32 protein-coding genes (1 of these 32 running past the window's edge) are annotated in these 57,671 nt (G+C 42.6%); 3 read left to right on the top strand and 29 right to left on the bottom strand.

Annotated elements, in window-relative coordinates; translation table 11 throughout:
• From AC1DVJ_RS14795 to AC1DVJ_RS14770, 6 genes are all read right to left on the bottom strand, one after another.
• Positions 1-4,675, bottom strand: the 5' portion of a protein-coding gene (locus AC1DVJ_RS14795) for a galactose-binding domain-containing protein (protein ID WP_477591906.1). 8 nt of this gene lie to the left of the window's left edge; only the first 4,675 of its 4,683 coding nucleotides appear in the window; its start codon is at positions 4,673-4,675; its stop codon lies off the left edge, out of view.
• Positions 4,676-4,871: 196 nt separating this feature from the next.
• A complete protein-coding gene (locus AC1DVJ_RS14790) occupies positions 4,872-7,238 on the bottom strand; it encodes a glycoside hydrolase family 95 protein (protein ID WP_477591904.1) in 2,367 nt (788 codons plus the stop codon).
• A 36-nt stretch (positions 7,239-7,274) separates the two neighbouring features.
• Positions 7,275-9,944, bottom strand: a complete 2,670-nt coding sequence (locus AC1DVJ_RS14785) for a glycoside hydrolase family 38 N-terminal domain-containing protein (protein WP_477591902.1) — start codon at positions 9,942-9,944, stop codon at positions 7,275-7,277.
• A gap of 70 nt (positions 9,945-10,014) precedes the next feature.
• Positions 10,015-11,754, bottom strand: coding sequence for a type 2 periplasmic-binding domain-containing protein (locus AC1DVJ_RS14780; protein ID WP_477591901.1), 1,740 nt, complete (start codon positions 11,752-11,754; stop codon positions 10,015-10,017).
• 61 nt (positions 11,755-11,815) lie between these two features.
• The gene (locus AC1DVJ_RS14775) at positions 11,816-12,697 is read right to left on the bottom strand and encodes a carbohydrate ABC transporter permease (protein ID WP_477591899.1); all 882 of its coding nucleotides are present in this window, start codon (positions 12,695-12,697) and stop codon (positions 11,816-11,818) included.
• A 33-nt stretch (positions 12,698-12,730) separates the two neighbouring features.
• Positions 12,731-13,675, bottom strand: coding sequence for an ABC transporter permease subunit (locus AC1DVJ_RS14770; protein WP_477591897.1), 945 nt, complete (start codon positions 13,673-13,675; stop codon positions 12,731-12,733).
• Positions 13,676-13,966: 291 nt separating this feature from the next.
• Here AC1DVJ_RS14770 and AC1DVJ_RS14765 point away from each other — a divergent pair, with 291 nt between their 5' ends.
• On the top strand, positions 13,967-14,296 hold the full coding sequence (locus AC1DVJ_RS14765; protein WP_477591895.1) for a transposase: 330 nt from the start codon (positions 13,967-13,969) through the stop codon (positions 14,294-14,296).
• 79 nt (positions 14,297-14,375) lie between these two features.
• Positions 14,376-14,618 (top strand): transposase, encoded by a 243-nt coding sequence (locus tag AC1DVJ_RS14760; RefSeq protein ID WP_477591893.1) that lies wholly within the window; start codon positions 14,376-14,378, stop codon positions 14,616-14,618.
• A gap of 346 nt (positions 14,619-14,964) precedes the next feature.
• Here AC1DVJ_RS14760 and AC1DVJ_RS14755 read toward each other — a convergent pair whose 3' ends face one another.
• The 7 genes from AC1DVJ_RS14755 to AC1DVJ_RS14725 form a co-directional block, all read right to left on the bottom strand.
• Entirely contained in the window at positions 14,965-15,111 is a 147-nt protein-coding gene (locus AC1DVJ_RS14755) for a hypothetical protein (RefSeq protein WP_477591891.1), read from the bottom strand.
• Between the two features lie 148 nt (positions 15,112-15,259).
• Positions 15,260-15,814, bottom strand: coding sequence for a LamG domain-containing protein (locus AC1DVJ_RS14750; RefSeq protein ID WP_477591889.1), 555 nt, complete (start codon positions 15,812-15,814; stop codon positions 15,260-15,262).
• Between the two features lie 60 nt (positions 15,815-15,874).
• Entirely contained in the window at positions 15,875-17,926 is a 2,052-nt protein-coding gene (locus AC1DVJ_RS14745) for a discoidin domain-containing protein (protein WP_477591887.1), read from the bottom strand.
• Between the two features lie 32 nt (positions 17,927-17,958).
• Entirely contained in the window at positions 17,959-18,792 is an 834-nt protein-coding gene (locus tag AC1DVJ_RS14740) for a carbohydrate ABC transporter permease (protein ID WP_477591885.1), read from the bottom strand.
• Between the two features lie 5 nt (positions 18,793-18,797).
• Positions 18,798-19,724, bottom strand: a complete 927-nt coding sequence (locus AC1DVJ_RS14735; protein ID WP_477591883.1) for a carbohydrate ABC transporter permease — start codon at positions 19,722-19,724, stop codon at positions 18,798-18,800.
• A gap of 80 nt (positions 19,725-19,804) precedes the next feature.
• Positions 19,805-21,112: an ABC transporter substrate-binding protein gene (locus AC1DVJ_RS14730; RefSeq protein WP_477591881.1), complete on the bottom strand. Its 1,308-nt coding sequence runs from the start codon at positions 21,110-21,112 to the stop codon at positions 19,805-19,807.
• A gap of 99 nt (positions 21,113-21,211) precedes the next feature.
• Positions 21,212-23,815, bottom strand: a complete 2,604-nt coding sequence (locus AC1DVJ_RS14725; RefSeq protein WP_477591880.1) for a glycoside hydrolase family 38 N-terminal domain-containing protein — start codon at positions 23,813-23,815, stop codon at positions 21,212-21,214.
• Between the two features lie 161 nt (positions 23,816-23,976).
• Here AC1DVJ_RS14725 and AC1DVJ_RS14720 point away from each other — a divergent pair, with 161 nt between their 5' ends.
• A complete protein-coding gene (locus tag AC1DVJ_RS14720) occupies positions 23,977-24,864 on the top strand; it encodes a helix-turn-helix domain-containing protein (protein ID WP_477591878.1) in 888 nt (295 codons plus the stop codon).
• Between the two features lie 610 nt (positions 24,865-25,474).
• Here AC1DVJ_RS14720 and AC1DVJ_RS14715 read toward each other — a convergent pair.
• The 16 genes from AC1DVJ_RS14715 to AC1DVJ_RS14640 all read right to left on the bottom strand — a co-directional run.
• Positions 25,475-27,121 (bottom strand): sensor histidine kinase, encoded by a 1,647-nt coding sequence (locus AC1DVJ_RS14715; protein WP_477591876.1) that lies wholly within the window; start codon positions 27,119-27,121, stop codon positions 25,475-25,477.
• Positions 27,122-27,302: 181 nt separating this feature from the next.
• A complete protein-coding gene (locus AC1DVJ_RS14710; RefSeq protein ID WP_477591874.1) occupies positions 27,303-28,880 on the bottom strand; it encodes a helix-turn-helix domain-containing protein in 1,578 nt (525 codons plus the stop codon).
• 185 nt (positions 28,881-29,065) lie between these two features.
• On the bottom strand, positions 29,066-31,147 hold the full coding sequence (locus AC1DVJ_RS14705) for a DUF5054 domain-containing protein (RefSeq protein WP_477591872.1): 2,082 nt from the start codon (positions 31,145-31,147) through the stop codon (positions 29,066-29,068).
• A gap of 19 nt (positions 31,148-31,166) precedes the next feature.
• Positions 31,167-32,060 (bottom strand): carbohydrate ABC transporter permease, encoded by an 894-nt coding sequence (locus AC1DVJ_RS14700; RefSeq protein WP_477591870.1) that lies wholly within the window; start codon positions 32,058-32,060, stop codon positions 31,167-31,169.
• 15 nt (positions 32,061-32,075) lie between these two features.
• On the bottom strand, positions 32,076-32,966 hold the full coding sequence (locus AC1DVJ_RS14695) for an ABC transporter permease (RefSeq protein WP_477591868.1): 891 nt from the start codon (positions 32,964-32,966) through the stop codon (positions 32,076-32,078).
• 75 nt (positions 32,967-33,041) lie between these two features.
• The gene (locus AC1DVJ_RS14690) at positions 33,042-34,700 is read right to left on the bottom strand and encodes a type 2 periplasmic-binding domain-containing protein (protein WP_477591866.1); all 1,659 of its coding nucleotides are present in this window, start codon (positions 34,698-34,700) and stop codon (positions 33,042-33,044) included.
• Positions 34,701-34,838: 138 nt separating this feature from the next.
• Positions 34,839-36,563 carry a cache domain-containing sensor histidine kinase gene (locus AC1DVJ_RS14685; RefSeq protein ID WP_477591864.1) on the bottom strand — a complete coding sequence of 575 codons (1,725 nt, stop codon included), beginning with the start codon at positions 36,561-36,563 and terminating at the stop codon, positions 34,839-34,841.
• 44 nt (positions 36,564-36,607) lie between these two features.
• Positions 36,608-38,005, bottom strand: coding sequence for a response regulator transcription factor (locus tag AC1DVJ_RS14680; protein ID WP_477591862.1), 1,398 nt, complete (start codon positions 38,003-38,005; stop codon positions 36,608-36,610).
• Positions 38,006-38,163: 158 nt separating this feature from the next.
• A complete protein-coding gene (locus AC1DVJ_RS14675) occupies positions 38,164-40,275 on the bottom strand; it encodes an alpha-galactosidase (protein ID WP_477591860.1) in 2,112 nt (703 codons plus the stop codon).
• A gap of 219 nt (positions 40,276-40,494) precedes the next feature.
• Positions 40,495-44,988, bottom strand: coding sequence for a discoidin domain-containing protein (locus AC1DVJ_RS14670; protein WP_477591858.1), 4,494 nt, complete (start codon positions 44,986-44,988; stop codon positions 40,495-40,497).
• A 328-nt stretch (positions 44,989-45,316) separates the two neighbouring features.
• Positions 45,317-47,500, bottom strand: a complete 2,184-nt coding sequence (locus AC1DVJ_RS14665) for a glycosyl hydrolase family 95 catalytic domain-containing protein (protein ID WP_477591856.1) — start codon at positions 47,498-47,500, stop codon at positions 45,317-45,319.
• Positions 47,501-47,527: 27 nt separating this feature from the next.
• A complete protein-coding gene (locus AC1DVJ_RS14660) occupies positions 47,528-51,541 on the bottom strand; it encodes a glycosyl hydrolase family 95 catalytic domain-containing protein (protein ID WP_477591854.1) in 4,014 nt (1,337 codons plus the stop codon).
• Between the two features lie 24 nt (positions 51,542-51,565).
• Positions 51,566-53,596, bottom strand: a complete 2,031-nt coding sequence (locus AC1DVJ_RS14655) for a DUF5107 domain-containing protein (RefSeq protein ID WP_477591852.1) — start codon at positions 53,594-53,596, stop codon at positions 51,566-51,568.
• Between the two features lie 7 nt (positions 53,597-53,603).
• Entirely contained in the window at positions 53,604-55,010 is a 1,407-nt protein-coding gene (locus tag AC1DVJ_RS14650; RefSeq protein ID WP_477591850.1) for a carbohydrate ABC transporter substrate-binding protein, read from the bottom strand.
• A gap of 26 nt (positions 55,011-55,036) precedes the next feature.
• Positions 55,037-56,677, bottom strand: a complete 1,641-nt coding sequence (locus AC1DVJ_RS14645; protein WP_477591848.1) for a response regulator transcription factor — start codon at positions 56,675-56,677, stop codon at positions 55,037-55,039.
• A 4-nt stretch (positions 56,678-56,681) separates the two neighbouring features.
• Positions 56,682-57,671, bottom strand: a 990-nt coding sequence (locus AC1DVJ_RS14640) for a sensor histidine kinase (protein ID WP_477591846.1), incomplete at its 5' end; no start/stop codon positions are given.

The following is a 57,671-nucleotide window of genomic DNA, read 5'->3' as shown; positions in this document are numbered from 1 at the left end:
TGCCAGATTGATCATGAGGTACTGTGACGGTTACAGTTTTAACCGTTTTGTTTCCAGCTTTATCTGTAGCTGTATATGTGATGGTGTAGATCCGTGATTTTTCTGCACGCAAACTGAAAGAAGTAGCGGCTGTACCGAAATCGGCCTGAATGTCGCCTTTACCGCTATCTGGTTGATTGCTCGTGATGGACGTTAATACCACGGATTCAACGCCCGATGTAGCATCACTTGAATCCAGCGTGGCGTTGATCGTAACCATTTCATGATTTGCTGGCCAAATCGACGTTTTATCCAACTGAACGGAAAGCGTTGGTGCTGTCTTGTCAACTTGAAATTCGACAGTTTTGAGATCTTCTACATTGCCTGCCTGATCCTTGCTGCGGTATCCGAACACATAAGTTCCGTCACCGAAAGCTGGAATGGAGCCTGTGTAAACGATCCATTCACCTTTATTCACTTTGTATTCCGTTGTTACGGTTCCTCCGTAAACACTGGCACTTACGGATAAGCTTGCAGTCACATCCGTCGTGTACCAGCTGTTCCTGCCGTTAGGCGCAGCCGGACTTAATGTTGCGGTGGTAACAGGAGCTATCTTATAAATGTTGCTTACCGTAATGCTACTTACATTTGATACATTTCCCACTGCATCAGTTCCTCTTGCATACACGGTGTCATTGTCGGAAACATCTACCGGTTCAGTGTACGCTGTCCACGCGCCGCTTGCTCCCACTTTATATTCCATCAACGAAGCGTCCGCTGGGTAACTGATCATTACGGTGACGCTTTGGTTGGTCGGCGTTGTTTTATCTACTGCTAAGGTTGCATCGATAGGTGCTATTCGATCGATATTGCTGATCGTGTAGCTAATCTCATTCGATACATTGCCCGCAGCATCCGTTCCTCTTGCATAAACTGTGCCGTTTTCGGAGACAACCACTGGACCGCCGTATGCTGTCCATGTGCCGCTTGTGCCCAGTTTGTACTCCTTAATCGTTGCGTCTGCTGGAAAGCCGATCGTTACTTTCACATCGTTGTTGGTCGGTACTGTAATATTCGCTGACAACGTTGCATCTTGTGGGGCAACCTTATCGATATTACTAACCGCATAATTGGTTTCATTTGATATGTTGCCCACTGCATCCTTACTTCGGGCATAGACAATACGGTTCATCGTCATGACAATCGGAGCTGTGTACAAGTTCCATGCGCCGTCTGCGTCCAATTTATATTCTCTCACCTGTGCAACATCTGGATAGAGAATTGTAACGCTGACATCGGAGTTGGTCGGGACTGTAATATCGGCAGTAAAGGTTGCATCCGCCGGAGGTTTATAAGCAAAAACTTGCACTTCAGCTAATGACAGATAATTTGTACCTGTCAGCTGAATCTTAACATATCTTCCTTTTGTTCCTGCAGCGTTTACTGTTGTTTGTGGATTGGGATAGGATGTCTGGTGATTTGTCCACACTRCATTTTGACTGGCATTCAAAACTATAATGTTGTAATCATTTAGTCTTTCTGGTACAGCATCTGTTCTATTGAATACATTAATAACTCCAACTGAGTAGTCGGCTCCCAAATCAACCATCCACCATGCTTGAGCTTGGATATTTGTATGGGAAACTTTAAATTTAGCGTTATTTCCATCAACTATTCCGTCTACTGCCAAATTAGCACCTTGTCCGGATAACGTGGAACTTTGTGTAGCGGCTTTATGGTAAGCTAAATTACCAGTAACTGTTACCGTAAAATTTCCTATAACTCTGTTTCCTGCTGCATCTGTAGCACTGCAATTAACAGTAGTGGTACCGAGAGGGAATGATGATCCCGATACAGGACTACAAAAAACTTGCACAGGGTTACCATTTACATCTTTTGCAGTTGGATTGTAATTTACAGGTACCATTGTAGCACCGTTAGAATCAACTGTTATGTTAGGTGCTGTAATACTAGGTTGAAGCGGGTTAAAAGCAAAAACTTGCACTTCAGCTAATCCCAGATAATTTGTACCCGTCAGCTGAATCTTAACATATCTTCCTTTTGTTCCTGCAGCGTTTACTGTTGTTTGTGGATTGGGATAGGATGTCTGGTGATTTGTCCACACTGCATTTTGACTGGCATCCAAAACTATAATGTTGTAATCGTTTAGTCTTTCTGGTACAGCATCTGTTCTATTGAATACATTTATATCTCCAATTGAGTAGTCGGCTCCCAAATCAACCATCCACCATGCTTGAGCTTCTGAATTTGTATGGGAAATTGGAAATGTAGCGTTATTTCCATCAACTATTCCATCTACTGCCAAATTAGCACCCGATCCTGAAAACGTGGAACTTTGTGTAGCGGCTTTATTGTAAGCTAAGTTTGATCCAGTGAATACTTCTACTTCGGCAAGTGCAAGACTGCCCGGATTATTCAACTGAATCTTAACATATTTTCCATTTGCCCCCATCGCATCTACAGACGTTTTCGGGTCTGGATATGTGGTTTGGTTGTTTGACCAAACTACATTTTGATTTGCATCTAAAACGGATATCTTGTAATCGCTTAAACCAGCCTTATTAGCGTCTGTTCTATTGTATACATTAATAGCACCAACACTATATAAACCGCCCAAATCAACCATCCACCACGCTGGTGAATCAGAATTAGTCTGAGAAATCTGATTAAGAGTGCCATTTCCGTCTGTGTTACCATCTACTGCAATATTTGCGGTTGAACTACCCATTGTTGAACTTTGTGTAGCCATTTTTCCTAAAGCAAGGTTATCTTTAAAATCGAAATTTGGTGTCGGTCCATCACCACCATCGACTCCTGCATTATGCATGATACTTAGTGCGTTTGAATTCCAAGCGTTGCCGACGACTGCAAAATTTGCCTTTACAGCGTTTGTTCCGCCCGTCTTGAATGTAACCATGCCGTCAGAATAATAGTTGAGATACGCAATGTTGTCATGGGCATTATAGTATGCCGGCGAATTGACGGAATTGGTATAATACCATCTGTTTGTGCCTGGAATAGCATTGCTTATCACATTGTTAGTATCAATAAATCCAGAAGAACCGTTATCTCTGTAAAGATAGCCATAATCAGCCAAGTCTGCATACAAGTAATTGTTGAATACCTTAGAACCCGGCTGGCTGCCAAGTGTATAAATTGCACCGCCATCATGCAACTTATTCATTATATTATAAATAAGGTTACTGCTAATGATATTATCCTTAGCTTGTGATGTACCATAAGTATCTGCAAAACCCCAACCGAATCCCATAGAAATGCCAGTGTATGGCAGGTCGTACAGTGTATTATGTGTAATCAATGTGCCCTGAGTATAGCCTATAAAAATAGCTGCATTAGCTAAATATTCAGCGCCGACTCTAGTCATTGTGTTATTTGATATTTTATTGTCCTTTACATAAACTCTTGGGTCTGTAGGATGATGATCGATGTCTGTACTAACACCACCGATGTTCATACCATTACCAGAAATATCGCTGAAATTGTTATGGTCGATTAGGTTATTCTGGCTGCCATAATCGAAATTTAAGCCTACACTTCCCATGTGTGTAAAATTACAATTTTGTATTACAAAGTTTTTCGCTGTGCTGAATGTTACACCGGCAGGTACAACCCATGTTGCTTTATCCCAACTGTTTGGGCCACGTTTTAATACACCAGTTTGAAGATCAGCGTATCCATCGTTGCTAGCAGCGCCAAACCAAGTATCGTAAGAGAAAGTTAATCCGTCAAACTGTATATTGTGGATTGGGTTATCTAATGTTCCAATACCGCTAACTAATTTTTCAAGTGAAGCTGCAATGAAAGTGGATGTTGTCATGCTTTCGCCGGCACGAGGAATATAATAAATTTTTCCTTCTGATCTGCTAAGATACCATTCTCCTGCTGTATCTAACAATTCATATGCATTATCAATGTAAGTCGGATTAGAATTGGGTGTAAAATGATTATGAGTGTTGCTCCATGCAGGGCTTTTCATCGTTACATTTAGTCCAGTTATTGATTCCACAGGTGTTCTCGTACCATTAGGACCATTTTGGTGCGAAAATTCTATGTCTTGAGGATTCCGCCAAGTTGCCATAGTGGAATAGAGACCAGTCGCCGGCAATGTAAAACCTGTACCTGTTTTCGTAAATCCAGTAAGTGCGCCAACACTTCTTGCACGAGGCGCTCTAACGCCATCAACATAAAATTGACGAGCATTAAAGGATGTGCCGACATTTGCCACATATATATTTTTGGCTGCGTCAGACAATGTCCAACCTGTTACCGGAGTTCCGCCGCTAATAATCGGAGTTTCACCGTTATATGCTTTGTAAATGACATTATAGCCATTTGTTCCGGAATCTGTTTGATCTAATAGTAGCGTATTGGTTAAGGAATACGTTCCTCCGCGTAAATAAACGATAATATCGCCAGTCATACTCCCATTTATTGTCCTTACTGTATCTCTTGCTTTGGCAAGTGTCGCAAACGGTTCGCTTATTGTCCCTGCGTTGGAATCACTTCCTGACGGTGAAACATAATATGTCGCTTGTGTCGCAGCATATGCGTGATTGAATCCAATGGCAGTTGACGTGAAAAGGGAAATAATCAAAGTCATACAAGTTATCATTGCTGTAACTTTTTTTGATATATTCGAATGGTTTTTTTCCATGCATAATCCTCCCAATTTCAATTAAATGTGATCCAACTCTAATCTTACAACTTTATCGTAATTGGCTACACAATCCCTCCCTTCAAAGAGGATGCGCTTACATTTTTTCGGAAATGAGATTAGTAGATCTCAAATCTAAATTAATCTGATAGAAAAAAAGGGCTGTCTATTGCATTGTAAACAGCCACCTTTCAATTCATTGTAGTTTCATGGAGTCAAATGTTAATACCAAAGGCTCTTTCACTTGGACGAGCAATTGCTTTCTTTGGTTAAACACAACTAACTCTATTATCTGATCAGCTTTAGTTGAACAGAGTGTAACTTGTACGATCTTATTTGTCTGATCCCACTTTAGTGAAACTTCAATTCCGCCATGAGCAAGCATCGGTCCTGCTTCACCGCGAATCCATTTTTCAGGCAATGCAGGAAGAACGCGAATTTTCCCAGGCGATGAGATCATCAGCATATCCTGAACGACTGCGCTCCAACCCATATTGGCATCAATCTGAAATGGCGTCCAAGGCAAGTCGATTGTCATGCCCATTCCACGCCAATCACTACAGAGAGCGAAGAAATTACTAAGTACAGATGAGCGACACAGCTTCTCAAAGCATTCCAGGGCTCGATCCCCATCGCCTATTCGAGCGTAGCTGTTGGCTGTATGCATAAACGACCAACCGCATTGCTCCCTTAGGTTCGCTTCGTTGGAACGATTGTTGACAGCTGCAACAAAAGCATTATAGATTTCAGGTGAGCTGTCTGGATCGATTTCCGAACCCGGGAATATTGGATAAACGTGAGATAAATGGCGGTGGAAATCATTGTCAGTGAAATGGGGGTGCATCCATTCGCGAACGGCTCCGTCCTGATTCACTTGATAGGGTGGGATCTTCTCTAGCATGGCTTTCCATTTTCCAACCTCATTCTCATACATGCTAACCTTGGAAGCTACGGATATTAAATTCGAGAGCACTTCTTTGGCAATGGCAAAGTCCATCGTCGCATTGATCGTCGTTTCCATGACATCGACAGCTTCAAGATCGTAGAGAATATTTTCTTTGGCATAATTGCCTGGCGTATTTTCCGGAGATACTGATGGGCTAATCACATAATAGCCATCAGCACCGACCGTCAAATAATCCTCATAAAATAGAGCCGTCTCATAGAGAAATGGTAATGCCCGCTCACGGAGAAAGGCTTCGTTCAAGGTATATTCATAATACTTGGCATAAAATTGCCCCACCCACCCAGCCCCTGAAATCCAATGGACAATGTGTGGATAGATGATCTTTAACAGCCCTGATTCCGGCGTCATCGGAGCTGGAACGAAGATGCCTCTACAGCCATAGAGTTGTTTGGCATTTGTTCTGAAGTCCTCAAGTTTACTATCCATATAATCGAACACGGCAAGCAGCAACTCAGGCATATTGCCGCTCAAAGCTTGCCAGTAAATCATCTGTAAATTTTCGTTCGCCATGTGAAATGCCCATAATGCCTTATACTCACCACACCAAAGTCCGTAAAGATGACACGGCTCTCCACCTTTACGCGTACTGGACACGAGTAAGTACCGACCAAAGGACCACATTTTTTCCGTTAAGGCCAACGACGTAATTCCTCTATAAGCTTCCATCAGATATTCTTCATTAAACCGATCATGATCATCAGCATGCAGGTCAAACTTCATTGCATGAAATAGCCTCTGATGCTCCCTAATATGACTTTCGAGCAGACTGTTATAGTCCTTAGCCTGGGCTTCTAAATCAAATATAAGTTGCTGCCACTGCAGCATTCGTTCACCTGCGGCAAAACATTTAATCGTTATCAAGACTCGATCTGCATTCGAGATCTGAAGGGCACCATCTATGCCAGACATGCTTCCACCATCGATTGTAACTTTTGCCACCGCGCCAAAATCCAGACCGTTATCATTGCGAGCTGCATAAAGCAGGAAATTCGCTTTTACGATGGATTCCATTTCCTCGGCCAGTGCAAGTACATCATCATCTACAGGCTTAACACCGCCAAATTCATCATGCAACCCGATACTTACATGGCAAGAGATGCTCCCTGGCTTAGAGCTTCGAATCTCATAGACAATCGCATCGTCAGAACGGGAAACAAACAACACCCTGTCATATCGAATATCTCCATCTAGCCAAGAAACCGTCACTTCACCTGTGTTCATATTCAGCGTTCTGCTATAATCCTGAAAGGCATGCTTGCCTTGCATACGAATATTCAAATTCCCTAATGGCAACGGGAAGGTGTGTTCCGCATGGTAACCTGCCGCAGCCAGAGCATCAGGAAGGACCCGATCGGCTTCTCTGGCTTTTTCTTGTTGCAGCAGTTCACGAACAAACGGTAAATGTCCACTAACATTAGGGAGATCAGGCGTAATTCCATGCCACCAAAGTTCCGCGTGATTGATGAGTACCGTCTCTTTATGCACGCCGCCATATACCGCTGCTCCGATAACTCCGTTACCAGAAGGGAGGGCTTCCCGCCACTTCGCCCCCCACCATGATGTCGGATACATCAGTTTCATTTCGTTTCTAGACATGCAATCTACTCCTTGCTTTCTTGCAAACCTACTGCTCTATCCTTCGAGAATCACATGGACATGCAGCATTTGTTTCGCATCAAGCTTAATTTCCAACTTGTCGTTTCGAATATGCTTTAGTTCCATTTGGATTTCTTCCAAAGCATTGGTTTGATAGGCAGCGATAATCTTTTTGTTCGGAAATTGCAGCCCTGCCTCCACTTGTCGATCCGTACAATTACTTAGACGAACCAGGATTCCAAATCCTTCCTCAACCGGTTTAACATCAAAGATCTGAACGCCATCACCGGTGACCTGAATGAATTGTTCAGATTCCTCTTGCTTACAATGAATAACCGGATAGGAGAGAATAGGGGATACGGCTTTAACTGCAGAATCCATCGCACTTGCTGGATCGAAGGATTGAAACGTATTCAGGTAATAGACGAAAGAATTAAACCCAGGTTGACGTGCTCTGAAATTCGTTTCCCAGTAATTGTTCATCGGCCAAGCTAATAAAAGCGGATTTGCTTGCTTATCAATCGTTTTTTGCTCTTTGCCGAAGTTAAAGCCCCCCACTTGCACAAGCGGTGCATCTTGGCAAATCAACGCTACCCCATGCTGACCATCGTAGACGGATACACTTTTATCTACCGTAACATAATCTCTGCATACTCCCGGCAGCTGCTCGGCATCAAGTTCGGCCCATTGACCAGCCGTATCATAATGGCAGCGCCATTCTTGCAGGTTCAAAGGAATAGCAAAGTAAGTGCCTTCCGGCGTCGTAATATCCTGCTTATAGAAAGAAGCCTTCATTTCAATATCCGCACGATAACTGAAAAAAGTAAACCTTTGCTCCAGATTGTCTACACCTGGCGCATCCCATAGCAAAATCAAAGTCGCGCTGTATGTACTTCGTTCTACCTTACATGACTTCAGACCTGTATAGGTTAGACGCTTAGCCTTCCATTCGTGATTCCAGCAGCTGATGCTATCATTTGCTTTTTCAACGTCTCTTGGAAAGAAGGTTCTGCGATGATTCGGATGATAGAGCGTGTCAATCGTTTCTTGCACGTATTGAAACAAACTATAGGGACTGCTTTGATCAAGAACTTCCCAGTCCTGCCGCTTATCAACTAAACTGAGGATTCGACCYGTYGYYGGATCAAAKRRACATCTGTGGAAAGGCGTCTCAATCCGTCCTTCCTCGATCATGATAAGGCCATTAACAAGCTGATTCGGACTAAAAGGTTCCACATACTCCTTGATATTGCCTACGCTTGCTTCAATATCCTTCGAATGCTCCATAATTTGCAAGGAGTTCAAAGGTATCTTCTTCCAACTGAACGGAGGCAACTCAACCGTTCCATAGCTGACTTCCGAGTGATTTTTATCATAGTTCATCAGCACTTCACGCGTTCTTATATCGTAAAGATGCCTTCCTTTCTGCAGGTAACTAGCCGGAATTTTAAGATCATGCATAATGGAAGCGGAAGAAGGATTGAGTAATAAAATACCTTCAGGCTCTTGCGATTGTCGGGGATTGCCGGCCCACTCTTCTAATTGCGTCCCTAATAACTGACCCGTTAAGCTATTGCCCAAATAAGCATAATGCGCTTTATGTGCCCATTGAATATCTGTATTCAGATCATCGGGTTCAGCAATGGAAGTCCATACCCCGAATGTGTGCTCATCGTATAATTGAATTTGCTCCCACGCTTGTTTTTTAACTTTTTGATACGAGATATCGCCCTTGCTGCCAAATGATTCTAGAAGCTCGACCGCTTTCATACCTTGCTTGGTTCTACGATTCAATTTCGTTTCTTTGGCTGCGCTTGCTGAACCAAAGTTCCAATAATCCGTCCAGTCTCCCGTGTGCGTCTGAAATTGATCTTCATGTTTCTTCACTTTGGCATATAATTGCTCTGGCGTGACAAACGAAATCGTAAACTCCCGTTGTTCTTCGTTCCAGGTTTTAAGTAATTGTGCCAACTCTCGATCCGGTGAATTGTTATCGAAAGCAGGTACATTCGTCGACGTCAAATAAATAAAGTCAAACGGATACTCTGGATTTGCGTCGATTTTTTCTAAATACTTAGCTAAGCCATCCGCAATTTTATTCGTGGTGCTGCCATCATATAGATTAGTAATTTGACCAAATAGCGAATAATGCTCGCCATTAAAGGTAAGCAGCTTTCTGCCATCTGGTGCTTGCCAATGGAAAGCGTCTGGGCGCGTTAATGGAACGCCTCCCATATGGATATTAATACCTGTGATATAAAACTCCACACCCGCATCCAGCAATAATTGACTGTACGACCATGGCACTCCGTTAATATCATGATTGATAGCGCACTTGATCTCGTAGCCGAACTGAGTTCTTATTTGTTTGACGGGATATAACATTCTAGCCAACTGCYCTGCGGTACAAAGTGGAGTCGAATGAAAATAAGTGGCGGACAAGCTCAATTGTCCGTTATGTAAAAAATGAGTAAAGCGTTGAAGCTGCTGCTCAGTTGCCGTTTCAAGCCAAAGCAAAACAGGATACGTAGCTTCGCATGTCCAACGAAATTTATTTAGATCAGACCAATGTTCCGTTAATTCACATAATTCTAACGCTTGATCAATATATTCTTTCTGTTTCTCCAATAAGATGGGCTGTGCATGGGTATAACCAACATCCAAGTGACTATGGTGTAAAACTAAAACCTCTTTAATTTTAGACATAGATAATCTCCTATTCTTTTCCATAATAAAAGGTAGCTTCATCCTTACACGAAGCTACCTATTAACAATTTTATTTAACAATATATTCTTGCACGGCAACCTTAGCTTTCTCATATTCAGCTTTATACCATGCGTTTGCTGTATCAAGACCTAGACGTTTCAGCTCTGCAATTTGTGCTTTTACATTTTCACTGTACTCAGCATCTGTTTTACTCATCACGATCTTAGGAAGACCCTTAGTTAAAGAATTAGTGATCGCAGTGTTGATTCGTGCAATATCATCTGGAGGGATAGGAATCGCACCTTGTGCAACTGGATTAGCATAGTATACGCCTTCTTTACCAACAGCCTTCTCATACGCTTCGCCTGGGTAGCTGCCCCCGAAATGCTTCGCATATTCTTGTTGTCCTGGAGTCATAAGTGCTGCCATAGCAGCTGTTGTGTTCGAAAGATTAATTGGTGCACCATCTTCTGGATTAACAATTGTTGAATCAATCAGCATCAAAGATGCATAAACCGTATTCAGACCAAAACCATTTTTCTTCACAAAATCTGGATCTGATTTCATTTGAGCAACGACTTCAGGCTTCATCTCTGGCTTACCGTTAACCAAATCCCAATGTTGACCCTTCACGCCAGAAACAGTCAAACGGCTTCCTTCATAGCTTGCAAAATAATTCAATAGATCCATCGCGCGATCTGGGTGTTTAGATGTTGCTGCAATACCATACCCAGTMCCTACGTAACCCAAGTTTGATCCATACCCCTTTAAGGTTGTTGGGAATGCACCTGGAATTAATACCATAGATGCTGATGGATTAACCTTTTGCAAGGCAGCATTGATCTCTGCATTAAACCAGCCTTGTGTCCATGACATGACTTGACCGTTCATGATCTTAGCCTTTAAACCGTCAGCCTTCTGTGTAAAGCTCTCAGGATCAAGCAACCCCATTTGGTAAGCTTTGTTATAAAATTTAACTGAAGTACCAAAGAATGGAGCATTCTCATCCGCATATTGATCCACAAGGACTCCATCATTTCCTGCTAGGAGACCGGCACCAACAGGCCATTTTGCACTATTATTAGTTGGTAATGCATTATATTCCCATAAAGCGAAATCGCTAGCAAGCCCAATTCCGTATGTTTTCTTTCCATCTGCTGTCTGCGGATGTTTCTTCACCATATCCGCAAGCAAATTCAGATAATCATTCGTATTCTTCACTACTGGTAATCCAAGCTCTTTATAGTAGTCCCATCTTGTCAATCCGCCATAAATGTGTTCAAGAGGAGCTGGGGCGTTAGCCAGTGCGCTATTACTAGGTGCAGTATGACCAGGAATCACATAAAGCTTACCATCAGAATTCGTGAATTTCTTGGAATACTCAAGCGCCTTGGCAAGATTAGTTGTGAGATTCTTACCATTCGTCTTAACCAAGTCATCCAATGGCAACAACAGCTTGGCATTCATCAACTGCACTTTATTCRCATCTTCTACCCAAACAAGATCAGGAACATCTCCGCTGGTAATCTGTACGAGTTGTTTGGTTTTATCAGCAACAACCCATTTAATTGTAATATTGAGCTTCTTCTTAATCTCTTCGATAATTGCATCCGAAGGCTCCATCGGCCCTCCACTCCAAATCGTCAGCGTAACAGCTTCCTTCGGTGCTTGGGATGGCGTTGTTGATGCTGCACCCGCTGCTGGGGTTGTAGAGGCTACCGGCGGATCTGCTTTACTACATGCTGTTAATGAGAGTGCGACCACCATTGTCATGGCTAATGTACTTGTAACCACTTTCTTGTTAATCATTTTTCTAGTCCTCCCTTATCATGTATAAATCTATATTAAAGCAGATTAGTAAGATCTGCACTTAACCTTTTATAGCGCCTACCATCAGACCTTTAACAAAAAATCTTTGAAAAAAAGGATAGACGAACAAGATAGGTAATATTGTGACAAGTGTAATGGTCATTTTTATAGCTTCTGGCGTGGTCTTTCGCGCAGCTAATCCATCAACTCCAGCATTTTTGCGGAGCGCTTGGGCAAGARCATCCGCTTGGCTCAAATAGTTATAAAGCGTATATTGCGCTGTATATAGCCGTGTGTCGTTTATAAAAAGCAGACTGTCAATCCAGCTATTCCAATGATTAACTGCAGAGAAAATCGCAATTGTAGCCATGATTGGCAAAGACAATGGGAGAACTACTCGAAAGAACATACCCAGATAACCGGCACCATCAATCATTGCCGCCTCCTCAATAGCGGGAGGCAGTTGTTCAATAAATGTCTTGATCAGGACAATGAAGAAGCCCGTAACAGCTGCTGGAAGTATATAGACTAGAAAATTATCTTTTAAACCCAGACTCGCATAAGTAAGATAAATGGCAACCAGTCCGGCATTTAAATACATCGAAGCAATAACTAATCGATAAACAATGACACGAAACAACATTTCTTTCTTGGACAGTAAATAGGCAAATAATGAAGAACAGAAAAGCGTAAGCACAGTACCTGAGACTGTCCGAAGGACAGATATCCATATGGAATGGAGCAAGTTATCCAGCTGGAACACTTTCACATAAGTGGCCAATGTAAGCCCTTTCGGAAATAGATATACACCTTTGGCTGCCTCTGTAGGATCACTAATCGAGTAAATAAACACATAATAAAAAGGGTAGAAGCAAACGAAACATATCAGGAACAATAAAAAGTAATTTGTCATATTAAAAAGATTAAATCTTTTTTTAACCATATAGACCCTCCTGAATATCGTCGGTGGTGCAACTTAGAACATAGATGTGCCTCGTATTTTCTTCGCTGCGTAATTAGCTGTGAAGACTAAGATAATACCAATAATGGATTTCAGCATCCCAATTAGAACCGAGAAAGATAAGTCATTTAAAGTAAATCCGATTCTGTAAACAAAATAGTCAAGGACCTCAATTTTATTAGCCACTAGGGGATTGTAAAAGACTAAATATTGATCCAATCCGTTGTTTAGCAGGTTCCCAATATTGAGCAAGAAGAGAACAAAATAAGTCTCGGTAATACCTGGAATCGTAATATGCCAGATACTAGACAATCTTCCGGCACCATCTACTCTAGCTGCTTCATACTGCTCTTGGTCAATCCCTGCGATTGCAGCCAAGTAAATAATTGCACTATAACCCATGCCTTTCCACATGGTTAACAAGGATTGAAAATACCAGGTTGCTTCTAAGTTCCCAAGAATATTAATCGGTTCATTAATCAAATGAAGCTGCTTTAATGCAAAATTAACGACGCCATCCATCGAAAATATTCCCCACATCACACCAAATATGATTACCCAGCTAATGAAGTTTGGAAATGTAGAGATGGATTGAACTAGCTTATTAAATTTAGCATTCTTTGCCTCTGACAACATAATGGCAAATATTACTGGAATCGGCGACAACAAGATTCCCAATCCACTAATTGCAAACGTATTCTTAAGCGCGTTTATGATATCTTCCTTATAATAAATTGCCACATGAATGTATTTCATCCCTACGAAAGGACTATCTAACATATTCTGAAATACACTCTTGTTAAACACGGGTCTATAATCGATAAACCCGAAATACCATCCGAACAATGGAAGATAGTTAAATATGATTAGTAGTAGGATAAATGGTACTGACAACAGGAACAGGTACAACCCATTGCTGATCTTTCCATTTTTATATAGAATTGTTTGTTTTGATTTCATTCAATACGCCTGCCTTCACTAATTTGACTGTATATAGATCATATAATTAATTGTCGAATGTTAAAATGATCATTCTCAAGATATGTTTAACTTTAATACTGACTTTCCAACTTAAGAATCCATCCTTTCGAATGTACTTGTACTTTTTTACGAATTATTGATGTTTATTACGATATCTCGTCAGAAAGGGACAAGAAACAACCCCATCCGCAATCATGAAGTGCACCCCTTATAATGAACATTGGAAAAACCCCCTGGGTAAACCGATGAATTATAAGGGGTGCATTTTTTATGGCGATCAAAGGACAAACGTTTAAGCATTATCCAGAATCCATCAAGACAGAGGCCATTCGGTTACATATGGTGGAGGGATGGAGCTACAGAGAGATCACAGAACATTTGGATATACATGACAAGGGTCGGGTCAAGAAGTGGATGAGGAAGTACCGCGAGTGCGGTGAAGAAAGTTTCAAGGACAAGCGTGGAGTACCGTTTCGGACAGAGACAGAGCAGGAGCGCCTGATTCGACAGTTGCAGCTAGAGGTAGATGTGCTAAAAAAGTGGTTACAAATCTTGAATCGGGAGGTGCGCAAAAGAGATACTACGTCGTTGATGAACTAAAGGAAGAGCAAAGTGTAAAGGGCCTATGCTCTTACTTGGGAATAAGGGATGCCAGTACACGTCTCATGCCTACCACGACATGCTGCCAAAGGTTGGCGCCCGAATCAGCATGTCACGCCGAGGAAATTGTTATGACAACGCCTCAATCGAAAGCTTCTTCTCTCATCTAAAAGTGGAAGCTCTCTATCCCTATGATATCCGAACCATTGAACAAGCACAAAGGCGAATTGAAGAATTTATTCAATTTTATAACGAGGAAAGAGCACAGAGAAAACTAAATAAGCTGACGCCGGTTGAGTACCGACGCCAGCTTGCTGCCTAGGGCTTTTTTCAGTGTCCATTAAATGGGGTCTTGACCAATCAAGCGAATAGGGTTGCCTTTTTCATATATGGTATTCAAACTTTTCGTTCATTTCCGCAGGGGCAGCCCTGTTGTCCTGAGGACAAAAGGAAGACAGAAGGACATCGGTAACCTCAGTTGCGACTTTAAAAGTGTACGACTTAAAGGAATCAACGGAAATTCGGGCCGCACTTGACGGAATCGAAAGCGGAGAGGCTTTCGATTCCGTTGGACAACCTGCTGCGTAAATTCGCAGAGACGTTGAAGGCAGAACCTTTTCCTTAACAGAGATTTTTGGAATTGGATTCCAGTTTCACACCGAAATCGTTCAGGCCAGCGGAAATGCGAGGTTATTGACTCTCGGCTTGACTTCAACAAATCCCTCTTGTGTTAAGCGGTTAATGGCGTCTTTCAAGTCTGCGAAGTCTCGATTCAAGATCATCTTTTTGAGCAGCAAATAGTCTTTTTCCGACAAGTCCCTATATCGGAAGGCGATTAGTGCCGGTCTTGCGTAGGAGCTATCCCTCCGTCATTTGGAATGACAAATGGGACAACTCCCGGCAAGAAGTTCTATTGGTTGGTCTCCATACATGTTGATTTCCTTCAGACTCTCGTGTGATTTATTACTGTGCTGCCAGGGCAGCAATTTCGCTGCCGCTCAGCGCTCTGACATATACTCTAACATCATCAATGCTGCCGTTCCAATAACCGGCGACCGAGGATGCTGGTCCCGTTCCCGCATCATTGGGTTTAACCCCGATGCCTAGTGGATTAAAGGATGTTTTTAATGTGCCGTTATACGCCACGCTCGCAGCCTGAAGGCCATTCTTATACAGCCTGATGAATGATCCGTCAGCGACAACGGCTACATGAACCCATTGCCCGGTCGGAAAAGCACCGCTATCGCTAGCCTGCACGACCGTTCCATTCGCCTGAGTCACATAGACACCCAGTTTTCCATCGCCATTTCCCAATCCAAGATGGATTTGGCCGCTTGAGGATTCACCCCAGTTTTTCAGGATGGTACCCCAAGTTGTATTGGCATTCGCATAGACCCATGCCGTATACGTCGCCTTCGTAGACGGCTTCGCATAATTACTCACTAACGCATAGTTATTGGTGCCGTTAAGGCTAAGCGCATTATAAAGATGTCCGGTTGCCCATGTCGCTCCGCTCACGGTCGCCGAAGCTCCTCCCACGGAATCGGATGCCGCCGTTCCGCTTGTTTCGTCAAACTTCTAGTTGTTCTGCAAGATGTCGCTATACAATTCGAGCTCGTAAATTCTTGCCACATCATTGTTGTTAAGCGATGGTTTCGTGATGTACAGTCTTACGTATCTTGCATTAAACGGCGTTACTTCCCGATCCGTTATCGTATACATGTTGTAATCGACCTGGTCCACATCGGTCCAATTCGTACCGTCGCTGCTTGCTTGCAGTTTAAAATAATTGGTATTTAGACTTGTGGCCTCGCCTGCAACAGCTGCGTTTTTAACCACATACCTGCTAATGTTATACGTTTGTCCCAGATCGACAATAGCCCACTTGTCGCCTGTCGTTGCATCGCACCACTTGTCGTTATTGATATCACTCCACTTGCCATCAACCAACTTGGAAGGCATAGTGCTGGCATTAAAGTAACCACTGGCCATAACGGACTTATTTAGCGCAACGTTAACTCTCGTATCCGCACCTACAGCCGAATTTCTTCCGTATACATCGAACGAGTAAATTCTTGCGACATCGTTCGTTGTTTGCGTAGGTTTCGTAATGTACAGTCTTATATATCTTGCTGCAACTTCAGCAAAATCCCTCGTCACGGTCATCGTGGTATTTCCCGATACATTATCTACATCGGTCCAAGTAGTTCCGTCTGCGCTAACTTGGAACTTCCAGTCTCTCGTATTTAGACTTGCACTCTCTCCTCCCCATTCCGCATTTTTGAGAGTATATTTACTTAAATAATAGGTTTGTCCAAGATCCAGATGCAGCCACTTGTCGCCTGGAGTAACGTCACACCATTTATGGAACCATTCCTCGTCATTCGCATATTTAGGGGCTTGATCCGCTTGATTATAACCGCTTGCGGTCGCTAAAGTTTGGGATGACACATTCGCCAGCACTGGCTTGAACGCATATTGATTCAAATCAATATCCACCCATCGKGATCTGTAAATTTCGTTGGTCAGAAGACCCGATCCGTTATTCACATTGTATGTCACAAGCAAATGCCCTGCTGGAGAAAGATGAGGATGTGCTTTGGCATTATAAATTACAGTTTTTCCGCCATAGATTCCAGGCTCGGGTCCATCGAAAAATGCCACACCCGGACTGAATGGACCCATGGGGCTGTCCGCGATACTATACTCTAAAGTAGAGGACATGCCCCCCCTCGTATAGACCGCCATATATTTACCATTATAAATTCCGCTGTTGATCGGAGTGACGCTGAACTCATTTGAGATATGCATAGGACCTAATATAGCGTTTGTATTGTTCGTATCCGCTGCACTATGGGACCAATCTGAGCCTGTCCAAAATTCCCATTTTGTAAAATCTTCGATATATTCCGGCAGCACCCTTGAAACGACTAGGTTGCTATTAAAGTCATCGGAAAATCTGAATCCATACATATACAGATAACCATCAGGATTCGGCGCTCCAGCTCCTGTTGTATTGTCCATAATGCCCGCGCCGAACGCCACAGTAAATCCGTTGTTTGTATTTACGAGAGGGGTATTCGTGACAATAGTATAATTATTCAGATCAAGAGATCCATTTACAATCGGGATTTTTATCATATCTTCACGATTGATACGCCAGAAGCTATCGACCAAATAACCGAATACATATACGAAATTTCCTACCCTGACACCGTCCATCAGCCAATAATTTGAACCGAACACATTCGCAGTTGTCATATCTCCATGGCTGCCATAAATAAAATTCATATTTGCTGGATTTGGTGTACTCCCGGTAAAAGTGGAGAGCGAGTGGTTAATCATCGGACCGCTCTTGTTGAGCGTCGCATCATCTACAGTTCCGATAAAGGTATCCGAGTAAAGCCAGAGCGTCTTTGATGTCGCCGTAGCACTCCCAATAGCATCATTGCCGTCCAGTGGTATGGAATAAATGCCGTCACTGTTGATCCATCCGCTTCTTCTGTCCCACATTTTTGTCCAATCTGGCGCCAATGTCGCCTTTAGCGGCAATTGCAGTGCTGTTGCGTGCGCTGTCGGGGTAAGGCTGAAGTTAAAAGGGAGATCAGAAAAAATACTTGTTGCCACCATTCATACTCCTCCTCAGGATAAGATTATAAAGATCAGCCTTTAACAGCCCCTGATGAAACTCCCTCCAAAATTTTATCCGCGAAAATGACGAATATGATCAGAATCGGTACGGTTGCCAAAACAGATGCGACAAGCGCTTTATCCATTGATAGCATTAAGTTAGATGTATATTTCATAACCACAAGAGGGATCGTTTTCTTCTCTTGGCTTTGCAAGAAAATAAGCGAAATGAAAAATTGGTTCCAGATTTGAACGGACATGACGATACAGATGCTGAAGATGACCGGGCTCGCGAGGGGAAACATGACACGATAAAACGTTGTCCATTCGGAAGCTCCGTCCAGCACTGCGGATTCATAAATATCTTGCGGCATCTTCTCGAAGAAGACGGTCAACAATAAAACCGGCATGGAAATTCCGGATGCCAATATCAGGATTACGGAAAGCGGAGAATTGATCAGATGCATATCTTTCATCAATATGAATATCGGAAGAATGCCTAGCTGCGCCGGAAACATCAGTCCTAACAGAAAATAAATCCTCATCGTGCCGTTAAACTTGAACCGATACCTGCCCAACGCATAGGCGACCATGGAGGAACACAGAACAATAATCAGCAAAGTCGCAATCAGGATGATCACGCTGTTATAAAAGTAGTGATGAAAATTCTCTTTCGTGAACATCTTGATATAATTGTCAATACCGAGCGAACGCGGGATTCCAAAAGTATTGGTCAACAAATCCGACTTCGTCCGCAGCGAGTTATAGATCATATACAGAAGCAGAAATGCTGTGATGCCGGAATAAAGCCATAGAATCGAGTTCGCAAGTGAATATAATACTTTCTTCTCTGAACGTCCTATCACTTGTTTCACTCCCCTCTGCTTTTATAAGTGATCATGATTTGCAGTAATGATACGATAAAGATTAGCAGAAATAGTACGCAAGCAATCGTAGTTCCAAGTCCCATCGAATTTTCACTCATATTTCCTCCAAGCGGATTGTTGGAGAACCCATATGCGATTCGGAAAAAAAATAGGGCCATAACATCAAGATAGTGATTGGTACCTCCTGAAACACCGCCTAATATATAGTTAAAATCGAAGATCGACATCGCAACGATATAAGTAATCAAAACGAGATTCAAAATCGTGACTTTGATCTGTGGAATGATGATATAAAGTAGCCTTTTCCAATAACCCGCTCCATCGATGTAACTTGCCTCTATGGATTCCTTGGATAGCATTTTCATAGCACCGAGAAACAAAATCATACCGACTCCGAAGCCTGTCCAAGATATCATTGCCCAAACGAAATAGATGCCCAATTCCGGCACGCCAAGCCATGGTTTCGTGTATTGACCCAGACCAACCAATTCTAGAACTTTATTGAAGAGTCCCACATTGCCGTCCAATATCAATAAAAACAGAAAAGCAATAACAGGTGTCGAGATGAACTGCGGAGAGAAGATCGTCACTCTAAAGAACTTAAAGCCTTTGACTTCGGAGTAGATCATATAGGCCGCAACAATTTGCGCAGGAATTAAGATCAAGACGCTTAATCCGAATAGTTTCAAACTGTTCAGAAGTGCATTCGTAAATTGGGATACCAATTCAGAGCTGGTAAACAACTGAACATAATTGGAGAAACCTACGAATTTCTTCGGGCCAATTCCATTCCAGCTAAAGAGGCTGATACTTGCTGCATTGAAAATAGGATAGATAACAAAGAGGGAGTAAAGGATAAATCCCGGTGCGAGAAAGTATAAATACGCTCTATTCCTAAACATTTTTTGCATCGTTTTCTCCTGGCGGGGTTGTATATATTTAAGTCATGTCGATGGTTTGTCGCCATCGACATGACTCTATAACCCTACTATTACTTATTAAGTTCTTTCTTGATCATATCCGATGCCTCAGCTCCCGAGATTTTACCGGAAATTACCTTCGGGAGTACATCGCTGATCAACAAATCTTGCGGCTTTGATTTTTCCGTTGAGGTGCGCGACAACACATGGTAAATCGTTTTTCCCATCTTGTTGAATGCAGAGAACTCCGCTACCGTTTGATCTTTTGGCTTCACGTCCTGGACAACCGGAATGCTCCCGATTGCATCCTCCAAAATTTGGGCGGCTTCCGCGCTGGCGAGAAACTTCACATATTCCGCTGATTCTTTCGGATGTTTGCTGGAGGCCGCAACTGCATACGTTGTAAAGTTGCTCAAGCCCTCGTGAGCCCATTTGACGCCGTTAGGATCCGGAACCGCAAAACGACCAATCGAAAGTCCGGAATCCACATATGTTTTATTGGCCCAGGTTCCATCGATAATCATGCCTGCTTTTCCATTCGTAAATGCCAAGGTAGCCGCACTGCCGTCCATGGATAAATAGTTTTTTCCGAAATACCCTTTTTTCGCAAACGATTCATACGTATCGAAGAGCGAAGTGAATTGGGTGAAATCGATGTCCTTTTTCCCTTGATCTATCTGTTCCATTAAGTTATTTGCAAAGATAGGTGCAAAAGTTTGCACGGCCCAGTAACGATCGAAATCCCCACCTCCTCCAGTTGCAATAGGAGTGACGCCATTACTAAGCAGCGTATCGCAAGCTTTTACGAAATCATCCCAAGTTTTCGGAATTTGCAAGTTATTCTTCGCAAATATGTCTTTGTTGTAATAAACCAGGGAATAATCAGTGAAAGATGGTGGAGAACTATACAGTTTCCCGTCTATGGTTGCATAGTCCACAGCCCCCTTAGGAAACCTGCTAAGATCAATGCCGTATTTGTCGAGCGGAATAATTAGACCGTTCTTGGCCAGCTCGGCCATCTTCGAAGACTTGTTTCCTTGAACGTAGAAGGTGTCCGGCAGCGACCCGGCGGCTGCCGCAACGTTAAGCGAATCTTCCGTTTCGGACCATTGATAGTCGATTTTGATATTCGGGTACTTTGCCATAAAAGCCTTATTGATTTTCTCGAAAGGTGCTTCCACGACAGCTTGATTCGGTTGACTGCCCCAGACCGTCAGAGTCACTTTTTCATCGGACGAAGGCGAAGATGCAGTTGCCGCAGTAGAAGCTGCCGGCAAATTTGAAGCGCTTGCAGAATTGTTCGACTCTTCTTGACCGCAACCAGCGATCAGCATTGCGCCTGCAATTGTTGCAACGAGTACACCATTCCTCTTATTCATCTTTGCTATCCCCTTTTTTTGTGAAATTATATATGATATCAAGAAGCACTATCGTTAATGCATATTGCTTCTTTAAACATATCAAAAATCATAGGTGCTTCAATGTTCCCGCAAGATCCGAATGGAAAGCGATTGCCTGCTCGTTAGATTCGCTTGAAGTTGTCCATTCGACAAGACGTGCTCGCTTTTGTTTTCTTCTAAATTATCTGTTATATAAGCCTTTTCAATGCGATCTCCCGGAATCGAAACGTTAACTAGCGCTGATTCGCTATGTAAGTTGTTTAACCGGATAATCATTCCGTTCCCATCTTCAGCCGGCTTAATATATTGCGTTACGATACCCTGTCCGTCCACTTGAAGAAAAACTCCTTCTGATTCTTCATGACAACGAACCAACGGAAACAATTGTACGGGGTGGGAAGCTTCTAAGCCTCTTACCGTTGCTTGCGTCGGATCGAATTGTGAGAAGGTGGACATCACGTACCTGATTTGGATTCTCCCAGGCTGGCTCGCTCTGTAATTCGTATCCCAAAAATTGCTAAGCGGCCATGCCAACAGAAGCGGATTTTTGTTACGCGGTATCGTTTTGGATTCTTTACCAAAGTTAAAGTCTCCGGCTTGGATAAGCGGCGCATCCGGACAAGCCAACGTTATGCCATGACGATCATCATATATGGAAACGGTCTGATCAACGGTGAACCAATCCTTACATGAGGCCGGAAGCTGCTCGTCATCCAACCGGACGAATGTTCCTGCGCTGTCGAACACAGTTGCCCAGTCACGGTTTAATTGTAGCGGAAAGGCGAAGTAAACAGATTCCGGTTCCCGTACGTCCAACTTGTCGATCGTGGCGCTAAGCTCAATATTGGAACTATGCGTAAACAATGTAATCCGCTGCTCTAAGCGTTCTAGTCCAGGCGCAGTCCATTCGAGTGTCACCGTAACGCCCGAAGCGYGTTTCTCTGTCTTGAATGACAGCAGCTTCTCGGCACCTAATCTGCTAGCTTTCCAATCATTATTCCAACAGCTAACGTTGTTATTGCACAGATCTAAGACGCGATCAAACAATGCTTTACGTTCCGGCTTATTCCGAAGCGCGTCCGTTTTCTCGTACACGAATTGAAAGAACGTCCATTCGCTTGCCTTGTCGATGAGTTGCCAGCCCGTCTCCTTCTCGACCAATTCATGAATTCGTCCGATTTCTCTATCGAAGGTCATCCGATAATAAGGCGTATCAATCTCATCATCCGTAACTTTGATCGCTTCTGACGTGAAGACCGATGAAATAGAAATAGGCTGCGGAATCCGAAGCTTCTTATAACTGAACGGCGGCATCTTGAAGCGTCCATAAGAAGGCGAACTCCAATCGACATCGTCATTGTTTTGATAATAATTGAACCTTGCACCCGATGAGTGCCTGCTCTCTTCAAGGAATGTCTCAGGAATTCGAAGATCGCAAGTCTGCTCGATATGAGTGGGATTCACGAGCAGTATTCCATCCGGTTTATCAGACTGCAGCGGATTGTTCGCCAATTGTTCCAATTCGTGGTTTAACAGATAAGCCGTCAGCGAATTTGCCTGATGGGCATAGCCTGCATTAAGTATCCATTGAGAATGGGTAAATAGAGAGTCCGGTTTCGTAACGGATTCGTTCGCCCCCCACGTATGTTCATCATAGATCTGAATATTTTCCCAGGCTTTTTTATACAGCTTTCTGTTCTTAGCCTTTTTTTTCGTATTGAATGCGGAGAGGAATTCCGCCGTCTTCATGCTTACTTTCGTTCTTCGATTCAATCTTGTTTCCACCGCCGAGCTGGCAGCTCCAAAATTCCAGTAATCCGTCCAATCCCCCTTAACAGTCAGGATCGTTTCGTCGGACTGTTCTCTCAGCTTGTCGAGCAACATATTCGGCGTAATCAATCTGATCTTCTGCTCGCGGCCTTCGCTATTCCACTTTTGTACCATGGCAAGCAACTCTTGATCCGGCTGCGTATTATCGTACATTGGCACGTTCGTTGCCGATAAGTAGATAAAGTCGTAAGGATAGCCTTCTCTTTCAATTCTCTCAATGTATTGGTTTAAGCCMTCTTCCATGAGAACYGTGCTTTTTTCTTCCAAACGGCAAAATTGCGTAAACAGCGAGTAATGCTCTCCGTTAAAAGTCAAAAGTTCTCTTCCGTCCGGGGCTATCCACTTATACGCTCTTGGCCGCAGCAAAGGAAGACCTCCGAAGTGAATGTTGATCCCAGTCGTATACAGTTCGATTCCTGCATCCAACAAAGCTTGCGCCATCGTCCAAGGTTGTCCAGTAATATCATGGTTAATAGCCGTTCGAATCGGAGCATCGAAACGATCACGAAGTTCTTTGGTCGCATACAACAATCGGGATAGTTGTTCCGCATTGCATAATGGGGAGGTATGCATGCTTAATGCGGTTATGCAGATTTGTCCGTTTGCGATAAAGTGTTTAAACTTCTCGATCCGATGCTCTTCCGCCGTTTCCAGCCAATTCATGACAGGAGCGGTTGCTTCGCAAGTCCAGTAGAATCGATTTTCTTCTGCTTCTAGTTCCGTCTTCTCGCAAAGCTCAATCGCTTGATCGATATAGTCGTTGTGCAGCTCCCACAACATAGGCTGAGTATGTGTGTAGCCAACATCTAGGTGACTATGGTGATAAACTAATATTTCTTTAATTTTCGACATCATTAGCCTCCATTTATTCTCTGTAGGTCTTGTTATGTGGCAATTAGAATTGTATATTAAAAGTGCTTACTTGTATTTAGCTTACTTTCCTATATTTATCCTAAAATCCGATTTCAATAAAACCCAGATTCCCAAAAATCCTTGAAATTGCAGGAGGAAACATGGATACTGCGCATATAAACTTATCATACAGTCCCTTCTTTCGTTTTTTCTCATATGTGCAACACGAAGGCTATGACGTATTGGGACCCCGGACTTGTTATGTCCCTTCCTTCTACTTGGTCACCAATGGATTGGGCCAGCTGCATTTAGGCGACAAAATTTACAACTTAATTCCCGGAGTCCAGCTCTATATTGAGGCGGGAAAATCCCATACTTGGGTATCCGACGCGAACGAGCCACTTCAATTCAATACCTTCTTTTTCGAGTGGAAATACCAGGAACAATCGTCTTTTAAAGTCAAAACCGATTTTTTCGAATCCACCTCACTCGCAAAACACGAATGGATTCGATCTCCAGTTTCCATTGCCATCATGGAGTATGTTCAAATTTCGGATTCTACCACTTGGTCGAACTATTTCAATCAACTATCGAGTCCTTTCGATATCATCGATGCCTCTTTATTTCCAAAAACGCTCAGAGCACAGGCGCGATTTCTTCTTTTGCTGGATTTGGCCATTCATTTAGCCGATCCAAACAAAAAATATATGGATCCTAGAATTAAAAAAGTCATGCAATCGATCGAGAGAAGCATTACCGAGCCGACTAACGAAGAGAACATATTAATTACGAAGATGGAAGCCGAATCAGGGCTGAGCCGAAGCCGTTTCTATTCCTTGTACGTTGAACAAACCGGCTTCAGTCCGCACGAGTATCTTCAGCACTGCCGAATGACCAAGGCAAAAGAAGATTTGCGCGATTCTACTTTATCTATCACCGAGATCGCAAAGAGGTGCGGATACTCCGGAGTACACAATTTTTCGAAGATGTTCAGGAAGCACGAAGGCATGTCCCCCACCCAATATCGGACAGATAATAAAATTTACTAAGAGATAAAAAATGCGGATGCATTGACAAGAAAGATCTCTTGCCGTGCATCCGCTTCGCGCCCCATGAATCGTTGAAGAACCGACCCTAGCGGTTTGAGGTTCTTTTTGTTGTGTGCCACGCATGACGATTAACTAGGTGGTGAAAGTCCACTGTGTGGGCTTGTAGTTGCCAACCACTAGCCAAGAGCAAGGGTGTTAACCGTGAGGTGGAATCTGAAGGAAGCTGGAGGCAAAATTTCTGAAAGACACTCTTGTTAAACACGGGTCTATAATCGATAAATCCGAAATACCATTCCAAATAACGGAAGTTAGTTAAAGGTGGTATAACCCATTGCTTATCTTTCCATTTTTCGTCAAAATTCTTTGTTTGGATTTCATTTAATACGCCTGCCTTCACTAATTTGACTATATATAGAACATATAATTATTCGTCGAATGTTAAAATGATCATTCTCAAGATATGTTTAACTTTAATACTTACTTTTCAAATGAAGAATGTATCCTTTCAAATGCACTTGTACTTTATTACGAAATATTGATGTATATTACGATATCTTGTTTGAAAGGAACAAGAAATAACCCTATCCGCAATCAAGCGAATAGGGTTGCTTCATTTACGCAGGGGCAGCCTACAAGTCACTTTCACCCCTGTTCTTTCCTCCAAATTGCTTATTTCCAAGCCATATTCATCGCCATAATGCAGCTTTATTCGTTGGTTGACATTGATGACCCCGATCCCATCGATCCCTTCTCTTTTACCATCCAGCACCCTGATTTCTCGCTGTATGATCTCCAATCGATCATCCGCAATACCACAGCCATCGTCCATTACATGAATAAGGAGATACTCCTCACGCATCACTTGTATGGTTATCTCTCCGACGTAGTTTCTATTCATGAATCCATGCAGAATCGAATTTTCCACAATGGGCTGTAAAATGAATCGAAGGATGGGCTCATTTATTAAATCTTCGTGAATATCGAATGTCAGCTTAATCTTATCCCCAAAGCGAATGTTCATTATTTTGATATAATTCGTCACATAGGCAATTTCCTCGGATACCGTACATCTGGTACCGCTATTCTTATATAAGGGACGCAAAATTTCTCCTAAATAGGTCAAGGCATTCTCTATATGGACTGCCTTGATCGGTTTAGCCATCCATTTGATACTATTCAACGTATTAAATAAGAAGTGAGGATTAATCTGGGCGCGCAAAGCCTCAATTTCATAAAATCTTTTCTTTTCTTGCTCTTCGTTGTTCTCTTGTATAAGCTGTGCAATACTTAGTGACATTTGATTAAACCGATTAATCAGCCTGCCAAATTCTGCGTTGAATCTCCCTGTGATCACGGCGCCTATGCCACCCAGCTCAACTTCTGCCATCGCTTTCTCAAGCCTTAATAACGGGTACGTAAGTTTTCTCATCCAGACTTCAGATAGGAGTATGGATAAGACCAAGGCCAGAATATATATCCAGGCTAATGTCTTGACTAATAGGATAATGTCCTTCATGTATTCATTGAGCGGCAGTTCGTTAACCAAAACCCAGCCTGAATCCTTGAGTTTGTAATAAATGATTTGATACTTATTCCCATGGATGTGAGAAACAAAGTTCCCGTAATCGGTGTTTAATTGCGAAAGTGGCGTAACACTCGATTTGCCAATCTTATTCTTATCTGAGCTGGAAATGACTTGACTAGCCTGATCCAAAATGTATAAATTTTGGTTGTCTGATCGTTTTAAATACTTATAGATCTCATTAATGGCGTTTTCGTTGATCGAGATTAACAGAATAGCTGAGTCTTTGCCAAAAGCCGATTTCAACGATTTGGCCGCTACCATTAAACTGCTACTATTGGGTCCCAAATCCAACCCAACGTCACTACTTTTGATATCACCATACCAAGACATCTTGGAGTCACTGTTTGCTTTAAGACTCATTAGATTTGTATAAATTTTAGACGTATACAACGGCGAATTTTCTTTGGAAAGAAAATAAGAGAAATTATTTCGAGTGTTGAGGCCTATAACTTCACCATTATTTCCGACCAAGTAAATGGATTCTATATAATTATTAACTTCTTTGATAAGACTCAATTGCTTTAAGACATTAACAGCAAGTCCGACATGCTCGTAGTCTTTCAAATATCCGGTATCATTTAATAAGTTAGTAATATCACTATTATTATAAATCTGAATGGAAATATTATTGACTTCGGTTTTGACCGTATTAATAATATTCTCAGCTTGCATGAATTCTCTATGTGTGGTTTCTTGGTTATTTATTTTAAAACTGTCAAGCATCCGAATGTAGATAACACTCAAGCTTATAACTAAAATGAGCGTACAAATAAGGATTGTAGATAGGACTAATTGTGTTTTCAATCTTAATTTTTTAAGGAACATCGCATAAGTATCTCCTATATGATGATTTTTATTTTATTTTTTTCTGATACTCATTCGGATTCATACCTGTTATCTTCTTAAATGCCCTGCTGAAATAGGTATTGTCATTGAATCCAACTCTTTCAGCGATTTCATAAAATTTAAGATTGGTGCTTTCAAGCAGTCCCTTTGCTTTTTCGATTCTGTACGAAATCAAATAATCAATAAAATTGACATCAAGCTCTTTTTTGAATAAGTAGCTTAAATAATTACTGCTCAGTCCAACGTGTTTCGCCGCTTGTTCGAGAGATACCTCATTTGCGAAGTTCCGCTCGATAAACTCCCTGGCCATAACAATTTCTCTGCTCAGGTTTCGCTTGCTTAGCTCAGACAGCTCCCTTATATATCCTTGGTGAGCCGAGATGATTTCATTGAAGGTCTCACTTTCCTGAATCGTAGTGGAATAAGCATCCAAGATGGCATAGAACTGTTGTCCCATTCCGTTATAGACTGCTGAAGGTATCTGCAGCCATTGCAACGCATAATTCTTTACTCTCTTCGTATATTGATCTGTTTGATAATCGATTCCACTAAATGAGTTCCTGATGTTAGCTATGTGCTCCTTACCCAGTAATTCTTCATACTGTTCAGAAAGCTTACTAATACGGTTAACTGCACTTTCATGCGCCTTTTTAAAACTATTCATATCCCGATTGTAAACATGAATGCCCCCTAATTCTGAATAAAACTTGGCATGCAGCGCTAGGGTACATTCCTCATACATTGTTTTTAGTCGACTAAAATCATCATAGTGCTCACTGACTCCAATGCTTACATGGATTTTAAGATAACGAAGAATGTTCTGTTGAATCTGCATCAAGATACCACGCAGCTGCACATTCAACCTATTCTCACTCCTAATCTCACGAGCACTAAACAACAAGATAAATCTGTGCTCGTCGTCACAAAATACCTCTACATCATCATACTCCTGCAATGTTTCATTCATAATATTTAATAGGGTGCTTTTGAGATGATGGGCATATCTTTTATGCGCCCTAGATAATTGATCGACTTCAATCATACATAGAAATAAGTTAGATTCAACAATAAAAGGGTTGATCTCTTTTAAATTTCGGACAAATTCATCTTTCGAATACAGGTTGTACAGAATCTGATTTTTTAATAAATCCTCTTTGTTGCTAACTTTATTCTCTATAGGCTTAGCCGAAACTTTCACAGACATGGCATCCAGCTCATTTTTTAACTTTAGCAACTCCGTTTCAATTTCAGCCTCTGTCATCGTCAGTTTTACAATATAACTCGATACCCCCATATTCATTGCTGCATGTACAGTTTTGAAATCTTCCATGCATGTCAGAATGATGAATTTCGTTTGGTAGTCATCGATTTTTCTTATCTCACTTATTAATTGGATGCCATCCATAATAGGCATTACGATATCTGTAATCACAATATCCGGTCGTTCTTTCTCGAACGTTTGCCATGCAGCCTGGCCATTGGATTCGTCTGCAACTACTTCCATATTAAAACGCTTCCAATCAATGAGGTTCTTTAACCCCACTCGTACAAGCATTTCATCTTCAACGATCATCACTTTGTACATGATCTTCTCTCCTCATGCTTTCTGAAGTAAATTAGATCCATCATACCATTACATGGCCGCATTTTATACAGTTCTCGCCCTCCGCTTGGTGATTATCAAAATAATTACATTTATGGAATTATACTTAAAATAACAATTAAAACAAAAAAGCCGCAATTTACGCGGCAATTACCTAACGAGCTATATTATTTGTTAGACTTGAAACGTAATCGGAAGCGGTATTTCATATCTTCCTCGAACCACATGCGAAAATTTGTTCCCCATACGTTGTTATGCAAATTAAAATGAAATCCACCTCCCAGAGGAGCGAACGTATTGTTGAATTGCAACAATCTTCTTTCACCCGGGCATACGATGGGGGCATCCAACGTCTCTATTATAAGGCTCCCATCCGATCCTTCATAATAAAGTCCTGTATTCACAGCGTGCATATTTCGGTTGCCGTTCTTAACTACGGATAACGGTGAAACACGTGTGCCCAGTTTATCCATGGTCCACATATTCGGATTGTCAACGCAAGGGATAAATGAGAACCAGYTTGCTTCCGGCAAACGGCATGCTAGTTTATCCATCCAGTTCAACTCCACATCGATGTTACAATCGTTATGATGGAATGTGTAAACGATCGCGAGCTGATGAGGTGCCCCATAATGGGTGCAAGCTTCTGGAGGCATCTCTAATTGAGCCCATACCTTGTCGCTTTCCACCCCCCTTTCCATTTGGAGGCTTCTTAAGATCGGACGGTACTGCTTATGTTCCGGAGCTGGTTCGGCATATTCAATACCGGGCTTGCCGTGATCGGGAATCGCCCAATAATAATGCTGTTTCATGTTAATTGTATATTCCTTAAAATAGCGGTCGTAGTTTTCTTTGCCGAACGTTTCGTACCGGTAGACAGCCAGCCTATTTTCATCATCTGCCCATACTTTCCCATTCGTATCCACCAGTTGATCAATGGAGCCGTCGGATGCGAAGCTAACGCGAAATTTCCCAAACGTATAGCATCGGTTCATTTCAAGATTTTCAATACTTGCGGTGTCATTCGAATGATACGAACTGACAGGGTTCAAGCTGTCTAACACTTTCTTCGCTTCGATTTGCAACTCCGAACTAAGCGCTGACACCGCCTGATCCAAATATGCGCGCTGCTCCTCCCACGAGCTTTCAAAGTGCCGATAGGAGCGCTCTTTTCTCCCCATTTGATTAAACGCATCATAAGGACCTTGAACCGCCTCATTGCTAATTACATCCTTCGATCTCGCCGCCGTAAAATCCACTGCAGAGTAATTGACGTAATCCGCCAAATAGGTTTTCTCATCCAACCCCCAAGTATGCTCTGGGATCAACATAAGGCGATTGGAAAACTTGTCGTAACTAACGCCATTGGGATCTAAAGTGCCCATATCCACCCATTTTTCTCTTAATCGGAGCAGTTCCCGGTAGCGTGCCACTTTCGAAGGATCGGAAGCCACACCATGAATCCACGAATCACCGATCTCCTCACTGACGACTGGAAGAACATGCTTACATGCCAGCAGCTTTTCGGCGAATGCGTCCAATGTTGACGCGGCAATTTCTGCACCCGGGTATTCAGCTTGCAATCGGCTGTACAGCTTCTCTATTTCTTCTATGGAAGAAGGACCTCTATTATCTCCTGTGTGAGCAAAATAGAGCACATCCTCAAGACCTTCTACTTCCAGCCGTTGACCGTAATCCGCAGCGTAATTCACAATCAATTCCGAACCATCGCTTGCACGCCATATAAACACTTGTGGCACTGACGGAGGCTTACTTGAAGGATTTACGCCCACATGCAAATAACGGATGCCATTTCTCGCCAAGATGGGCACCATAGCAATTGTATGCCCTGGTACATCTGTCATTTTTGCGGCAATCGTTTTCTTCCCAAATCGTTGATCCAACTTCCTGGAAATCGACAAGCCATATTCAAGTAGTGTTTTATCCATCAATTCCGTATGTGTAGTAAAAGGGAGACCGTGCCACGCAATATGCCCTCTATGAATGGATTGTTCCATTTGGATCCGCTGCTCTTCCGACGCGGATTGCAAATATTCCTCGATCAACCAAGATCCAACTGTCCAAATAAAGTTGGACCTTCCTTCTTCACTTGCCATACGTTCCGACAATGATAAGGCTTGCGGAATAAACATAGTCATGTACTTGTCAACCACATTAGCTGCGAGATCGGTAAACCCGATATCCAGATGCGTTTTGAAAATAACGTGTACTTTTTTAACTGTCGTCATCAATTTAACCATCCTTCATTCATTCTTTAACAGATCCGAGTACGATCCCGTGAATAAAAAATCTTTGCAAAAATGGATAGATCACCAATAATGGGAGCATCGTCACAATAAGCTTGGCAGAATTGAGCGTTTTATCCGAAGCTTTAAATAATTTTATTAACTCTTCGGTAGTTAATGTGCTAAGTAATTGCGGATCGATCCGTACCACTAACTGCTGAATATACGTCTGAAGCGGATAGTTTTCCGGCTTATTCATAAAAATTAATCCGTCAAAAAAGGAGTTCCAATGTCCGACAATACTGAAAAGTGTCACTGTTGCCAAGGCAGGAAGCGATATCGGAATAAAAACTCGTAAGAGCGTATTAATGGGTCCTGCTCCATCTACAACTGCCGCTTCTGAAATCTCTTTAGGCAAATTTCTGAAAAAATTCATGATCAAAATGACGTTAAAAATCGGTACGGCCCCGGGTAATACTAGCGCCCAAATGGAATTCAGCAAATGCAGCTCAGCTACAGTTATATAAAGAGGGATGAGCCCGCCTGAAAAAAGCATACAAAACACCAAGAACCACATATACAAGTTTCTCCCAGGAAACCTGTTCGATTCTTTTGACAATGGATACGCCATCAGAACCGTTAATACAAAGTTGATTGCACCACCGATCGCAACTCGCTTCACTGACACAAGAAAAGCTTGAAAAAATTTATGATCCTGCAAAATGATCTGATAAGAGGACAAATTGAATCCTACCGGCCATACGGACACGATTCCCGCATTCGCAGCTGCTTTATCGCTAAAGGAGAGAGCCAATGTATACCATAGTGGAAATAGTGACATACAAAATATGAGTATCAATATTAAATAATTACCAAAATCAGCACTCCGGCTAAGCCAGTTCTTAGACTGAACCATAGATATCCCCTCCCCCTAAAAGATTCGATAATTAGCAAATTTGCTCGCCAGCTTATAGGATAGTGCGATCAACAAGATAGCAACGACTGATTTCAGTAATCCGACGGAAGTCGCCAAGCCATACTGAAAATTAACGAGCCCCACCCGGTAAACGTAGGTATCGATAATGTCACCGGAGCTGTAAACTAGCGGGTTATATAAGTTAAACACTTGGTCGAAACCAGCATTTAAGATATTTCCTAAGCTTAGCGTAGATAACAAAATGATCGTTGGCATAATACCAGGAAGCGTTATATGTCTCAGTTTGCTTAATCTGCCGGCACCATCGATTTCCGCCGCTTCATACAAGGAGGGATTAATTCCCGCTAGTGCCGCCAAATATACGATAGCGCTAAAGCCAAATTCCTTCCAAACGTCACTCCCGACGATAATGTAGCGAAACCAGCTGTTATTAGCCAAAAAAAGAATAGGATCCATACCAAACTGGCTTAATATTCGGTTAAAAATCCCGTCCAAGGAAAGCATGGTGGTCAAAATCCCCGACAAAATGACCCAAGATATAAAATGCGGCAAATATACCACCGTTTGCACCCATCGCTTAAACCACCGCGTTCGCACCTCATTTAAGATCAGTGCGAAGGTAACGGGTACAATGAGCCCTGCTACTATTTTCATGGAAGCTATAATGATAGTGTTTAGAAATACAATTCGGCTGTCCGGGATCTGAATCATGAACTTGAAATTATCGAGGCCGATCCACTCCTGCTTGAATATCGGAATGCCCGGAATAAAATTTTGGAACGCAATGACGGCCCCAAACATCGGGATCAAGCTGAACAGGATGAGGAAGACCATTCCCGGCAGCAGCATTAAGTGATACGTGATGAGCCATTTGCTTGACCTCATACCCAAACCTCCAATCGATTGTGAATAGAGGAGAAGCGCCAAGCTGCAGGCTGGCGCTCCCCTGACCTTCATGTTCTAGTGGTTCATTTCTTGCGTAATTTCATTTATGATATCCTTACCGCCAAGACTGTTCCATTGTGAGACGAAAGAATCAAAGCTATCCAGCGGTGCTTCACCCATGATAATTTTTAGAAAGGTTTCATTTTCAAGCTTTAGCAAGGTCGCCCACTTCTGATCCATGGATTTCGTTTTTCCGAAAAATACATTCCGGACCATGTTGACTTTATCGGAGCCCATCAAAATAGAGCCATCAGTCCTTGCAATTGCATTGCTCCATACATTTAAGTCCTTTTTGGGGTTTTCCTTATTTTTCATTACATCGTCATACATGGATTTCAATTCCGCATTTAAAGAAGACGGATTTTTGGAATCTATAGCCTTTGTAATATCCGCAGCGTATTGGTACACCGTATCTTCAGGACCAACTTGCAGTGTAAACGGCCACAATCCCCACATAGCGCCGACTCCCTGCACTTCCTTATAGATGTCCTTCGCTCCCGGGTCAAATTGTCTAATTCCGTCGTATTCCACGTTCAGTGTCCTGACAACTGCTTCCGGATGCGCATATCCTTTGCGGACAACAAGGAAACTGCTAGTTGGATCTTGATCTGCGGTATTAAATTTACCTTTCGCATCAAATGGCGCAAGGAACGGCTTCCATTCCGCCGAAGGATCATTCTTCAAGGAGTCCGGCAGCGGCCAATAAGGGCTCCACCATGGACCAAAAACAATGCCAACCTTGTTGTTGGCCACTACTTCGTTAGGATCTTTACGCAGTGCAAATTCTTTGTCGATAATGCCCTGAGCATAAAGGTCGTGCAGCTTCCCTAACGCCGTTTTCATCTCAGGCAATGTTGAGCTGTATGTTACCTTGCCAGAAGCATCCTTGATCCATTGACCTTTATAAGCATTCATCGCTCCGAAAATGGGGTCAAAGCCGTGCGTCGCATTCCAGCCCGCAAGCGTCGGAATACCTGTAAAGCCAATCGTTCCTTTACCGCTGGCATTCTTATCAACGAATGTTTTGGCGATGTTAACCAAATCGTCGAGCGATTGAGGCGCCTTCAATCCATATTTGTCTAACCAATCTTGGCGGATCCAGGTTATGTTAAATTGCTGACCGATCTGAGTATTCGGAAGCGCCATTAGCTTTCCATTAAACGTTGCTCGTCCCAGAACGCGGTTATCATAGGATTTATATAGCCCTTTGATATAATCATTCGCATTGTCTTTATAGACATTTGTAAGATCTTCAATCAGGTTAGCCGCTACAAGCTGCTTCAATTGCGTTTCGTTCACAAGAAATGCGTCTGGTAAATCACGGCCTGCGATCGACACGCCAATCTTTTGATCATAGGCTTCCGGGGTCTCTACTTGCCAAGTTAAGTTTACCTTTACATTTAGTTTTTTCTCCACGTAACGAAAATACTCATTGTTTCCTACGGTATCGCCATTGGGAAGCTTTAAATCTTTGGTGACGTAGGCTTTAGCGAGATTGAGGGTAACAGGCTGATCATACTTGACGTATGGACCTACTGAAGCTGCACTAGGCGCGGTCGAAGCTTTGCTAGACGCTGCTGAACTAGAAGGCGCAACCTCAGTCTTCGTCTCGCTGCAAGCGCTAACAATTAACATTAACGAAGCCAAGACTAACACGGACCTTTTCTTTGACATTTCCTTTGCCCCCCTGAATTAATCTGAACTACATCTTTAGAATAGCAGTAACCCGAAATGATCCGTGAGAGAATTGGGGTGTTCTCAGGAGGAATTTCGTCTTTTCAATCAAACAGTAGAATCGTTTAAACCGTTTTCTTACTCGTTCTGACCATTTTCATACTTAGGCTTTCGCAGTGGCATGGTTAATGTGACAACGGTACCCTGTCCTTTCAAGCTTTCAATAGTAAACCTGCTATGATCACCGTAATACGTTTCCATCATTCGTTTAACATAATCGAGACCGATGCCTAATCCCGATTCCTTTAATGGATTCTTTTCTTCCATAATCACTCTTGAAATTTCTTCTGGGGTCATTCCTCGCCCATTATCCTTAACTTCAACGAGCACGGTATGCTCGTCACCCCTTCGGATGCTGACTGAGATCTTGCCATTTTCATCATGGAGTCCATGATAAATAGCATTCTCCACAATGGGCTGAAGAATAAATCGTGGAATTTCGATCCCCTGCAATCCTTCATCAATTTCGCACAAAACTTGAAAATCATAATCATAGCGAATCCTCTGTAAAGTTACATAATCTTGTAAGGCCTCAAGTTCAACCTGGAACGGTACGATTTCCCCCTTTTTCCCAAGGTTGTAATTAAGTACACGGGTGAAAACGGAAACAAGCCTGTCGATTTCGGTTTGTCCGTTCATTTTGGCCAGCCACTGAATGGTATTCAGTGTATTGTGAATGAAGTGTGGATTTATCTGGTAGAGCAGTTTTTCAACCTCCAGCTTACGCTTATTCGTTTCACGGTGTTCAACGTCAGCGATCAATTCTTGGATTCGATTTCTCATTTGAAATGATTTGCGCGTCAGCGCATCAAATTCAGCGATGTTCGTATAAGCAACGGTCGAATCGAACCGCTCATCTGCCAGCAGATCGATTTGCTTGCCCACTCTCTTTAATGGACGATACACCATTCCCCATAATACGTAAGCAAACATCAAGCTGAACAATAAACTTGTGCATACGATTAAAGCGAATTTCACAAGCCATGCATAGAACTCATTCTCATAATCCTTTTTATTGATGACCGCGAGCAGACTCCAGCCTTGTTCGTTACGCTGTCCGAAAATATAGGTATTAGCTTTGACGCTCTTAAACGTAGTACCTGTGGAGGGTTCAACTTCAAAACGCATGCCAGGCTTATAGGATTCCACTGCATCGCTGTAAACAATTATGCCTTCATCATTGATCAACACATTGGATGCGGGCATGCCATACTGCTGCTTGTTCAAAATATTTTCAAGCAATTTCAGATTCGTCTCGATATAAATGTAAGCTTGATTCGTTTCATCAAAATTGTTCGGATTATAGACAGGTCTCAGCAACGAAAAAACTTGGTTATCCCCGTATCGATAAAGGGTGCGATGCGGGCCCGAAAATACGCCACCCTTCCACTTCGCAAGTAAAGGTAGATTAGAAAAATCAGCATCAGGGCGAATCACCAAATTTTGAAACGGGATTTCGTTTTCTTTGGATAAGCGGTATAGAATGACACCGAGATCAGGGTTTGTAAAGTTTACCAGGTTCAGATTACTTTGTATGGCCTGACTAAGCTCTAATTTTTGATAACTGCTGTCCATCGATAAATAACTTAATAACTTTTGCCCCACGCTGCCTTCATTCGTAAGCTGTAACGAAGCGTAATCCATATTGTTGAGCGTGCTTTGCAGGCTAGCGCTTGTCAGCTTCAAAACATTAAACAAACCCGATTCGATTTTATTGTTGGAACTTTTTTTAAATGAAACAATGGAAACTGCACCTAATAATAATAAGGGGATCAATGTGCTTAACAATAAAATGATGATCATTCGTGATTTTAAGGTATAGGTAGGTCTAAGGAGGCTCAATCGATTCATGCTTTTTCCTCGCTTATTGAGATCCTTTGTTTGCGATAATCAGTCGGATTGATGCCATAGAGATGGCGAAATACTTTGCTGAAATATTTTTCATCTTGAAAACCAGTTTGTTCGGCGATTTGATAAATAGGGAGATTCGTTTCGTTTAAATAATCGACAGCTTTGCGCAGCCGTATTTCTTTCAGATATTCGCCATAGGGCTTCCTCACCATTTCTTTAAAGATTTGGCTAAAGTAACTCCCACTCATTAAATACTTGGCTGCCAATTCATCGCGGCTAAAGGTGTAGTCGTTTGTTTGTTGGATATGTCGAATTGCTTTCACCAGATTAATAACGATTTCCGCCCCATATGAATGTCGCTTCATTTCGTTACGGATGGCTGTTCTAGCCTCTTTCAACCAATCTACCCAAACCGTCCATAGGTTAAATTGACTGTTGGTTTGTAAGCGCTCTCTAATTGGTTCGTTCTGTACGATTTCAAGCCAAGGGGTCCATAATCCAATCATCAAATTGTGTACTTTATTCGGCTCGTGCATGGCATGTACCATTTTTTTGAGTAATCCATCAAAATGATTATCATCATAAATCCAGCGCATATCAAGCCACTGATCTTCTACCAGCCGCCACTCTTCATCAGAATTCAATCGAAACTCAGATATCGTGTTCAGAGAAAGCTTTCCTATCTTTTGGCCGGGCTCGAATTGGTAAAATTGAATGAAAGGTACTATCATTCGAAGTTTATCATAAAAAAACGGAGTCGATTGCGGATTTTCCCCCTCAACATCCAACCAGATTGAATTATTTTTCCAAGATATAACGGATTGGGCTTGAACATATGCGTCGCTATGTTTCATGGAGGGGATGAACCACATACCGTTCTCTATTTTGATTACCAAGTCTGGTTCAATAAATTCTAAAGGGAATTGTTCGGATTTGTTATCGCTAACAAGCACATGACCGCAAATTTCATATTCCTTACGTACGCTGCTTGGAGCGGGAATTCGATTATGCTTTTCCTTGAAGATTCGGCTGGTTATTCGTTCGAGGGCATGTTCTATCGTTTCCTGATCGAGTTGTGTCTTAATGATATAATCAATGGCACCTAGTCGCAGTGCTTCCTGAATATAGCTGAAATCTTGATGGCAAGTAAGCACGACCATCCAAGTATCGGGAAAGCGTTCTCCAATCTCCTTCATCAATTCAAGACCACCCATAATGGGCATGGTCAAATCAACAAAAATAAGATCTATAGCTTGTTCCTGCAGTATTTCAAGGGCGAGTTCTCCGTTTCCCGCTTCGCCTACAATTTCAATTTCATATTGCTCCCATGGAAAAATAGAAATGATTCCTTTTCGAACAAGCTTTTCATCATCGACGATTAGGGTTTTGAGCATTAGACCACCTCAAGGTTTGTTGATCTGTTCTTGATCATTAGAGACATATATTTCAACAAACTTTTCACTAATCCTGCATTTGTATGTTGGAAACGATTTCATTGTTTTAAACAAAAAAAACTGCCTTCTCCGAATAGAAAAGCAGTGGTATATGTTATTTATTTCATAACCTTATGAATTCGAATAACAGTACTCTGAAAATCACCTCTGAGATTAACTTTAATCCCGATTTTCATTAAAGCTTTTCCGCTGAGTGGTTTCTCCACGCCTTCAACTTGATACAGAGTCTGTTCATCAAGACCCTGCAAACGAATCTTTGGAAGTTCATTTGCAAAGTTATTCGAATGTAAAAATGCAAAAACGACCGCCTCTTCTTGATTTTCACTCACATACATAGCCGAAGCCAAATGATTTTCCCTTACAGAAAGTAATCGATATAGATTTCCATGCTGAACAATCGGCCTTATTTCTTTATATAGATGAACAAGCTCTTTCGCTTCTTGCTTTTCCTCGTCACTCCATTTCAACAGGTTTTCTCCGATGCCCAAATCTCCCATCATCGCAGAATGAAACCGATAGGCCAATGATAGTTTTCTGCCATTAACCCAGTTCACTTCCTCGGAAACCCATGCTTCCATGATTTTGGCGCAATACGCATAAGAAAACCCTTCTTGAATGCGTAACCGGTCAAATGCATCATTATTATCGCTGGTCCAGACCTGATCAAAGTACTGTAATATCCCCATATCCACACGACCGCCCCCACCCGAGCAGGATTGGAAGATAACGTTCGGATGCTTTTCCTTTAACCGATCCATGATTTCATAAACGCCCCAAGCATGCCTTACCCAAATTTCCTTTTGTTCCTCTGGAGGCATTGAGGGAGCGCCTGGTTCACTAAAATTTCGATTCATGTCCCACTTGATAAAAGCAATGGCATGCTCGGAAAGCAGTCTGTCTATGGCCTCATAAATGTATTCTCTCACATCAGTTCTAGCCAGATTTAAAATAAGCTGATTTCTAATAAGCGTTCGTTCGCGCGTCTCAAAATGGTAGACCCAATCAGGGTGCGCGCGATACAAATCGCTATCGGGATTCACCATTTCCGGCTCCACCCATAGTCCGAAATCCATGCCTAGATCGTTTATTTTACGAATCAAGCCGTGCAATCCGTTCGGAAATTTAGTCGGATTTACCACCCAATCTCCAAGACCTGCTCGATCCGAATTGCGCTCACCAAACCACCCATCATCCATGACAAACAGCTCGACTCCAATAGAAGCCGCAATCTCTGCAAGTTTCAATTGTTGATTTTCATTGATATCGAAGGCGGTAGCATCCCATGAATTGTAGAGCGTTTTTCTCAGCTTTGTTCGATTCTCTATCGGCAGTACGTAGTTCCGTTGATAGGTATGAAGATTTCTGCTGGCTTCGCCAAAGCCTTTATTTACATAGCCAACGATATAGGAAGGCGTTCGAAAGGTCTCTCCAGGCTTCAAACTCCAGGAAAAATCAAAATCATTCACCCCTGCGCTAATTTTCACCATATTAAACTTGTCTTTTTCAATGACGATTTTCCAATTGCCGCTAAAAGCTAAAGCACCAAAGTAGACTTCTCCCTGTATCTCATCTGCTTTTCCACCCATATCCAACATGAAAAAGGGATTCGCAAAGTGACTGGTCGTACCTCGTCTACTTTCAAGAACAAGCTTCGTATCTGGAAGCATGACCCGACTTAATTGCATATCTGCAGGCCAACGTCCCGCAAGATACGTAAGTCTGTAATCTTTCTCCCGCGGTACGTAGATTGATCCAGTTAATGCTTGTTCCAACGTCATATTGTTCTCGCTACGATTACTAATCTCACAATACCTTTCAATGAGATCACAATCTGCGATAATCTTGTAATACAGTTTTACATGCAAGTCATAGTAGGAATCTTTCAGATTCAGTACAAGTACGTTCTCACTCATTTCAAAATCAACAAATGTCAAAATGACATCCCTCACATGATCATGAAAGGTGACTTTCAAGCTGGACTCCGTAAATTTCGCTTTCCCCCATCCCATATATTCCTCTTCGCTCAGTTCACTGCCAAGTGTATAAGGGAAATTTGCAACACTGCCTGCACTAGGGTAATCCGAGTGGTGCGGAAGCTTTTCGCCAAAATAAATATGATTAATTGTGCCTAGGTCACTTAATCCTAGCGCATAGGAGATATGATTTCCTTCTAGCACCCAAATGTTTCTGGTGGCATCGTGTTTTATCATGTTAAACACCTCGAATTGTATTGGTAGTTCCTTGTTTCGTATTGATCTCCTTAGCTGTAACTTAACCTTTCATAATTCTTATAATATTAATAACACTGTTGGACTTTATTTGAAATGCACAAAACTGAACAAAACCTGTACTTTTCTACACTAGAAAAAAAGCCCGCGATTTACGCGGACTTTTTTCTAGATCCATATAATAGAAGACACTACTTGACCTTATTGATACTGTAAATAATCCACTTCTACATAATTATTGGTAGCAGATGCGTTCCTATCGCTTCTCACGACTATTCTAATCGTGTGTGAGCCACTGGATAAGCCTGTTTTTGTATATACTGGCGTCGATACACTTCTCGTCGAGTTATACATGTCGACTGTTGAATCGAGTGTACCGTCGATATAAACGTCTGCTTTTCCATGATCACTGCCTTTAACCCCATACCATGTAATACTAGTTCCATTAAATGTGTACTGTGCTTCTCTGCCCGCAGTTGTTGTAAAGTGATCTGTATTATTGTAATAACCCGATCCAAAGCCGCTAGTCGACCAAGAGCCTGTGTATGTGAGTGCAGGGTCATCAACAATTGTTGGTGTGGTCGCCACATATTCATTTACCTCTACTTCAGCTAGAGCTAATGAATTGGTGCCTGTTAATTGAATCTTAACATATCTTCCACTTACGCCTGAAGCATTCACAGTTGTGCTTGGATTCGGATACGTAGTTTGATGGTTGGACCATACCTGCGTTTGATTTTGGTCCAATACGATTACGTTATAATCAGTTAGTCGATCACTACAACAATCCGTTCGGTTATATATTTTAATATCCCCTACATTAAATGTACTTCCCAAATCAACCATCCACCATGCCTGCGCTTCGCTATTGGTAGAGGAAACAGAGTTGTTACTCCAAATCCCATTGGTATTTCCATCTACAGCTCGGCTCGCAACTTGCGGTGCACCACTAACGGAATAGGTTGAACTTTGTGTTGCCGTTTTATTTTGAGCAATATTAGCAACATTAACTTGAATGATTGGTAAGCCAAACAGCTTAAACTCGCTAATTTTTGGAAGTGCAGATGCAGAGACAATATACAATCTCATTTTCTGAGTTACCACAGATGGGAAATTAACCCCTAGAGATGCTCCGATTGTTGTACCGCTAGCGACATCAATCCATTGAGTTCCTGTATAGGACTGGATTTTATATGCGGTTACAGCATTTCCGGTTTCTTGGATGACTGCTCTGCTCACACTAGACGGTCTTGAAAACTCCATTTGTAACCAAGCGTTTGCCGTTATTGTTGGTTTCCAATAGGTTTCTATTGCTCCGTCATTTGCACTAGAGCCATTCACTTGCACTGTATAATTGACATTAACGCCTCTATCATCCGGGATCACCACAGTCTCCGTAGTTCCGGAGTCTGCAGTTGCTGTTGCTGTCATAGAAAGATTGGCATCCGAAAATGCGCTAAACTCCTTAATTTGAGGATTATTTAACGAATTGGTTAATAATAGCCTAATCTTATTACTTCGGATATTTGGGAACAATTCCTGTTTGTTATTTCCAATTGTTGTTCCTGTTATAATATCTACCCAAGTAGCTCCTTGCAAATACTGCAACTTATAGCCTGTGATTTTTTGGCCCTGCTCCTGTATTTCTACACGGTTTACATCGGTTTCACGGTTAAATGTTACTTCCAGCCACGAGTTGCTTCCGCCATTTGCTGTCCAAACTGTGGCATTGTTGCCATCAATCGCATTGGCTGCCACATCAAATCCCGATACACTTGAAGCTGCCGCAGTGCTTCCTTTAGCAGTGTTGACTGGACCTGCAGGAATCACTTGTGTTGCTGCCGGGACAATGATATAAGCTACCTTTGCAGGCGTATTCAAATGAACACTTCCACTCGTTACATTAATTCTGTCGATATAGGACTTCCCTGACTCTGTAAGCTCATATCTGTCTACTTGCGTAACTCCTGCCCATGATGTCGGAAGCACCCAATCCCTATTGCTTCCGCCTAGGCTATACACATGAATCTTCTGTGCAGGCACTTGCAGATCAGGAATAAATCTGTCGGTACCGTCCGCAAACACGGCATTACCTTGCGTTACCATAAATTTATTGCCTTGCGTCTTATCAAGTTTTGCAATGATGTCATTGCCCCATCTTACGGCAGTCATTTGTGCATTATCGATATATTCCATCGCTGGCTGCTGTTGCAAAAACGCATTCAAATACGTATAGGTGTAGAAATCTTCGATAACAGCATTAGCAAATACATTGCTAGTCTGATATAAATTACCTGAACGGCTTGAGTTTGCAATAAGTCCGCTGAATAATTGAGCTTGATTAGTTGAACCAATGTGGTATGAAGTATGACCGGCCGTCACGAAATCATCAATTCGGGAATTTGCGTTATTTCTGTATTTATTGCTAAATTGACCATTTCTTATATGGGCAGGCTGATATCCCTCAGTGGCGATATTGATTCCAAAACTGGCATATTTTTCAAAAATCTTTGCCGTAGCCCATGCTTCGTGCACGCCGTAMACACCGTTATAGGGGCTTGTGTTATCCCACATCTGGTCATTATAAAGGATCTTAGGGGCCGGCATGCCTTGCGTTGTAAAGAAGTTATCCATCCGTGTTGGCGTGTTCCCGGCCACCCAATCCAAGAAGTAGGATTTGTTATAGAACATGTGTTGACCAAAAACAGCGGCATACTGATTTAAACCCCCGCTGCCATTACGCGAAATCACTTTTGGATCGTAGGAATYCGCTTGGTCAAGGGTGAGTTCTTGATTTAAGTGGTAGGATACTTCTCCCCCATAACTACTCATATCATCTTCTGCTTTGAGCATGGCCTGAAGACCGCCTGCACCTGGGCTTACCGGCTGTGCCCAGTCTCCCCATCTCCAGTCATGTCCGTGCTGCTGCCATCCGGCCACGGCGAATTCTGTAGGCGAACCTTCTGTTTGGTAGTAGATTTGTCTCATTTGAGGCGCAAAAATAGAATACCTTGATCTTACTTCAGAGCTAGTTGGGTTATTCGGGAAAGTGCCATGAACTTGCTGCCATGATCCTCCAGCCGCATAAATGTCCGACATGCCTTGTAACGGTTGTGGCAATTGGTCTCTTACCCAAACGGCTCCATCCTGCCAATCAACTACGCTGTTGTTATTTGAATCACCGCCAATGTAAGTTCTGCTTTCGAACAAACGCCCTGACAATACACTAGTTTCAGCACCAAGAGTAGCTCCTGCTGATGTATTAGGTTTATAAGCAAATCGATAATAATATTCTCTCTCATACAAGCCAGCGTGCTTGACGTTATTAAATGTTTGTACCTTTACCAGCAACGGTGTATCGAATAAATTATTATATACGGAACCTACAATCTTATCCGTATATGTGAATGCCCATGAACTCCAATCCGTACGATTAGTTAACGTACTAACAGCAGATATGGTATCACCATTTACTTCGCCTGTGTAGTTATTGTACTGATCTGGATTATCTTCATATTCGTAAGCAATACTCGCATTTGCCTGATCTCCCCTCGCCCTAATGGTAGGAACATCGAGCTTGAGGGACATTAGAAATGGTTCACCTGCTCCAGTAATACTTGTTATTTTCTTAACAAGCTCATTGCCTTCGAGTGAAAACTCATACGCAATATGAAGTCCGCCATGAAAACTAGGCACACTCAATGTATAGTTAACTTTCTGATCTACCTGAGTAAACGATGTAACAGTTGCAGGATATGAAGTTCCAACCGGGTTTACACTATCAGTGATATAGGCAACATGCTCTGCATTTGGATAACCTCCATAGAGAGTTCCTCCATTTGATTTTAACTGATAGTTAAGCGCTTGAGGGAAAGTCTGGTCTAAAGTAACTTTAACTTGCGCATTCTCCAATACATAACTAGCTACAGGTGCATTATCATCCGGAACAGACGGATTAACGGCGACCAAATCATATACTTTAAGATTATCGATGTAGTTTGTAGATTGTGACCAGAGCATAAAGCCTACAAGTCCCGCATGCGTAGTTCTTGTGCCTGGAAAGTTGGCGTCAGTTACTAGCTGATTATCAACATATACTCTATAATTTTCATTGTAATACTCGATACGCCATGTCTGCCAAGTGTTAGTTATAATTTTCCCATTAGAAGAAGGTAAATTGTCAGCAGCACTAAACCCGGGAGGCTTGGATCTTATTCTCATTACGCTAGAATCCTGATTGGCCAACCAGGTATAGGTACTGGGTTCAACATTTGTTGCCGTATAATTCACTCCAAAAACATATCCGGATTTCTGTGATCCATAAGTAGGTGAAGGTACAATTTTCATATCAAATTCTGCAATCGCATTTACGGGAGCCGCAGTCGAATTCGTATCTACGACAAAAATATTTGCGCCATTATCGGGAGCTTCGTTGCCATTAACTTTGAGCGCTGTTCTTCCATCTATTGTCGCTGTTGAAAATCCGCCATTAAGCGGGGTGCCAAAGTTGATCTGAACTAAGCCATTTGTGTTATCCAGATTATTACTGTATTTTAGCGCGCCTTTCGTATAAATATCACCAATTGCTGCATGTGCAGTATTTGAACTAAATGGGATATATGAAACTAGAATGAATGCCGCTAGCATAAGACACATGCTTTGTTTCAGTAGTTTGTTCCGTGACTTACTTTTCATAATATGACCTCCATTCGATTTCCTCATAACTTTTCACTCGATTTTAGTAAACATTGATGTTCATTAAATGGAAGGCAAAAACCAAGGTGCTTCACTTCAAATCTACATCCATACTTACTTTACTTATTGAAAATGTAAGCATCACTCCCCCTTCACGCGATTGAAACCGTTTACAAATAAATCCATCTAGTTTCAATTCATCATAATTATAGCCCGTTTCTTACCTCAACCACATGTACGATCTTGTAAAAAACATGGACTATTTTGGGAATACAAAAAAAGCTTGAATGTAAGACGAATCCTTCATTCAAGCATCGTGTTTTATCAGTTAAACAACTCTAAATGTATATGTAGCTCCTAGTTTCGTATTGAACGCCAACTGGCGTCCTTCATCCGTAAGCCCATAATGGACGACCTCTGAAATTCCGTTGTGCTCCTCGGTAATTGTAATGACTGCCTCTGGCCAAGGATTTTCAAGCTTACATCGACGGCCTTTTTCACTAACGATAGAAATTTCACCAACCACCCCATTACGAAGAGCAGCGCTTACCAAAAATGCGCCCACAGTACGCAATTGATTGAAACGCGCATCCTTATGCTTGGGCCAGACAGGGAACAAGCGAATGATGTCTTCATGACTTTGCATCAGCATTTCATTGATGGCAGAAGGCACGCCGCTACAGCACTCAATGCCGCCTCCGCCAAAGAAAATAAAGAGGTTCGGGAAGCTATGCTCTAAACACTGACGTCGAAGTTCGTACAAGATAATCTCGGGATCATATCCGACCCGTGCCGCAGCCGTAAATATCGTTGGAAAGCCGTTATAATCCTTCCAACGGTTAATGATAGTAATTGTATTTCTTGCAATTTCAAGAAGCTTCGGATCTGAATCCAGACCGATCGCTCCGGCCGGCCATATATGCTGAATGGCCAGTGTATTGTCATCCCACCAATCACGCCCTTGTTCCGTTAATCGGTATATCATTTTCCCTTCGCGCTCAAACGTAGGAAAATCGCTAATATGCTGCAAGATATGCGACCACTTTTCCCGTCGATTCGCGTCGAGGCCCAATTCTTTTGACATATCGAGCAGCCCTTTAAATACCGTCTGGACAACCCCTAAGGAAAGGATGGGATTCATGTCCTCGAACTCATGCAGCCACTTATCATCGGGATGTGAATCCATAAATGTTGGGACTTCGTGAATCGCATCACGATAAATGACGTAACGGTTATCTTCGAATGTCAAATAATCTTCCCAAAAGTTAGCTACATCGATCAGATATGGGTAAGCAACTTGACTAGCATATTGCAAATCATATGAATAATAGAAACGCATTAGCATATTTATTGCGCTAAGAGCCGCGTTGCTTTTCTGTCCCAAAAACAAATGACCATTCTCATATTTAAGGCTTGCCTCTGTTGTGGACAGCGCAGTAGAAAATCCTTTGGGCCCTATACCGACATCGTAGTAGATTCCGTTTTTCCCTAAATATTGTTCGGCATACTTGCGGCCATTCGGCATATATTCCAGCAGCGGCGTATCATACGGTTCACTCAATTCAATATGATTGGATGAATAAACGCCCCACCACGGCGCTTGATAATTGTAATTCAAGTGATAATCTCCAGCCCATTCAGGTTTATCTGTTGTTATCCAATTCCCAAATAAACCAGGTGGAAACTGTTTGTTCCGGCTGCAGCACGCCATGATGTAGTGAGATCCATACCAGAACTTTTCGAGCAGCTCGTCTCCGATTTTTACGGATGATTTTGCCCAAAATTCACGCCACCATGCTTCGTGCTGCTGCTTGAGCGCGGTAACAGAGGCTTCTGTTAGCTCTGAGACGCTTCTCCAACTTTCATCAAGGTAATTGTCTGACTCATGATTAGTTCTTACAACCGTAGCAATTGTCACCTTCTCACCCGGGTTAAGCACAAACTCATTGTCATGAATATTCATATTACGCATGGCAAGGACAGCCTCTGTAGGCCAATCCAAATCTGTGCCTGTAAACTTCCGCGTTGCCATCCACACATTCTCATTGAAACTGGATGCTGTAAGCGACTCATGGTTGGGCTGGACCCACAGCTCCACTTTGACTGGCAAACGAATACCATCCGATGAGAGTTCAATTATCAACACATTTTGATTAGCCGAAACCCAGGAACGGACGCTGACACTCCCTGCTTCTGTTCGGAAAGTCGATACAATCTCCGCTTCATACAAATGTTGCTCACTTGCGTAGTCAGCACCAGTGAGAAGCGGCAAATGAAGATTGATTCCACCGATTAAGCATGGACTTCCGTTTGGATATATACGCTTCGCTTTCCAAAAGTCGGTTTTCGAGATCCAGAACTTTTGCAGGTGCGGTTCTCCGCTGACAACGACTCCCACATCCCCATTGCCAATGATAGGCCCATCCACCACTTTCGTAGACGGGACATGTTGGGGTGGCGCAGTGAAAACACCATTGTATTGGGACATCTTTTCTTTATCGTTCATGCTCATAAAAAGACTCCACCTTTATTGGAATGATTAGGAGTTATGATATTTGACCGGCGAAATCGTGCACGTTTCACCTTTGCACAATCGAACCGTCAATTCCGAACCGATCTCGCAAGTTATTTCAATGATTGTTCCGTTATGTTCCATTACTAGTTTTTCTGAATTAAACCGATTTTCCACCTTGTAGATGCCATCACACTTCTCGGCAAACAACTCGACATAGTCGAGTTGACCAGCAGCTATCCTGCCTGATACAAGCACACCCATCTCGCCGCGAAATTGGTGAAATTCAGCTCCGTTAGTCCACCATTCCTTCGGCACAGCCGGGAAAGGCCGAATGACGCCGTTGTTCGTCTGCAGCAGCATCTCCTGAAGTGCATCTGCTGCCGCCATATTACCTTCCAACGTGAACGGCCGGTAATGAAATTGCGTGATTCCTGCATTTTTATAGTCGCCGTTCAGATGGAAGCCGTTAGGCGAGCACATGTATTGCCAGAATTGGCCTAGTTGGTAACGTGCTGCTCCCCCATTGCCTTGTCGGGTGTAAAGTGCGGCCATCCACGCGAATGAATATCCAACCCATAACCCTTTACCGAGCTTTTCCAGATGGGAAATCGTATCGTCAATAATTTGCTTATCTCGTACAGACCCTCGGTAATCCAATGTTTGCAGAGGATAAATCGCCATCGCATGGGAGAAATGCCTGTGGCTTTCTGGCAACCTCTCATCAGGACTGATCATCAGCCCCGATTCATCGATAGCGAGTTCAGGCAGACTAGCTAGTACGCTTACCCATTGCTCTCGCTCCAAGTCCTTGCCTAACAAATTAGCCATTTGCTCCAATCTGGCGAACAGGTACCTAAGCAGCGATAAATCGTAATTGCTGTTCGGCGTCAACCAAGAACGCAAGCTGTCATCGTGTATTTCTGGTGAACTTGACAGCGGTAAATACAGCTTGCCCTCTTCATCTGGTTGCAGCAAGTCAAGCATGCAAGCAGCTGTCTCCTTGAGGTATACATAAGCTTTGGCTTCAAGGAAATCACGATCACCAGTATATAGCCAATAATGGTCAAATGCTTGGCATAACCAAATTTGATTTGTCGGACTGAGGGAATACATCGGCCACCCGCCAAGCGGTTTGCCGTCAATGGTCATGACAGAAGGCAAGTTGATGCCCGCCGTCCCGAAAAATGACGTTGCAAACTCGTGAGCAGTTGGGCGCAAGTCCCACAGAAAATCAATAAAGCTTTCACCTTCTTGCAAATGGTTCGCCTTCAAGTAATGCCAGTAAGACAATTCCGTGTTTAAATCGTGGTGATAATCGCCCTTCCAAGGCGGCAGCAAGCCTTCATCAGCCGTCCACACGCCTTGCAGCGGCATAGGTGGAGCTCCTTTGCGCGAACAGGAGCCAAACAAATAGTTCGTTAAGTACCACATTTTTTCCATTTCAAAGTCAGAAAGCGTCAGTGCGCTTTGTTGCCAATAACGATCCCACCAGCCCGTGTGTACGTGCAGCGCTTCCTCGAAACCAGATTGCAAAGCTTTCCGTACTCTACTTTTGCCTTCCTCGAACCAGTCATCGCCGTCCAAATTGGAAGCAACCGTATATACCCACTGGATGTCCTGATCTGTCTGCTGAAGCTTTGCAACCACTATCGCATAGGCTAAGCCATGGCTCGTTCGTTGCAAGAACCATTGCGTTCCTTCGTCGCTGCCGAACTCCGCAGCCGGATAGCCAAGAGAAGCTAAAGATATTTCAAAAGAAGAATGAATATCCGTTCGTTCATTCAACTTGCCCGTATAATCGGGTGGAACAAGCTGCAGGCTTACTTGATTTACTGCATCGCCCTGCAACCGAATATATCCGAGCCCTGATTCGGCATGTAAATAGCTTTCCAGTTTGGAATGCGTAGTCGCGCCGTCATTTGGCCAGCTTACTTCTGCCTTCGCTTCGAGGACATTCAGCTTGAATGCTATTGTTTCCGTCGCATACACGCCATTTAGTTCAATTCGGCCAGCTGGCAGTTTTGTCGGGTTCGGATGAGAGCTGAAGAAATCACTAAATCGGCGTGATATTTCACTCTGATTTTGATTTCTTACAAGTTCAACCAAGTGACTGTATGTAAAATTGGGATCCAAAACTTCTGTAGCTAGTCTCGTATCCCATAAATCTCCGCGGTCCAAGCTGAATTTGATTGGTGAACTATTGGAATCCCCGCCCCAAACGAGGCACCCGGTTAAACCGTTCCCTAAGGGAAGCGCTTCATCCCAACGTTGTATCGGTCCCCGAAACAACAAATCGTGGCGTTCATCAGGTAATTTCAGATCCGAGTTCATCTTCATATGTTCTCCATTCAAGGTATTACCGGTGATCGTAACTTCACTGCATGCTGTCAATCGAATCATTGAGGCTCCCATCTGCTGCTGTGCGCATAATGCAGTAATTTCATTATTGATAAATCTTAAATCCCGCGTACTCTTCGCTGCAAGTACAGGTGCATCCAGCGTTTGAAACACATTATTCTCAATATGAATATTGGTGTGAACGGGAACATCTGCTTCTACAACCCTATTCTCTGGAGCGATCAAAATAACTGGATTTTCGCTGTTGCCGCACTCGATAAATCGATTGTCACGGATGGTGACATCCTTGACCATGCCGGACTCATACCAACTTTCCGCATCATTGGCAATGAGAACTGCACTCATAGCTGTACGTTCGAATACATTGCCTACTATCGAAACCTTACGCCGCGTAGAGATTAGGATGCCTCGTGTCGGTATAGCTGCAAAATGATTGTTTCTGATCTCCACTTCCGGTGTCCACGTCACGTTCTCAATGACATCATCCGCTTCAATCGTTTCAGGCAACGTCTGCTCTAGTGTAAGCAATATTTCCCGTGTGCTAATGAATTCTGCCGATTTCACCATACCGCTGGCATATGTAGTTAGCGAGCCTATACGAATAAATTCAATCATATCCCTTGGGAAAAAAGCCTCAAATCCGTAACTTTGCCCATGCATAAACTTAACAAGCAGCTGATGGGGAGCCCGCTTCTCTAAGATACGCAGATGAGTACCATGGACGTTAATGGCATCGTCATGTGCCCCTTCCAAGTGACTATTCGTAACGGCAATTGTCCCGCGACATCCCGAGAAGTGCATGAAATCAGCAAAAGCAGCAGCCTTGCGTCCGCTTTCAGGACGAGGAGCCAACTTCATTTCGTTGAAGGTTAGATTTTCGCTAAACTGGCCAACCATGCCTAATCCATGCATATAATGCATACCGACATTGTTCCAAGCGATTTTAATGCTCTTATGAATAAACACCCCTACTTGATCACGTATGCCGTCTCGAACCTGCAGCACCCGACCGGCAACCGTTGCCGGAAGAGCGTCGTAATACAACCTTAGCCTGCAAGGTTCTTGTTCTTCAACACGAACAGCATTCGCAATCCAATTGGCGCAGCGCCAAGTCGTATGTGTGAGCGGATCATATTCCTGCATAGGACCACTATGAAACCGCCAGCCTTCACCAATCCAGAACAGTTTCCCATCCTGAATCTCGTAACGTGATGTAGGATGAACCTTTACATCGATATAATCGTTTCCGCTCGCTTTAACAGTCATTTCCGCCATTGTCGGATGCGCAAAATCGGTATTTACGTTGCGAATTTCAATATTCTCACATTGATCTAATACGATCATTGTTTGTTTGCCATGAAACATAAATAGCGATCCGTTACCCTCGACAATGATATTTTTCATGTTTCTAAATAAAATGCCGATTGTTTTCGTTACATCTTCATTTTCTTCCTCAGTAGCTGTGTTAGAGATGTAATAAGGAATTCTGGCAGCATGCTGTGGGTAAAAATCATAGCGTCCTTTTGGAAATGCAAGGATAACTAACCCATCCAAGTGTGAAACGGCTTCGAGAGCACTCTGCACAGCTTTTACTGTATCCTCACCTGAGTCAGGTTTCCCACCGAATTCTGTTATATCAACGACAACTCGTTCAGAATCGACTGTTTTTCGTGAAATCAATTTGCATCCATCCTTCTAGCGTAATTATGAGCCTAGAATCCTAAAATCGATATTCGTTGGAGGAGGGAATTTCGCCTTTGCCTCTTCGAGCAGTTGATCCGTTAGCGCTTCATTTCTAGCGTGAGCGAGTTTTCTGGCATGATACTTATACCACAACTCGATAATCAACACTTCCCCTTCACGGATTACGGCGAATTCCTTTGTGAACAATTGATTAACGAATTCATCCTTACCTAGTTCAAGAGCGGCAGCACCAACGATGATTTGTATACGATCGCTATTGGCATCATTTTCATTTAAAGACTCGTATATTTCCCAAGCTTTTTCATAGCTTTCACTTTGTATTAATAGATTAAGGTACTCTTCTACAAAAGCTCTATCTGGGAACTCATTATGAATATGGTATGACTTCTCCATAAATAGCTGCGCCAATTGATAATTCTCGCGATGTTTCATAACTGCTGCAAGATTCCTATACACCCAGGCTGAAGGCTTAAGTTCCAACGATCTTTCCCACGCGGCTATTGCTTCATTCTCCATACCTCTCTCATAATACATAACGCCGAGATGCATATAAGCATTCCACGTTTGATTCTCCTTAGATTTGAGACTTTCTTGGAGCATTTCCAACCACTCGTCCTGAATCATCCATGAGGCGGGAACATCCTTTACATCGTGCTCAGGGAGATGTCCTTCTTGTAATAGGACAAGCCAGTCGTATTGGTCCGACAAAACGGTTTCTGGAAAATAAAAGCCTTCCGGGACATCCCTTTTTTCCATAGTTAGTCTGCGCATTCGCTCTAATGTTCCCCAACCAGAACCTGCATGCAAGATCACTTCAGGCATTTTATCGGCAAAAGCTTGCAACTTATCGTGGATATCATAGACGTCATCCTCACTCAAAATTTCGTCCACACAGGATTGAACATAGCTGCATGCTTCATCCCAATTCGTTTGGTCAGCCTTCTCGCAATTCACCTTTGTTTGGCCAATCATTTGTGTAAAATCCCATACCGTATTGGCAGGCATATCGAGGCCGTGAAGCTGAGTTGGAGCGAATCCGCCCTGCACTTCGATATAATTGCCCTCGCCAGGCTTTGCTAAGAAGTCACACCAGCGTCTCCCGCCTGGATGGTTACCCCAACAAAACATTTTGCGATATCTTAACAACGATGTAGATCGTTCGTAAAACAAGTTCCCATTCTCATAGGCTACAGCTTCCCATGGCGATTTGGTCAATTCGGAAGTTTGGAAGAAATACTCATTCGCAAAAGGAAATTGCATCGGATATGAAACATCCGTATTGGGCACAGATGGCAAGTGAGGCAGGTGATCGACTCCAAAACCAGGCAGCTTATGATCGATGTAGATCACTTCACTTGTGGATGAAAAAATGCGCGATTTTTCCGTTTCTTTAACGGCAATATTCGTCCACCAGTACATCGGAACCGACATTTGATTGTCGTTAATGATGCGCACATAAATGCCCAGCTTATCGGCCCCAGCAGGTAAATGAAAATCAATATGCCAGAATACATTTTTACAACGCTCATATTCATAGATTCGCAGAAATTCATTTCCTTCATCATCGGTTAGCTTCGCAGCATGCATGGAAGAGCATGTCGTAAACGTATGCCCGATCTGCCCAATGTTCCACTCAATTCCTCCTGAAAACCAAGCATTTAAGATGGCCAAATTTGCAGGTTGGAACACAGGATTCTTATATAAAATGTCTTCATCCGTTCTTTTATCTTTGAGTGAATACAGTCTCCCGCCATATTCAGGTAGGAAAACAGCTTGCAGTATGTCATTTTCCAGAACAATCGTTTTGATACTGATTTCTTTGCGATTTCTTGTGTATCTGTCCTGGATGCGGTATGGCAAATACCTTTCGCCGGTTTCATAGCCCATATTTACTTTTAAAGTATCTGTAAAGCTGCCATTTTCTTTTACTTCTCTATGATGATTCCTGTTTCTGAACATAGGAAGAGGATTAACGCCTTCTAAGGTCGCGCCTTCAATCAATAAAGTTGAGTTATAAACATTGTTTTTCATTATCCTTTCAGCTCCCATCAGCTTTCGAAGTTAAATTCCGCAATTGGCCAGATACGATCTCAACGCGATCCTGCCACTGGGAGACCGTCATCGTTTTGTTCATCACGTTTCCGATGGAAATCCAGAGCGCTTCATCGATACTCACCGATGTATTCGGTGTCAATTTCCATTGAAGCATTAGCGGCTTTACACCATGATCAAAAATTTTCATTGCATCATAAAAAACAGAATCTATATATGGCTTTGCCATCTCAACGCCGTTTTTTACTGCAATGACACCTTTGGACTTCTCTGCATTTAGTCTGACGATCTCGTCTTTATACTGATAGCGCAAAAATTCTTTCGCTAGCTCGATATTTTTGGCTTTGGCCGGAATATAAAAATCGTATAGTTCGATTTTCGCGTACTGTTGATCACCGTTATAGAATACGGGGGGAGCCATGAAGCCGAATTGAAAGCCCTCCTCGCGCGGCGCATCTTTCATTTCATTCTCAATCCATGTTCCACAAGGAATAAACAGCGCTTTACCTAGCAGAAACGCGCTTTGCGCTTGTGTATGGTTCATGGCAACCGTGCCTGGCATCAGGTAACCTTTTTGCGCGATGGTGTAGAAAATATCCATGGCCTTCGTTATCGCATGCGATTTAAAAGCACCGCGTTCATAGTTCATCGCTTGGGTCACTGCATCGATACCGCCAATAGAAGCAGCCGTTGACCAAAATATCGCTTCATTGTAACCGGCGCCTGACCCTTGATAAGTGAAAAGCGATCTTCCTTCTCCTTTCGCCACTTCGCCGAGGGCCATAAATTCATCCCATGTTTCCGGCACTTTCCAGCCTTTCTTGTCAAATAACGCCTTATTGTAGATCAATCCTAAAGGAGACATATAGGCTGGTGCATAGTAAATTTTGCCGTCTCCTAATTTTTTGGAATAGTCAAGAACGCCATCAATCAATTTATTTTTAAGCGGTACATCTGATTCCAGCGCATTCCCCTCGAAAACATCGGTTAAATCGAGTAATCGCCTGTCTTTCAACATTTGATTAATAATGCCAGTGCTTTCATTTGGAGGCATGTAAATGAAATCAGGAGGGTTACCCGCAACGATTTGCGGTTTTAATATTTCCATAATTTTCGGACTGGTTGTCAGATTAATCTTTACTCCTGGATAGTCCGCTTCAAATTTTTGTTTCACGGCAACCCAATACTCTTTTCCTTGGCCACCTTCGAATGCAGCTACATTCAGTTGTTTATTGGCAAATTCTTTTTTGGGCTTTATGGCAGCATCTAATGGCTTACTTGAGCTCTTCGAGTTTCCATTGTTCTCTGACAAGTTGCTGCAGCCCGCTAAAACCGATATAAGCAGGAGAATGCTAATCCAAACAGCATACTGTTTACTTACATGTACACGCATAAGTGTATTCCCCTTTTATTTTACTGCTAACTAAGAAGCAATCTCTTACGAAAATCCGATGGACTCATTCCTAGCGTTTTTTTGAATAGTCTGTTGAAGTAAAATGGATCATCAATACCGACCAAAGCTGAAACTTCTTTCACTCTCACATCTGGTTGTTTTAACAATTCAACTGCATAGTTGATTTTGAGTTCATTGAGGTATTGCACAATACTTTTTCCTGTATCCTGTTTAAACACACGACACAGATAACTGATGTTCATGTTGACCTCATTAGCCAGCATTTCTAAAGTTACCTTGTCATCTAAACGCTCTTGCATAATATGGATGACTCGCAGCACTTCTTTCCGGCAATTCCGGCTCTTCACTTGCTGCAAGCGTAAGACAGCTTCTTGCAACGATTGTTCGACAGATGAATGAAAGTCCTCGAAGGTTTCCGCTTTCATGACTTGCCGCTTCAGAAACTCAGGTAAGGTATAACTTGAATCTCTCATTTTTACTTCACTGGATCCCGTCTTCCTCTCCCATTTCACGATCATGTTATCCAAATCCGTCAAAAGAACCAGAATAGACTGTTTCAAAACGACCGGATCGCACATCACTTCTCTCATTTCAATCATGATTGCTGCAAGGGAATCGGATAACCGCGTCACATCGCCCTCTTCGATTAAATTTTTCAACTCGTTCGACCATTCTGTATGGTTTAGAAGTGACAACGTTGTTTGAAAGTTCAGCTTACAAGCCATGATCACAGAGCCAGGGCCCATATAGAAGGTACCAGCCGCTGCTTGACGACATTTTGCAAACTGCTCACGAAGCTGAACGAAGCCGTTAAATGATTCGCTTAACGCCACACTTATGCTTAAATTCAAATATAGAGACATTAATTGAATCAGGTTGTTAGCCAGTGATATCCAGTTCACTTCTTCTTTCTTATCCAACTCATTTACAATTACGGTATAGTGCCCATCTCCATTCTCAACCAATTCAATGGCACACCGATCGGAAATGGCTTCCTTGATAATATTAGCAACGGAGAAATTGAGCAGTTTTTTGTTCTTTATCCTACCGGTGGTCAATGCTTGTTCATAACGATCTATCTTGATATAAATAAGATGGCCCACCAGTTTATCTGCAGATACGCCGAATTTCTCAGTTGTCTTCAACGCATCATCCAAATATTTTTCATCTTCTTGGAGCAGCTCAATCCACATATGGTTTCTTTGTAAAAGCTGTTTCTCATTCAACTCGACTCGGATATGGAAGTTGTTCTCGGAGCGTTTGCGTTCTTCCGATAATAACTCTGTAGCCTTCACCAATACCGAGAGTAATTCGTTCGGTTTAAGTGTCACTTTCAACAGATAATCAACAGCACCCAGTTTCATTGCATCACGTACTAACTCGTAATCTCCAAAGTTACTGAGCACAACGATTTTCCCTTCGAATTCTCTTTCACGAAGTATTCGAATGAGTTCTAGACCGTCCATGTTGGGCATCTTTAAATCGGTGATCACAATATCAGGCTTATTATTCGCAATAGCCTCTAGCGCTTGCAAACCGTCCGCAACGGTGCCGATCAATTCAAAGCCATTTTCCTGCCATTTGATAATCGTACTTAGCGCGATCCTTACTATTTTCTCATCATCTACAACTAAAACACGCAGCATAACCTCATTCTCCTTTCGTAGAAATGTAAGGGATCGTTATGACGATGTCTGTTCCGCGATCTGGTTCACTAGTAATGTCTAAGCCATATATGTCGCCATAATGCAATTGAATACGTTCACGAACATTGCTAATCCCAATGTTAGCCAATCGGTTCGTCGATGGCTTTGCATCGAAATCCAAAAGCTGTTGAAGCTTTTCTTTCGTAATCCCCTTCCCGTTGTCGCTTACTACTATTTGGATATCATTCTGGATTCGCTCTGCAGAAATTGTAATCATAGGTTCTCTATTCAATCCCTCTAGCCCATGAATGATAGCGTTTTCTACGATGGGTTGAAGCAAAAACTTGAGCACATGAGCATTCATTAACTCTTCCGGGATCAGATACTGCATTTGCAAGGAGGTGCCATAACGGACTTGCTGAATGACGATATAATTGGATATGTTATGTATTTCATCCCCTAATGTAACTTGTTCATCCTTGTGAACGATCGTATTCCGTAGCAATTCCGCTAATGCGCCCAGCCCTTCACTTACACTATCCGCTTGACTAAGCATTGCCGCCCATTTGAGCGAATTCAGTGTATTGAACAAAAAGTGCGGATTGATTTGTGCTTGAAGCATTTTCAATTCGGCTTCTCGCTTATTTGCCTGCTCTACCTTGACCTTATCGATCAATTGATCAAGTTCCTGTATCATTTCGTTGAATTTCCCTGACAAATGTCCAATTTCGTCTTGACCCTCGTCAAAAATAATCGTTTTAAAGTTGCCATCCATGACGCGAACGGTAGCATTGTTCAGCTTTCTTAACGGTGATGAAATACTCGTAGTGATTATTGTAGTAAATATGAGTGCGAATATTAGACACACAACAATGACAAGAATAATGGTCAACGCGATATCTTTGGATTCTGCATCAAGGTACGTAAAAGGGATTAAGCCAATCAAATACCAATTTAATGCTTCATCATGCACATAGGACGCAAAGTACCGTTT

It is taken from the genome of Paenibacillus sp. P4_A9, assembly GCF_056402415.1.
The sequence above is the reverse complement of the archived record's forward strand: the minus strand, read 5'-3'. Positions and strand labels throughout refer to the sequence as shown.

What these genes read in the sequence shown, in the direction of transcription:
- AC1DVJ_RS14735 (WP_477591883.1), bottom strand. Translation starts at nt 19,724, where the DNA reads ATGCAAAAAATGTTTAGGAATAGAGCGTATTTATACTTTCTCGCACCG.
- AC1DVJ_RS14685 (WP_477591864.1), bottom strand. Translation starts at nt 36,563, where the DNA reads ATGATCATCATTTTATTGTTAAGCACATTGATCCCCTTATTATTATTA.
- AC1DVJ_RS14695 (WP_477591868.1), bottom strand. Translation starts at nt 32,966, where the DNA reads ATGAGGTCAAGCAAATGGCTCATCACGTATCACTTAATGCTGCTGCCG.
- AC1DVJ_RS14770 (WP_477591897.1), bottom strand. Translation starts at nt 13,675, where the DNA reads ATGAAATCAAAACAAACAATTCTATATAAAAATGGAAAGATCAGCAAT.
- AC1DVJ_RS14700 (WP_477591870.1), bottom strand. Translation starts at nt 32,060, where the DNA reads ATGGTTCAGTCTAAGAACTGGCTTAGCCGGAGTGCTGATTTTGGTAAT.
- AC1DVJ_RS14765 (WP_477591895.1), top strand. Translation starts at nt 13,967, where the DNA reads ATGGCGATCAAAGGACAAACGTTTAAGCATTATCCAGAATCCATCAAG.
- AC1DVJ_RS14675 (WP_477591860.1), bottom strand. Translation starts at nt 40,275, where the DNA reads ATGATAAAACACGATGCCACCAGAAACATTTGGGTGCTAGAAGGAAAT.
- AC1DVJ_RS14690 (WP_477591866.1), bottom strand. Translation starts at nt 34,700, where the DNA reads ATGTCAAAGAAAAGGTCCGTGTTAGTCTTGGCTTCGTTAATGTTAATT.
- AC1DVJ_RS14650 (WP_477591850.1), bottom strand. Translation starts at nt 55,010, where the DNA reads ATGCGTGTACATGTAAGTAAACAGTATGCTGTTTGGATTAGCATTCTC.
- AC1DVJ_RS14715 (WP_477591876.1), bottom strand. Translation starts at nt 27,121, where the DNA reads ATGCAAGCTGAGAATATTATTAATACGGTCAAAACCGAAGTCAATAAT.
- AC1DVJ_RS14655 (WP_477591852.1), bottom strand. Translation starts at nt 53,596, where the DNA reads ATGAAAAACAATGTTTATAACTCAACTTTATTGATTGAAGGCGCGACC.
- AC1DVJ_RS14710 (WP_477591874.1), bottom strand. Translation starts at nt 28,880, where the DNA reads ATGTACAAAGTGATGATCGTTGAAGATGAAATGCTTGTACGAGTGGGG.
- AC1DVJ_RS14680 (WP_477591862.1), bottom strand. Translation starts at nt 38,005, where the DNA reads ATGCTCAAAACCCTAATCGTCGATGATGAAAAGCTTGTTCGAAAAGGA.
- AC1DVJ_RS14730 (WP_477591881.1), bottom strand. Translation starts at nt 21,112, where the DNA reads ATGAATAAGAGGAATGGTGTACTCGTTGCAACAATTGCAGGCGCAATG.
- AC1DVJ_RS14720 (WP_477591878.1), top strand. Translation starts at nt 23,977, where the DNA reads ATGGATACTGCGCATATAAACTTATCATACAGTCCCTTCTTTCGTTTT.
- AC1DVJ_RS14665 (WP_477591856.1), bottom strand. Translation starts at nt 47,500, where the DNA reads ATGAGCATGAACGATAAAGAAAAGATGTCCCAATACAATGGTGTTTTC.
- AC1DVJ_RS14645 (WP_477591848.1), bottom strand. Translation starts at nt 56,677, where the DNA reads ATGCTGCGTGTTTTAGTTGTAGATGATGAGAAAATAGTAAGGATCGCG.
- AC1DVJ_RS14760 (WP_477591893.1), top strand. Translation starts at nt 14,376, where the DNA reads ATGCTGCCAAAGGTTGGCGCCCGAATCAGCATGTCACGCCGAGGAAAT.
- AC1DVJ_RS14790 (WP_477591904.1), bottom strand. Translation starts at nt 7,238, where the DNA reads ATGTCTAGAAACGAAATGAAACTGATGTATCCGACATCATGGTGGGGG.